The organism is Shewanella sp. ZOR0012 (assembly GCF_000798835.1).
Lineage (GTDB): Bacteria > Pseudomonadota > Gammaproteobacteria > Enterobacterales > Shewanellaceae > Shewanella > Shewanella xiamenensis.
The window spans coordinates 1,043,853-1,084,953 of sequence record NZ_JTLE01000094.1 but is presented as its reverse complement, the minus strand read 5'-3'; the positions used below and the strand labels follow the sequence as shown (position 1 = coordinate 1,084,953).

The 41,101-nt window shown below is 46.4% G+C and carries 29 protein-coding genes, 4 tRNA genes and 1 pseudogene; 20 read left to right on the top strand and 14 right to left on the bottom strand.

Features of this window, described 5'->3' with window-relative positions; genetic code table 11:
- The 7 genes from L976_RS06460 to L976_RS06430 form a co-directional block, all read left to right on the top strand.
- Positions 1–2,464, top strand: a 2,464-nt coding sequence (locus L976_RS06460; RefSeq protein ID WP_156143236.1) for a choice-of-anchor K domain-containing protein, incomplete at its 5' end; no start/stop codon positions are given.
- 92 nt (positions 2,465–2,556) lie between these two features.
- Positions 2,557–4,734, top strand: a complete 2,178-nt coding sequence (locus L976_RS06455) for a type I secretion system permease/ATPase (protein ID WP_047535309.1) — start codon at positions 2,557–2,559, stop codon at positions 4,732–4,734.
- Entirely contained in the window at positions 4,731–6,113 is a 1,383-nt protein-coding gene (locus tag L976_RS06450; RefSeq protein ID WP_037423406.1) for an HlyD family type I secretion periplasmic adaptor subunit, read from the top strand. The genes L976_RS06455 and L976_RS06450 overlap by 4 nt, the downstream gene beginning before the upstream one ends.
- A 26-nt stretch (positions 6,114–6,139) precedes the next feature.
- On the top strand, positions 6,140–7,555 hold the full coding sequence (gene aggA, locus L976_RS06445) for a type I protein secretion system protein AggA (RefSeq protein WP_047535307.1): 1,416 nt from the start codon (positions 6,140–6,142) through the stop codon (positions 7,553–7,555).
- A complete protein-coding gene (locus L976_RS06440; protein WP_047535304.1) occupies positions 7,552–8,157 on the top strand; it encodes an OmpA family protein in 606 nt (201 codons plus the stop codon). Before aggA ends, L976_RS06440 begins: the two co-directional genes overlap by 4 nt.
- An 18-nt stretch (positions 8,158–8,175) precedes the next feature.
- Positions 8,176–8,883, top strand: coding sequence for a transglutaminase-like cysteine peptidase (locus L976_RS06435; RefSeq protein WP_047535300.1), 708 nt, complete (start codon positions 8,176–8,178; stop codon positions 8,881–8,883).
- Between the two features lie 8 nt (positions 8,884–8,891).
- Positions 8,892–10,811 carry a bifunctional diguanylate cyclase/phosphodiesterase gene (locus tag L976_RS06430; RefSeq protein ID WP_047535297.1) on the top strand — a complete coding sequence of 640 codons (1,920 nt, stop codon included), beginning with the start codon at positions 8,892–8,894 and terminating at the stop codon, positions 10,809–10,811.
- A 192-nt stretch (positions 10,812–11,003) separates the two neighbouring features.
- Here L976_RS06430 and L976_RS06425 read toward each other — a convergent pair.
- The 4 genes from L976_RS06425 to L976_RS06410 all read right to left on the bottom strand — a co-directional run bounded on the left by L976_RS06425 (position 11,004) and on the right by L976_RS06410 (position 11,517).
- A tRNA-Pro gene (locus L976_RS06425) sits at positions 11,004–11,080 on the bottom strand.
- Between the two features lie 53 nt (positions 11,081–11,133).
- A tRNA-Pro gene (locus L976_RS06420) sits at positions 11,134–11,210 on the bottom strand.
- Between the two features lie 102 nt (positions 11,211–11,312).
- Positions 11,313–11,388, bottom strand: a tRNA-His gene (locus L976_RS06415).
- Between the two features lie 52 nt (positions 11,389–11,440).
- Positions 11,441–11,517: transfer RNA gene (locus L976_RS06410), tRNA-Arg, on the bottom strand.
- A gap of 207 nt (positions 11,518–11,724) precedes the next feature.
- Between L976_RS06410 and L976_RS06405 the strand changes: the two are divergent.
- Positions 11,725–14,356 (top strand): annotated as a pseudogene (locus L976_RS06405) (diguanylate cyclase domain-containing protein).
- A 20-nt stretch (positions 14,357–14,376) separates the two neighbouring features.
- Here the strand turns inward: L976_RS06405 and rep are convergent.
- Complete coding sequence (rep, locus tag L976_RS06400) at positions 14,377–16,392, bottom strand: DNA helicase Rep (protein WP_037423389.1); 2,016 nt, start codon at positions 16,390–16,392, stop codon at positions 14,377–14,379.
- A gap of 325 nt (positions 16,393–16,717) precedes the next feature.
- Here rep and L976_RS06395 point away from each other — a divergent pair, with 325 nt between their 5' ends.
- The 6 genes from L976_RS06395 (at position 16,718) to L976_RS06370 (ending at position 22,753) form a co-directional block, all read left to right on the top strand.
- The gene (locus L976_RS06395) at positions 16,718–17,290 is read left to right on the top strand and encodes a TetR/AcrR family transcriptional regulator (protein WP_037423387.1); all 573 of its coding nucleotides are present in this window, start codon (positions 16,718–16,720) and stop codon (positions 17,288–17,290) included.
- A 20-nt stretch (positions 17,291–17,310) separates the two neighbouring features.
- The gene (locus L976_RS06390; protein ID WP_037423385.1) at positions 17,311–18,429 is read left to right on the top strand and encodes an efflux RND transporter periplasmic adaptor subunit; all 1,119 of its coding nucleotides are present in this window, start codon (positions 17,311–17,313) and stop codon (positions 18,427–18,429) included.
- A 13-nt stretch (positions 18,430–18,442) separates the two neighbouring features.
- The gene (locus L976_RS06385) at positions 18,443–21,532 is read left to right on the top strand and encodes a multidrug efflux RND transporter permease subunit (RefSeq protein ID WP_047535294.1); all 3,090 of its coding nucleotides are present in this window, start codon (positions 18,443–18,445) and stop codon (positions 21,530–21,532) included.
- A gap of 116 nt (positions 21,533–21,648) precedes the next feature.
- A complete protein-coding gene (gene ubiK, locus L976_RS06380; protein WP_023266071.1) occupies positions 21,649–21,903 on the top strand; it encodes a ubiquinone biosynthesis accessory factor UbiK in 255 nt (84 codons plus the stop codon).
- Positions 21,904–21,996: 93 nt separating this feature from the next.
- Complete coding sequence (locus tag L976_RS06375; RefSeq protein WP_023266072.1) at positions 21,997–22,329, top strand: hypothetical protein; 333 nt, start codon at positions 21,997–21,999, stop codon at positions 22,327–22,329.
- Between the two features lie 58 nt (positions 22,330–22,387).
- Positions 22,388–22,753 (top strand): hypothetical protein, encoded by a 366-nt coding sequence (locus tag L976_RS06370; protein WP_037423378.1) that lies wholly within the window; start codon positions 22,388–22,390, stop codon positions 22,751–22,753.
- Here the strand turns inward: L976_RS06370 and L976_RS06365 are convergent.
- Entirely contained in the window at positions 22,750–23,916 is a 1,167-nt protein-coding gene (locus L976_RS06365; RefSeq protein WP_047535291.1) for a winged helix-turn-helix domain-containing protein, read from the bottom strand. The genes L976_RS06370 and L976_RS06365 overlap by 4 nt on opposite strands.
- 235 nt (positions 23,917–24,151) lie before the next feature.
- Here L976_RS06365 and L976_RS06360 point away from each other — a divergent pair, with 235 nt between their 5' ends.
- From L976_RS06360 to L976_RS06335, 6 genes are all read left to right on the top strand, one after another.
- Complete coding sequence (locus L976_RS06360; protein ID WP_037423373.1) at positions 24,152–24,679, top strand: hypothetical protein; 528 nt, start codon at positions 24,152–24,154, stop codon at positions 24,677–24,679.
- A 162-nt stretch (positions 24,680–24,841) separates the two neighbouring features.
- Positions 24,842–26,320 (top strand): cell envelope integrity protein CreD, encoded by a 1,479-nt coding sequence (gene creD, locus L976_RS06355; protein WP_047535288.1) that lies wholly within the window; start codon positions 24,842–24,844, stop codon positions 26,318–26,320.
- 117 nt (positions 26,321–26,437) lie between these two features.
- A complete protein-coding gene (locus L976_RS06350) occupies positions 26,438–27,220 on the top strand; it encodes a phosphatase PAP2 family protein (RefSeq protein WP_047535285.1) in 783 nt (260 codons plus the stop codon).
- Positions 27,221–27,589: 369 nt separating this feature from the next.
- A complete protein-coding gene (locus L976_RS06345; RefSeq protein WP_037427707.1) occupies positions 27,590–28,090 on the top strand; it encodes an Lrp/AsnC family transcriptional regulator in 501 nt (166 codons plus the stop codon).
- 336 nt (positions 28,091–28,426) lie between these two features.
- Entirely contained in the window at positions 28,427–29,791 is a 1,365-nt protein-coding gene (locus L976_RS06340) for a sodium-dependent transporter (protein WP_047535282.1), read from the top strand.
- A 243-nt stretch (positions 29,792–30,034) separates the two neighbouring features.
- A complete protein-coding gene (locus L976_RS06335) occupies positions 30,035–30,373 on the top strand; it encodes a hypothetical protein (RefSeq protein WP_037423361.1) in 339 nt (112 codons plus the stop codon).
- Positions 30,374–30,602: 229 nt separating this feature from the next.
- Here the strand turns inward: L976_RS06335 and L976_RS06330 are convergent, their stop codons facing one another.
- The 8 genes from L976_RS06330 to ilvG all read right to left on the bottom strand — a co-directional run bounded on the left by L976_RS06330 (position 30,603) and on the right by ilvG (position 40,748).
- The gene (locus tag L976_RS06330; protein ID WP_047535279.1) at positions 30,603–31,478 is read right to left on the bottom strand and encodes a Tim44 domain-containing protein; all 876 of its coding nucleotides are present in this window, start codon (positions 31,476–31,478) and stop codon (positions 30,603–30,605) included.
- A 1,573-nt stretch (positions 31,479–33,051) separates the two neighbouring features.
- Complete coding sequence (locus tag L976_RS23610; RefSeq protein WP_231570476.1) at positions 33,052–33,537, bottom strand: DUF6980 family protein; 486 nt, start codon at positions 33,535–33,537, stop codon at positions 33,052–33,054.
- A 115-nt stretch (positions 33,538–33,652) separates the two neighbouring features.
- On the bottom strand, positions 33,653–33,913 hold the full coding sequence (locus L976_RS06315) for a hypothetical protein (RefSeq protein WP_231570475.1): 261 nt from the start codon (positions 33,911–33,913) through the stop codon (positions 33,653–33,655).
- A gap of 34 nt (positions 33,914–33,947) precedes the next feature.
- On the bottom strand, positions 33,948–35,081 hold the full coding sequence (locus L976_RS06310; RefSeq protein ID WP_047535269.1) for a pyridoxal-phosphate-dependent aminotransferase family protein: 1,134 nt from the start codon (positions 35,079–35,081) through the stop codon (positions 33,948–33,950).
- Positions 35,082–35,218: 137 nt separating this feature from the next.
- Complete coding sequence (ilvA, locus tag L976_RS06305; protein ID WP_047535266.1) at positions 35,219–36,877, bottom strand: threonine ammonia-lyase, biosynthetic; 1,659 nt, start codon at positions 36,875–36,877, stop codon at positions 35,219–35,221.
- Between the two features lies 1 nt (position 36,878).
- Positions 36,879–38,738, bottom strand: coding sequence for a dihydroxy-acid dehydratase (gene ilvD, locus L976_RS06300; protein WP_047535263.1), 1,860 nt, complete (start codon positions 38,736–38,738; stop codon positions 36,879–36,881).
- Between the two features lie 79 nt (positions 38,739–38,817).
- Positions 38,818–39,078, bottom strand: a complete 261-nt coding sequence (ilvM, locus tag L976_RS06295) for an acetolactate synthase 2 small subunit (protein ID WP_037423344.1) — start codon at positions 39,076–39,078, stop codon at positions 38,818–38,820.
- On the bottom strand, positions 39,075–40,748 hold the full coding sequence (gene ilvG, locus L976_RS06290; RefSeq protein ID WP_047535261.1) for an acetolactate synthase 2 catalytic subunit: 1,674 nt from the start codon (positions 40,746–40,748) through the stop codon (positions 39,075–39,077). The genes ilvM and ilvG overlap by 4 nt, the downstream gene beginning before the upstream one ends.
- Positions 40,749–41,101 lie beyond the last annotated feature (353 nt).

The window sequence follows — 41,101 nt, the reverse complement described above, 5'->3', positions numbered from 1 at the left end:
TACACCTAATGCCAACTGGAACGGTGCAGTTCCAGTCATTACGTACACCACCAACACCGGTGCCATAGCGACCCTGACTATCACTGTCACCCCCGCAGATGATCCAGTGACGATCATTAATACGGTTGGACCATTAAATGTTTATGAGTCGGCTTTAGCAAATGGCACCGGTAATCCGAGTACAGGACAAACATCTGCTCAAGGCAGCATGAGTATTACGGCTAATGATGGGTTAAATAGAATAGAAGTTACAAACTCTGTTGGCATAACCTCAACTTTAACATTAGCAACACTACTAAGTGCATCATTAACATCCCCAATTGTTATTGCTGGTGCTAATGGAACGCTTTACATTACTGGTTATAGCAATGGTCAGTTGCAATACACCTATACTCTTACCCATGCTCAAACTCATTCTACGCAAGGAAGTGATACGCTTAATGATAATTTCCAAGTTAAGGCTATCGACACCGATGGCGATTTTGCGACAACGACAATAACAACGACCGTCCATGATGATGTTGCTACTGCGCATAATGATACTGACCAACTAGAAGTAGTTTTAGACTCCTTTAACTTCTCCGGTATTGTGGCAAATTGGACAACTATCAACGGCGGCTCAGATGTCAGGAAGTTTGATGGTCCTGACAATGATAGCGGCAAAGATCAAGTCCGCTGGGGTGATCCTGCGAGCTATAATGGAAGTCAATCGGGATATGGTTTTGCTGACAATGATGCCGCTCTAAATGGCTCATTATCACTAAACCAAGATATAGTACTTGGTACTTTCACTCACTATAACTACCCGATTGATTCAGGCACATCTATCACATCTGCAACAATGCAAATCACTTTTAATGTGACTGATGCCTATGGTGTTACAACACCTGTAACTTTAACACTCAACTTTAGCCATAATGAAACGCCGAACGATGGTCCAGATCCTAGGGATATAGTGACTGTAGGGCAAACAAGTGTAACCTTTAATTACGAAGGTCAAGTTTACACAATGCAAGTCATTGGTTTTAAAGATAGTAATGGCAATATAGTTACTTCGATTTATACCAATGAAAATGATGCAACTAGCTATCAACTAGTGGTTCGTATGGTGGCGGGTAATGGATATACGTTGCCGCATACCGATGGCAATGTACTAACCAATGATACAACTGGTGCAGATACTGCTGTTACAGTCATTGGAGTTGCTAATGGTGACCATACAAATACGGGCGTATCGGGCCATGTAGGTACAACTATTAATGGTCTTTACGGCACATTGATACTTTATGCTGATGGAACCTATCACTATCAATTGACTGCGAGTGCAGATCTAATCCCAGCCTCTGGTGCAACAGAAACCTTTACCTACACTATGCAAGATGGTGATGGAGATAGATCAAGTGCAACACTAAAAATTAATGTGAGCCCCGTAAATGCTGATGGCGTCAACCTTGTCGATGCCAATGCGTTTACAACTCAAGGTTCTAGTTTGAATGATACTATCGTTGTGACAAATGGTGAAAACTCATCCAGTCACAATCGTCTAAATGTTACTTTTGGTGGTGGTTTAAGTGGCATCATTACAAACAGCAGTGAACAAAAAATTGTTTCTTCTGGAGCTAACAAAAAGAGCTATAGCACTACTGATGCTCAAATTGTAAGTGGAGGTGATGGTAACGACCATATCGAAACAGGTAGGGGCGATGACGTTATATACGCTGGCAAAACTGGTGCAATTGGTTATGGAACTGATGATCAACTCGAGTTATCAGTGAATGCTCTATCAACTCACCATATAATGACAGGCACATTAAGCGGTACAAATAGCATCGTTGATAACGATGGCTTGTTATTAGCCAATGATGTTGCATCTCAAAGAGCTGATGTTGTGAACGGTGGCAGCGGTGATGACCGAATTTATGGTCAATCCGGCTCTGACATTCTCTATGGTCATACAGGAAATGATTATATTGACGGCGGCAGCCATAACGATGCGCTTCGCGGCGGTGAAGGCAATGATACCTTAATTGGTGGCCTTGGTGATGATGTACTACGTGGCGATAGTGGCGCAGACACCTTCGTATGGCGCTATGCTGATGCCGACAAAGGTACTGACCATATTATGGACTTTAAGGTCGGTGAAGATAAGCTCGATCTAAGCGACTTACTCCAGGGTGAAACGGCGAATACGTTAGAAAGCTATCTAAGCTTTAGCTTAAACAATGGTTCAACCGTGATCGATATCGATGCAAACAAGGATGGCACGTTCGATCAACACATTGTGCTTGATGGGGTTAACCTCTATAGCCAATTTGGTGCAACGGATAATGCGGGTATTATTAATGGATTGCTCGGAAGCAATGGTAATGGCCCACTCATTATTGATACAGCGCCACCAGTAACACCTGATGCACCTCAAGGAGTGACACCACTGACCGATCCACACAACAATATCATTCCTTAATAAAAAATCAGTTCGGATGGCCTATAGAAATATAGGCCATCATGACCGATACTTCTGATAAGTAAATAAAAAATCAAAGGATAGATAATTAGGTGCCTGTTACAGCGTCTGAAAAAGTTGAGCAGTGGACGATATCCGCATCACAGCGAGTAATTGTTGACCCACTGCTAGATTGTTTAGTGCTTCTGACTGAACATTTTGGTAATCCATGCTCAAGTGAATCACTTGCGGCAGGCTTGCCTTTGTCTGGAGCGGTATTAACACCCGACCTGCTTCCTCAAGCAGCATCTCGTGCAGGGTTAGCAGCAAAATTATCTCGTAAGGGTTTAAATGAGATCTCGCCGATACTGCTACCCTGTATTTTATTATTAAAAGACAAGAAAGCCTGTATTCTGCGGGAATTAGACCTCGAGTCAGATAGAGCAATCATCCAACTGCCAGAAACGGGCGGTGAAGAAAAACTCACCATTGAGTCACTTGAAACTTTGTATGTCGGCTATTTGTTCTTAGTCAAACAAGAATATCGTGGCGACATGGGGTTTGATGTCTATTTGCACGATAATAAAACCCACTGGTTAGTTCAAACCTTAAAAGACTCCGCGCCCATTTATCGAGATGCGTTAATCGCCTCGGTGTTGGTCAACATATTTGCCTTAGTTTCTCCCCTGTTTATTATGAATGTGTACGACAAAGTCGTACCTAATTTAGCTTTTGACTCCCTTTGGGTATTAGCGATTGGCGCATCAATTGCCTATTTATTTGACCTTGTTATGCGGCAACTTAGAAGCTACCTAATTGATGTGGCTGGGAAAAAAGTTGATATCATTGTCTCGTCGAAGCTATTTGCCAAAGCAATTGGTATTCCATTGGAAAAACGTTCCCCAAGCATTGGTGGTATGGCAAAACAACTGGGAGAATTTGACAATATTCGGGAAATTTTAACTTCAGCAACGATAACAACACTTGTCGATCTTCCTTTCGCACTCTTTTTCCTTATCGTGATTTATATTGTTGCAGGTGATTTAGCCGTGATCCCTGTCGTGGGAGGCTTGATCATTATCGGCTTTACACTTTATACCCAACCTAAATTAAAAGCGGCGATTGAAGAAGGTAATAAGTTTTCCAGCTTAAAACATGGGCATTTGATAGAAAGTCTTTCGGCGTTAGAGTCTATAAAAGCCAACGGCGCAGAAGGTATTGTCCAAAAAAGTTGGCAACAAATGATCGGCCATAGCGCTAACTGGCAATTAAGATCCAAAAAACTGTCTAACTCAGTCTCAAATTTCGCTAACTTTATTGTGCAATTTTCCGTTGTATGTGTGGTGATTTTAGGCGTTTATCGTGTGTCTGATAACGCTATATCTATGGGGGGGATCATCGCTGCGGTGATGTTATCGAGTAGAGCAATAGCGCCAATGGCACAACTTGCAGGACTGATGACGCGCGCCAACCACACAGCCAGTGCACTGCGTCAACTCAATGAGCTCATGGTGCAGGAAGATGAGTTTGAAAATAAAGGCCACTTGGTGAGTAAGCAGCGTTTAATCGGGAAAATTAATGCTGACCATGTTGGATTTAGTTATCCCGGCTCAGAAAAGCCAGTGCTTCACCCGCTCTCATTAACCATCAACCCAGGTGAAAGGGTTGCAATTATCGGTCGTAATGGTTCAGGTAAAAGTACCTTAGCCAAACTTCTCGTTGGACTGTTCCAACCCACAACCGGTAGCCTACGTTACGATGGGGTCGATTCGGCACAAATTCATCCTAGCGATCTGCGCCGTAACTTTGGTTACTTACCGCAGGACGTCACCCTCTTCCACGGTACCATAAGAGATAACATTCTCTTTGGTACTCGCCAAGTGACAGAGCATCAACTTATCCGTGCAGTACAGCTTTCAGGTGTCAGTCAGTTCACCCATTTGGAGGCTGAAGGCCTAGATCAACAAGTCGGCGAAGGTGGCATGTCTCTTAGTCGTGGACAAAGACAAACCGTTGCCCTAGCTCGGGCGACTCTCAACGATCCGCCAGTATTGCTAATGGATGAGCCTACAGCCAGTTTAGATGCGAGAGCAGAACAACAGTTTATTCGCTCAATGCAAAATGTCAGCAAGGATCGAACCTTGCTATTAATCACTCACAAAATGCATTTATTACAATTAGTTGACCGTATTATTGTGCTTGAAAGGGGACATGTTGTTGCTGATGGTCCTAAAGCTGAAGTGTTAGAAAAACTCAATTTTGGCCTTGTAAATGGAGGCTCCAGACAATGAGTAAAAATCTAACGGCAAATGATTTAGACATGGTTGATGATGTTTACGGTGCCATGATGACAGATGCCCCAAGTGGACATAGGCTCATCATATGGGCGTTAGCTGCCATGGTTGTGTGTTTTCTACTTTGGGCAGGTTTTGCCAAACTGGATAAGGTGACAACGGGTTCAGGGAAAGTTATCCCTTCTTCTCAAGTTCAAGTCATTCAAAGTCTTGACGGCGGTATCATGCAAGAACTCTTTGTGAGAGAGGGTGATATTGTCACTAAAGGTCAGCCACTTGTACGGATTGATGATACCCGCTTTCGCTCCGATTTTGCCCAGCAAGAGCAAGAGGTCTTTGGCTTAAAAACCAATGCCATCCGAATGCGCGCAGAATTAGATAGCATTCTTATCTCAGATATGACTTCTGACTGGCGTGAACAAGTTAAAATTACCAAAAAAGCTTTAGTATTTCCCGATAGTATTCATGAGGCTGAACCCGCCCTAGTGAAAAGACAACAGGAAGAATATAACGGTCGCTTAGATAATCTGAGCAACCAACTGGAGATTCTGGTTCGTCAGATACAACAAAGGCAACAAGAAATCGATGACCTTGCCTCAAAAACGACGACCTTAACAACCAGTATGCAGTTGATTTCTAGGGAGTTAGAGCTTACGAGGCCTCTGGCTAAAAAAGGGATTGTGCCCGAAGTTGAATTACTTAAACTCGAACGCGCAGTGAACGATGCTCAGGGGGAATTAAACTCATTGAGACTGCTTAGGCCGAAACTGAAAGCAGCATTAGATGAAGCAATATTAAAGCGCCGTGAAGCGGTATTTGTTTACGCTGCAGATCTTCGTGCACAACTTAACGAAACACAAACCCGTTTATCCAGAATGAACGAAGCACAGGTGGGAGCCCAAGATAAGGTTAGCAAAGCGATTATAACTTCCCCTGTAAACGGCACCATTAAGACTGTGCATATCAACACCTTAGGAGGCGTGGTTCAACCCGGAGTTGATATAGTTGAAATCGTGCCATCTGAAGACCAGTTACTGATAGAAACCAAGATCTTACCTAAGGATATTGCGTTTTTACATACAGGCTTACCTGCAGTAGTTAAGGTGACTGCCTATGACTTTACCCGTTACGGTGGTCTTAAAGGTACAGTAGAGCATATTAGTGCCGATACATCACAGGACGAAGAAGGAAATAGCTTCTACCTTATAAAGGTAAGAACCGAAGAATCGAGTTTGATAAAAGACGATGGCACAGAGATGCCAATTATACCGGGGATGTTAACTAGCGTTGACGTTATCACCGGACAAAGATCCATTCTTGAGTACATTTTAAATCCAATTTTAAGGGCTAAGGACACAGCGCTCAGAGAGCGTTAAGCCTGTTATAAACCGGGAGGTTTGCAATGAAGACTTTAGTAAGACGACAATTTCAATGTTCAAAAATAGCGGTTCTGCTGTCAGCTATCTTGCTTCCACTATCGGCTCAAAGCCAAACGCTTGAGCAAGCGGTTGCGCACACGCTCGATACCAACCCAGATCTACGAGTGGCGTTTAACCGATTCAAAGCGAGAGAAGAGCAAGTAAATCAGGCAATTGCTGGTTATATGCCAACAGTCGATCTCACTGGTGGCTATGGCTACGAGCAGACGGATAGCGTATCAACCCGTCGACGCAAAAACGTCGGCGATGTTGATAGCAATGGCGTCGCGGAACTCAACCGCGGTGAGTTTGGTATTAGCCTAAAACAAATGCTTTTTGATGGTTTTTATACCAGCAGTGAAGTTGACCGTTATAGCTTTGAAGCCAGTGCAGACCAGTGGGCCTTACTTGCTGCTGCTGAAGATATGGCATTGGATGTCAGCAAAGTCTATCTCAACTACCTTCGTACTGATGAAGTGTTGAAACTGGCTGAAAAAAATCTTAACAGCCATAAAGAAATTTATGATCAAATCAAGCAACGTACTGATTCAGGTCTAGGCTCAACAGCCGATCTATCACAAATATCAGGCCGTCTTGCAAGGGCAAATGCGAATGTGATTTCTGCTCGAAATAATTTGCTCGATGCTAAAGCGCAATTTATCCGAGTTGTGTCTGCCGACCCAGTTGACTTAATTCAACCCGTTCCAGATGCCGATATGTTACCAAAGGATTTAAACAGTAGCTTAGCTGACGCAGAGAAAAATCATCCTATCCTTAAATCTGCAGCAAACGATATTCGTGCTGCTGAAAATGAGCGTTCATCCGCCCAAGCCAACTATTACCCGCAAGTTTCGTTAGAGCTAAATGGTAGCTGGAACAATGATGTGGGTGGCGAAGATGGCGTAAGTGCATTAGCGAGCCAAAATGTAGGTGGTTATAGCAACGACATCGTCGCCATGGTGCGAGTAAGATATAACCTCTTCGCTGGCGGTAAAGACCTCGCTCGTGAAAAAGAATCAGCCTATAAGCTGGGTGAAGCCAAAGAAATCCGTCAACGCGCTCAAAGAGAAGTCGTTGAGGGCGTCAATCTAGCTTGGAACGCGTACGAAATGTTAGCACCTCAAAAGCAATACATTCGTGACCATGTCATTGCAGCCAAAGATACTCAGTCCGCTTATGCGCAGCAATTTAACCTTGGTCAACGCAGCTTACTCGACTTACTTGATACTGAGAATGAATTGTTCGAAGCACGTAAGGACTACTTACAAGCTGAATATGATGAAATCATTGCTAAATATCGCGTGCTTAACGCGACAGGCCGCTTACTCGACTCACTGAAAGTGACGCGTCCGGAAGCATGGCGCGGAGAGCGTAGCTACGAAGGAGGAGCCAACCAATGAAAACCACTATCCTATTCCTTAGCGTGGCGCTTTTAGCAGGTTGTTCCATGCGTGATACAGTCAATATTGAAGATATGACAACAACTCAAGCATACGATCTTTCCGATAAGGATAGTGATGGAGTAGTTGAAGCCCGTGAACGCTGCAACGATACTGTTAAAGGTGCAGGCACGGATAACTACGGCTGTGGTCAGATCAAATCAATTAATGAGCGTAAGGAAATCAATGTATTATTTCCCAATAACTCAGCATACATTGCACCTGATTATTACCCGCAAATTGAAGAGATCGCAATATTCTTACGTCAATACCCCACAACGAAGGTGACCATTGAAGGACACACAAGTCGTACGGGTACAGATGAAAGAAACTCGGTATTATCACAGGAACGTGCTGATGCCGTTACCGCCGTTCTTGCCGAACGTTTTGGTATCGACAGAAGCCGACTCACCGCCATAGGATATGGCTCAAGTCGTCCAGTCGTTTTAGAACAGACACCTGAAGCAGAAATTCGTAATCGCCGAGTCGTCGCTGAAGTGACGGGTGATGACACCGCTACAGATATGAAGTGGACGATTTATTCCGTCGATGACACCAAATAAGGGCTAACAGAGTAGGTTATGAACGGCAGGCCAAAGGATATAAATGCATTTTTTCGCGCCTGCCGCTCAAGCCTAATTGCGTCTGCGTTGGGGATTAGTTGCCTGTATGCGGCACCGACCCAAACACTCGATGAAGCAAAAATCACCTCAACGCTAGAAAAACGCTATGGTGAGCGAGCAGGAATGCGAGCAAGAGCTTGGTTTAAAGTATTAGCAGAGGCAAACACGGTTGACGAAAAAGACAAGCTATTGAAAGTTAATAACTTTTTTAACTTATTTCGTTTCGTTGATGATATAAAATTATGGGGAGAATCAAACTATTGGGCCACTCCAATGGAGTTTATTGGAGTCAATGGTGGAGATTGTGAGGATTTTTCAATCGCCAAGTATTTTACACTGCTTCAATTAGGTGTGCCCGAGGATAAAATGCGGATCACCATGGTTAAAGCAACCAGTGTTAATCAGTATCATATGGTATTAGCTTACTATGATACCCCTTCCTCCATCCCTTTAGTGCTTGATAATCTTGATCATGTCATCAAACCCGCAACTCAGCGTAAAGATCTTATACCCGTATACAGCTTTAACGGTAAACAGTTATGGCTTAACAAAGAACAGGGACGAGGCGTTTTAGCTGGCTCGTCAACACGACTCGAAAAATGGAATGACCTAAACCATAGGTTAGGGGTTGATCGCTTAAGACAGCCCAAATTAAAACTGGAGTAGCACCCAAGATGACACTGTTTAGACAGATTTATTCGCTGCTTTTTAGCCTATTCTTGTTAGTAGTAGCAAGTCTTGGCTATGTGCAATTTACTGAGACTCAAAGCTTTTTGACCAAGCAAATGGAATCGGATCTAAACAATACCAGTACCTCGCTTGGATTAATGCTAACTCCCGCGCTTGAGGCGGGTGATACTGCAGCCGCAGAAACCTTAGTCAACGTTATTTTTGAAGGCGGCTATTATAAAAATATTAAACTGACGTGGATGGTTGACGGTAAACAGCAAGAATGGGCTAACCCTATTAAAATTGATGATGTACCTCAATGGTTTATCAATTTGAACCTATTTAAAACCATCAAAAAAGAAAGCACGATTACCTCTGGATGGTTACAGCTAGCTCAGCTTGAAATCACTGCGCACCCAGGATTTGGTTACCATGAATTATGGCGCATCATGTCCAATACTATTATCGCCTTTTCGTTGCTGTTTTTAGTCGCTATTTTTACCGCAAGATTAGGATTAACTTGGATTTTAAAACCACTACACGCTTTATCTGATCATGCTAAAAGGATTGCGGCTCGCCAGTTTGGGCCAGATATGCCTTTGCCTAAAACCACAGAACTCAAAGATCTCGTTACCGCGTTCAATAGCATGTCAGCTCAACTAAAACAGCTCTTCCAATCACTCGATGAGGAGGTAGGTACTTTACGCAAAAAGAATCTCACAGACCCCGCCTCAGGACTGCCTAATCGCCAATATGTGGTGAGCCGTCTCAATGGCTGGTTAAGCGAACCGAGCAGCGGCGCCCTGTTCTTAGCTAAGTTAGACTGGCTCGAAGAAGTTCACAGTAAATATGGCTATCAGGTTCGCGATGAAACCATTCGCCTATTGGCCGAAAAACTAGTCCAGCAATTAAATGAGATCACCCCCTCTGTGGTTGCGCGTATTGCCGCATTTGAGTTTGCCTTCCTTGTAACCGATGTAGAACATGATCAAATTAGCAAATATTTGCAAACGCTGATCCGCACAATCAATCAAGAAATATCAAAAGCAGGTTGTAAGCCCAATGAGAATTTTGCGATTGGGGTGGCTGAACGGATTGGCCAAATGAAGGTCTCCGATATTCTTGCCCAAGCAGACAACGCTCTGCAAAAAGCGCTCAAAGAGAATAAAACCTTCCATTGGTTCGAGACAACTGAACAACAACTTTTCACCCGAGAACAATGGCGTGACAACCTTAGCCACGCGATTAGCAACAAAAAGTTCAAGTTCCGTTGGCAACCTATCCAATTTTGTAATGGCGATGGCGTGAGCCAAAGAGAGCTCTATTGCCAACTCGAGTTGGGTGATAAGCTCGCTCATGCTGGCCAGTTTATGCCTTACATAGAGCTACTGTCACTCGGCTCATTACTCGATAAATGCCTCATTGAGACTGTCTACGAGCAAAAACTGCTTGAGCGTCATTACGAGCCTTTAGCGATAAACTTAACGCATCAAAGTATTAGTGATACACAGTTCCACGACTGGCTTAATCACTTCCTGCGCACGGCTCAGCAGGTTGAACGGATTTGCTTTGAGATCCCTGAAGCAGGGGTTTATAGCGACTTAGAATCCTGTACTCGCCTTTGCAATATTATTAGGGACAATGGTGCTAAATTTGGTATTGACCATTTTGGTAGACAATTTGGCTCCATGTCTTACCTCCAAGAGCTAAGACCAAGTTACGTTAAACTTGACCAATCTTTCTCTTACTATGACGAAGCATCACATAATAGCGAGCTCTGCCGTGCGATTATCAATGTAGCTAGAGGATTAGATATTCAGGTGATAGTGACAGGAATTCAAGAAAAGGCTCAGCTAGAGCGCTTCAATGAGCTAAAAACGGATGCCTATCAGGGCTTCATTGTCCCGCCAGAAAATATCGACTAAATCGAATACCATTGATTAAGGCTCCTTCGGGAGCCTTAATTATTTGAGATGTTGCTAACGGCCTTGAATCCTCGCAGCACCATGTCATGCAATCACAACGAGCCAGCAAGATACGAATAGCAAAACAGTACCAAGAGACAAATACAAAAAAGCCTCAGTACTTCTTTCGAAATTCTGAGGCTTCAGTGTAATTGGTCGGTGATAGAGGATTCGAACCTCTGACCCTCTGGTCCCAAACCAGATGCGCTACCGGACTGCGCTAATCACCGTAACTGTTAACTATTTGCTTGAAAACTCAAACGCGCTAGTTATGCGAAGAATGTGGTCGGTGATAGAGGATTCGAACCTCTGACCCTCTGGTCCCAAACCAGATGCGCTACCGGACTGCGCTAATCACCGAAATTTACTTTAGCTAAAGAGAGTAAAACCCTCTGGTCCGCTCTTATCCAAAAATCTGGATGCGCTATCGGACTGCGCTAATCACCGAGATGTTAAATGAAATGGGGTGACTGATGGGGCTCGAACCCACGACAACCGGAATCACAATCCGGGACTCTACCAACTGAGCTACAATCACCACTGAATTTCACTTTACTGCTAACCTCAAGCTCACAACTCATTCGGAGAGATGGTGCGCCCAAAAGGATTCGAACCTTCGGCCTCACCCTCCGGAGGGGTGCGCTCTATCCAGCTGAGCTATGGGCGCTCGCCTTGGTTAGCGCCGCATATAGTATGGACAAATAGCCTTTGAGTCTATAGCTGTTTTGCACTTTTTTTACTGACTGCTCAAGTTTTGATACATTAGCATGCTTTTTCAGCGAAAACACAGTTAAAATATGACTTGGATGTTACGGTATTTCGTGCTAATTATAACGTTTGGCAACAATTAACGCAGAACTGATTAGTGAGTATCATGTTTAGGGATGAAGATGAAACTACCCAACCTCGAGCTCCTGAGCTTGAACGCTTAAAAAAAAAGACTTAATCGCCTTAAATATTTGGCGCATAAGTACAAGCGGGCGGAAGTCGTTCAAAATGCGTTACTCGAATTATCCCATATTGCCACTCAGGTTCCTTCCCTTGAAGAATTCTATTTAGGGGTTCACCACCACCTAAAAAAGCTTATTTCTGCTGATAATTTTTTTATCGCGACTCTCGATATCAATACCAACACCATTTCGGTTCCCTTCTTTGCCGATGAAAAAGATGCCCATCCTGCCCAGCTTTATCCCGAGCAATCCCTATCAACGCTGTTGCAACAAGGATTAACAGGTTATGTGTTTCGCACAGGAAAAACCCTACTATGCGATGAATCCAAGGTTGAAGAGCTGGTCGAAGCGCAGGAGATCGTCAATTTAGGTTCTCCTTGTCACCTTTGGCTTGGAGTGCCTATCAAGCATGAAGGCATAGTCACTGCCGTACTGGTAGTACAAACCTATGATACCAATGTCAGTTATGGCGATATCGAGGTCGAGTTAATGACCTTTATTTGTCACCATATTGCTGGCGTGATGGAAAGACTTAAGCATCAAGAACAGCTAGAGCAAGCAATACAACAACGGACTAAAGAGCTTAGCCAAGCCTATGACAAGCTCAAGCAAGAAGTGTATGAAAGACGCAGAGCCGAGCGGCTGCAAAAATCATTATTTGAAATAGCAGAACTAGCAAGCTCTAGTTCAGATAATCCTGAATTTTATGCACAGCTACATAATGTGATTCGGCACCTTATTCCTGCCAATAACTGTTACATCGCACTGCTAAATGAACAAGGTACCCACTTAACCTTCCCGTTTTACGTTTCCCAATTAGGTAACCAACACCCTGGGACTCGGCCATTACAGGATGGGCTTACGGAGTATGTGCTCAAACACAAACGTCCACTACTGCTAGACCAGAATGATATTCATGGTTTGATTGCCTCAAAAGAAATTTACGCTAAGGCACCCACACTTAATCACACTCAAACAATGCATCAATGGATAGGTATCCCACTGTTTATCCATGATGTAGTACGAGGTGCGCTAACCATTTATAGCTTTAGCATGACCCAAAACTACCAAACGAAAGACTTGGAGTTACTCACCTTTGTGTCACAACATATCGGTGCTGCTATCGAGAAAAAACTCGCTGCAGAGTCATTACGCCGCAGCTATGAAGAACTAGAGGAAAAGGTTGCAGCTCGTACAACTGCACTCGCTGAGCTCAATAAGGACCTAGAGAAAGAGATCCGTCAGCGCCGTAATATGGAAGCTAAACTCGTTCATGATGCCAAACACGATGCGCTCACAGGATTGCCCAATCGTGCGATGTTTATGGAACGTCTCAATCAGGCTATCAAACATGTTCGCCGCCATAGCCTAGAACAGTTTGCCCTGCTGTTTATCGACCTCGACCGCTTTAAGCAGATTAACGATACTATGGGGCATTTGGAGGGCGATAGATTCTTAATTGAAACCGCCACTCGCTTACGCGGTTGCATCCGTAGCAACGATACCTTGGCGAGGCTCGGTGGCGATGAGTTTGTTATCCTGCTCGATACCATCAACGGCATCAACGATGCCCGTGATGTGGCCGAACGGGTCATTCAAAAAGTCTCACAATCCTACAAATTAGGGACAATCGAGTTTCACTCAGGTGCCAGTATCGGCATAACCATTAGTGGTAATAAGTTAGATACCAGTGAATCGATGCTACGTAATGCCGACACCGCAATGTACCAAGCCAAGGCGAATGGCAAAGGTTGTTATGTCATTTTTGACGATAGCGCGTCACAGCAAAAAATCCAGGATATTGCCTTCGAGAATGATTTTAAACAGGCGCTGCAAGCAGAGGAGTTACAACTCAATCTTCTCCCAATAGTTGATTTACAGACTCTACAACCCCATGCTTTTGAGTGTCGATTAATTTGGGAGCATCCCGTATGGGGAAGTATTCCGCACGAAGTTTTAAGCCAATTAGCTGAGCAAGCTAACCTCATGGTTGAGTTGGATAAGTATGCAATTAACTTACTGAATAAGCATTATCACCAGCTCGTTGTGAGCCATGGAGATAACCTTGATTTACACCTTATGCTTTCCAGTCAACATCTTAAACACAAGCATGTACTTCGTGGTCTTAAAAATGCGCTCAAACAAACTCAGCTTCCTCTCCCGCAGCTATGGTTATTTTTTAATGAAAAAGCCTTAGTTCAAGAAACAGAGAACCACATAAGCGGCTTTGAATTATTAAATAAGCAGGGGGTTAACTTAGGGATTAGCCACTACGGAAGCGGCCACAGTGCGTTAAACAGTTTGTTATTCCTCCCTGTAAAAGGCTTAAAGCTGGATGCGAATATCACGAAACAACTGCAAGATGAACAACACATAAAGCTGATGTCTGCCTATCAAAAGGCGGCCTCAACCTTAAACTTACAAACCTTTGTTGACGGACTTCATCACCCTGAGCAAATCAATATATTCAATGCACTAGGTTATCGCTTCGGCCAGGGTAGTGCCATAGCCCACCCTTTTACCTTAGTGGAAACCCTGCATCAGGTTTGCGCCTAAAACTGCAATTACATGATTAATTATGACTTCTTAAACATATCTCTTAAATTCGAGATATGGCTGCGCCCGGTCTGCATTCGCTCTTGCTCTGTTTGCTGTGGCTTACGGTTTTCCCAAATAAGGTCATCCTGCGGTAACTCATGCAGAAAGCGGCTCGGCTCGCAGCGCATAGTTTCACCAAACTGGCGACGCTCACGGCAGAGGGTGAACCATAGCTCACGTTGTGCCCGCGTTATCCCCACATAGGCAAGACGACGTTCTTCATCAACATTATCTTCATCTATGCTGGTTTGATGCGGCAGAATGCGCTCCTCAACCCCCACCATAAACACGAAGGGGAATTCCAGCCCTTTAGAGGCATGCAGCGTCATTAATTGCACCTGATCGCCGCCTTCATCTTCGCTGTTACGCTCCATCATATCTCTAAGCGTTAGGCGGTTAACCACTTCGGGCAAGGTCATAGGTTCATCTAATTCATCCCCAGAGAGCATTTCCGTCACCCAGCGATACAACTCGGAGATGTTTTTCATCCGCATTTCGGCGGCCTTCGCACTGGTACTGGTCTCGTATAAATAGTCTTCGTAATTAATCTTACGGATCAATTGTTTTACGGCTTCAACCGGTTCGCCCCGCTCGGCATGCTCGCCCGTATCGACAATAAAGCGGCCAAATTGATACAAGGCTGACATGGCATTAGGTGGTAAATGATGATTCAGCTCAGGATCAAAAATCGCCTCGAACATGGAGATATGTTTCTCGTTGGCAAAGTTACCCAAACGCTCCAAGGTGGATGGACCAATACCCCGTTTAGGTAAGTTAACCACCCGCAAAAAGGCGTTATCATCGTCAGGATTTACCACCAGTTTAAGGTAGCCCATGATGTCTTTAATCTCGGCACGGGCGAAAAACGAAGTGCCGCCGCTTAGCTTGTAAGGGATACGGTTCGTCATCAACGCCCGCTCAAGTAGGCGAGACTGGTGGTTACCGCGATACAGAATTGCGTAATCACCAAATTGGGTACGGCCGACAAATTTGTGGCGAATGATTTCGGCGACCACGCGCTCGGCTTCTTGTTCCTCATTGGCAGCAAACAGCACCCGCATCGGCTCGCCGTAGGCTAATTCACTAAATAGTGACTTATCATACACATGGGGATTGTTGGCGATAAGGATGTTAGCCGCCCGCAAAATGCGTTGGCTAGAACGATAATTTTGCTCAAGTTTAATCAACTTAAGCTTTGGGAAGTCTTTGCCCAACAGCACTAAGTTCTGCGGCTTAGCACCACGCCACGAATAGATGGATTGGTCATCGTCCCCCACCACGGTAAAACGCGCGCGCTCGCCCACCAGTAGCTTGACCATTTCATATTGGGAAGTGTTGGTATCCTGATATTCGTCCACCAGCAGGTATTGGATCTTGGTTTGCCAGCGCGTACGCACTTCTTCATGATGGCGTAACAATAGGGTTGGCAGCAGAATTAAGTCATCAAAATCCAAAGCATTGTAGGCTTTCATATGCTGGGCATAACGCTGATACAACAGGGCGAACAACTGCTGCTGTTCATCCTTTGCCAGCTTGCGCGCTTGGTCGGGAATAATCAGCCCGCCCTTCCAATTGGAGATGCTGCTTGCCAAGGCTTTGAGTAAATCTTTATCTTCCTGTAATTCTTTTTGAGTCAGCTCTTTAAGGAGCGCAAGCGTATCTTGGTCATCGAATAACGAGAACCCAGGCTTTAAACCCAGCACTTTATGCTCACGTTTTACAATCTCAAGACCTAAGGTATGGAAGGTCGAAATCCATAAACCTCTAGCCTCTTTACGCCCCATAGACTGTGCGACCCGCTCCTTCATCTCGCGCGCCGCTTTGTTGGTAAACGTCACTGCGGCGATATTGCGGGCATTGTAACCACACTTTTGCACTAGATAGGCAATCTTGTTGATAATTACCCGCGTTTTGCCACTGCCCGCGCCCGCTAATACTAAGCAAGGCCCAGAAACATAATGAACGGCATCATTTTGGGCAGGATTGAGTTTCATCGTCGCGCAATATCCAAACAAGTCTTCAGAAGGGGGATCGGATCATAGCAGAAGCGAAGGTTTTAAGGCCAACAAATCCCCAGATATCAATTGAGCAAACAATAGAAATGACTTGTCTCTTCAAATGAATAAGCATTTGAATATGACATCCTAAAAACCAGTCAAATATGCTGCAATCATTGTGCAGGCAAGCTTATTACAAAATAACTTTCTTAAATCACACTTTTGCCATTTTTTGAGCTAATTTGTTGCTAAGGTTGATAATGCGCAGTAGAATCCAGCATGAATGAACGTTCATTCATAGATGTCAATATCGGAAAGCAGAATGGATAACAAACGTGACTTAATACTTCGCTCCGCCGAAAAAATCATTGCGACAGCAGGCTTACATAACCTTTCAATGCAAAAACTAGCAGTAGATGCAGGCGTTGCCGCAGGTACGATCTACCGCTACTTCAAAGATAAAGAAGATTTGATCATTGAACTGCGTAAAGACGTATTACAACAAATTGCCAGTAAGTTGCTTGAAAACATTAATGAAGGCAGCTTTGACGAAAAATTTCGCCGCCTATGGTTCAAGATTGTTGAACTGGGTCGTGAACAATCCCATGCAAATTTGAGTTTTGCTCAGTATTCCCACCTCCCAGGGGTAGATGCACCTGAGCACCAAGCATTTGAAAGAGAAATATTTCAACCGCTACACCAATTATTTGAGCAGGCAAAAAACCAAGGAATGATTCAAAAGCTTGATAATACCTTGTTGTTTTCTATCGCCTTTGAGCCAGCTATCGCTATAGGCAAACGCCTACGGCGAGGCCATTTGGAATGTACAGAAAATGAAATCCGGCGGGCATGTGAATTATGCCTAAAGGCCATTTCAATCAATCTTCAACTTTAACTCTAGGAATCTTTAGCACCATGAAAAAATGGACTCTAAGTATGCTAGCGATCGCTGTACTTGCCTTTGGCTCAGTGATCGGCTTTAACCTGATGGTAAAAAATAAAATCGCCGAGGCGATCGCCAATATGCCAGAGGCTGAGTTTCCTGTAACAGCCATGACATTAGATATGCAAAAGTGGCAACCCACAATTGATGCGATTGGCTTTGTTGAGCCGCATCAAGGGGTGACCATCTCCAACGAATTAGCAGGACGCGTCACCAGCATTAATTTTGAAAACGGTAGCCGAGTGGAAAAAGGCCAACTACTGGCCGAACTCGATGCCAAAGTGGAAAGAGCCAACCTTAAAAGCAAAATGGTACAACTGCCCGCCGCTGAGGCCGACTTCAAACGCCTTTCAAAACTCTATGCGCAAAAGTCAGTCTCTAAACAGGATTTAGACAATAGTGAATCTAAATACTTGGCCTTACAGGCGGATATTGAAAGTTTAAAAGCCACTATCGAGCGCCGTGAAATCAGTGCGCCTTTCAGTGGTTTAGTGGGTATTCGTAACATTAACTTAGGTGAATATCTTCAGCCTGGTACCGATATTGTGCGTCTCGAAGATATCAGCACAATGAAAATCCGCTTCACTATTCCGCAAACCCAATTACCTCGTATTGCCGTAGGTCAAAAAATCCATGTGTTTGTGGACTCTTATCCTGAGCAACCCTTCGAAGGTGAAATTGCCGCGATTGAACCCGCCGTGTTTTACCAAAGCGGTCTGATCCAAGTGCAAGCACGCATTCCTAACGATAACGCCAAACTGCGTAGCGGGATGTTTGCCCGAGTATCCATCCTATTGCCAGAACTGAACGATCAGTTTGTACTGCCACAAACCGCCATCAACTTTACCCTTTATGGTAACTCTATTTACCTCATCAAAGAGGTCGAAGAAAACGGTAAAAAGCTGGCTAGAGTCGAGCAAATCAACCTGACGGTATTAGAGCGTAACGGCAATAACGCGCTGGTGAGTGGAGCGTTAAAAGCGGGAGATCGCATTGTCACCTCAGGGCAAATTCGCCTCAGTAACAACAGTAAAGTGACAGTGGTTGAAGACCAAGCCCTGACCCACTCCGACACTATGCCAAAGCTGTAATAGGAGCAAGATAATGCGCTTTACAGATATCTTTATTAGGCGACCCGTACTCGCCGCCTCAATCAGCTTTCTCTTGCTGCTGTTAGGCTTTAATGCCCTCAATAGCATGCAAGTGCGTGAATATCCGAAGATGACGAATACCGTAGTCACGGTATCGACCAGTTATTACGGCGCGGATGCAAATCTAATCCAAGGTTTTATTACTCAACCGTTAGAGCAAGCCTTAGCGCAGGCCGATAACGTTGACTTTATGACCTCAGAGAGCTTCCTCGGCACCTCGAAAATTTCGGTGTATATGAAGCTCAATACCGATCCGAATGGCGCCTTGGCCGATATTCTCGCCAAGGTGAACTCAGTAAGATCGCAACTGCCCAAAGAGGCTGAAGATCCCAGTGTTGAAATGTCCACTGGCTCGCAAACCTCTGTACTGTATATTTCATTTTTTAGTGATCAGATTAACTCAAGCCAGCTAACGGATTACCTTGAGCGCGTCGTCAAACCTCAGCTCTTTACCATTGACGGCGTTGCTAAAGTGAATTTATACGGCGGTATTAAATACGCCATGCGTATTTGGCTCGATCCCGCCAGAATGGGGGCATTTAACCTCTCCTCCAGCGATGTAATGCAAGTATTGCAGGCGAACAACTACCAGTCAGCGGTAGGTCAAACCAACAGTGTTTACACCCTTTTTAACGGCACCGCAGACACTCAAGTTGCCACCATCGAAGAGTTAAAACGCTTAGTGATCGGCAGTAAAGATGGTTTAGTCGTTCGTCTCGGTGATATTGCCGATGTTAGCCTCGAAAAGAGTCATGATATCTACCGCGCCTTAGCCAATGGCAAAGAAGCCGTGGTCATCGGCCTTGATGTCACGCCAACGGCTAACCCGCTTACCGTTGCGGCTGATACCCGCGCCCTGTTACCTGAAATTGAGCGTAACTTACCGCCATCCATTGAATCGAGCATTCTGTACGACTCCTCACTCGCAATTGATGAATCGATTAAAGAAGTGGTTAAAACCATTGGTGAAGCCGCGATTATTGTTATCGTGGTAATCACTCTCTTCTTAGGTTCGCTTCGCGCCGTGGTGATCCCGATTGTGACCATTCCGCTCTCGCTGATTGGGGTTGCCATCATCATGCAGATGTTTGGTTTTACGCTCAATCTCATGACCCTACTGGCCATGGTGCTCGCCATTGGTTTGGTGGTTGACGATGCGATTGTGGTGGTCGAAAACGTCGACAGACATATCAAGCTGGGTGAATCGCCCTTTAGAGCCGCGATTATCGGTACCCGCGAAATCGCGGTGCCAGTGATCTCCATGACCATTACCCTCGCCGCGGTTTATGCGCCGATTGCCTTAATGGGCGGGATCACCGGCTCATTATTTAAGGAGTTTGCCCTTACACTCGCAGGTTCTGTGTTTATCTCGGGCATAGTGGCACTGACACTGTCACCCATGATGTGTGCCAAAATACTCAAACCCCATACCGCACCTAATCGGTTCGAAATGGGAGTCGAAAACTTCCTCACGGGGCTGACTCGCCGTTACAGCAACATGCTAGATGCGGTGATGTTACATCGCCCTGTCATCGTCGCCTTTGCGATTATCGTGTTCGCTTCACTGCCAGTACTGTTTAAGTTTATCCCATCAGAACTGGCGCCCAACGAAGATAAAGGCGTGGTAATGATGATGGGCACGGCACCTTCGACTGCCAACTTGGACTACATCCAAGCCAATATGGGCTTAGTCACGGATATGATTAAGGCACAGCCTGAATCAGCCGCGTCACTCGCCTTTGTGGGCGTACCAAGTTCCAGCCAAGCCTTCGGGATCGCGCCATTAGTGCCTTGGAGTGAGCGGGATAAGAGCCAAAAACAAATGCAGGAGTTTTTTGCTAAAGAAGTGAAGCACATTCCTGGAATGGCGATTACAACGTTCCAAATGCCTGAACTGCCTGGGGCGTCGAGTGGTTTACCGATTCAGTTTGTGATTACCACATCAAACTCCTTCGCTAGCCTCTTTCAAATCGGTACAGGCGTACTGGAAAAGGTGCAAAAGAGTCCCTTGTTTGTGTACTCAGAAATCAACCTGAAATTCGATTCAGGCACCATGAAACTGCATATCAAGCGTGACTTAGCCGGGACCTACGGCGTGACCATGCAAGATATCGGGATCACACTCGCCACCATGATGAGTGATGGCTATGTGAATCGCATTAACTTGGATGGTCGCTCCTACGAAGTGATCCCACAGGTGGAGCGTAAACTGCGGGCGAACCCAGAATCGCTGGCTAATTACTATGTCAAAGCCGCCGATGGTAAATCCATTCCGCTATCCAGCTTGGTTGATATTGAAATGGTGGCCGAGCCTCGCTCACTGCCGCACTTTAACCAAATGAATGCCTTGACTGTGGGTGGTGTAGCCGCGCCAGGCGTAGCCATTGGTGATGCCATCAGCTTTTTGCAAAATATTGGCGATAATGAGTTACCTAAAGGTTATAGCTACGACTTCCTCGGTGAAGCGCGCCAGTTTGTCACTGAAGGATCGGCACTTTATGCCACTTTCTTGCTGGCAATTGCGATTATTTTCTTAGTACTCGCCAGCCAATTTGAAAGCCTTAAAGATCCCTTAGTCATCTTGGTATCTGTACCGTTGGCGATTAGCGGCGCCTTGATTGTACTCGGGTGGACCCATGTATTTGGCTTAGCCAAAATTAATATCTACACCCAGGTAGGATTAATTACGTTAGTGGGTCTTATCACTAAACACGGGATCTTGATGTGCGAAGTGGCCAAAGAGGAACAACTCCACCGTGGGCTATCTAAACTTGAGGCGATTAAACTGGCGGCAACCATCCGCTTACGCCCGATTTTAATGACCACTGCAGCGATGATTGCGGGTCTATTGCCGCTATTATTTGCTTCCGGCGCTGGGGCGGTAGCACGCTTTAATATCGGTATTGTGATTGTCGCTGGTTTATCGATTGGGACCATTTTTACCCTGTTTGTATTACCGGTGATTTATACCTATCTTGCTGAAAAACATGAGCCTTTGCCCGTGTTTGACGAAGATACCGACGGGCTAGCCCACAACAGCTAACCGCATCCAAGTAAAACCCACGTCCCTTAAGACGTAGGTTTTGCAAGGCGGTTTTCTTTTGAAAGCCAACGTACTAGGTTACAATCCACCCATTCAGTAAAGAGGCGGACAAGAAGATGATCAATCCAAAGAAAATCGAAGAAATGGCGAAGCAACTGAGCGATAGCCTGCCCAGCGGTCTTAAGCAATTTGCCGGCGAATTTGAAGAGCGCAGCAAGCAAGTGCTGCAAAATCAATTGCTCAAGTTGGATATGGTGTCCCGCGAGGAATTTGAAGTACAGCAGCATGTATTACTGAAAACCCGCGAGAAATTAGAAGCCCTGCAAGCACAAGTGAATGAGCTTGAGAAAAAGCTAAACGCCGCGGACTAACTTATAATGCGTGTTTGAAAGAGCACAGTTAGCGATGGCGCAGCTGTGCTTTTTTGTTTTAACACTTCAAGCATTAAGTCACTTAGGGAAATAATGCAACAACTCGCCAGCTACATCCTTGCTATTCAAGGCTATCCTAGCCCAGTGTCAGTGGTGAGCCACACCCAAGAGCAGCAAAGTTATCGAGACGATAATGCTGAAATGTGTGAATCTTTGACCTTATATCACTTCAACAACGGGGTTGTGGTCAGTCTGTTAAGCGAGCAAGATAAACAAGCTGATGAGCCAAACGCGGTTTGTGAGGATTATTGGTTGAGTTATCGAGTCGTCACCGCCAATATCGCGATTTCGCCGCAGCAAAAGTCCTTTAGCAATCTCTGCCAACAAGGCTTTTGGCTTAAGATGCAGCAAGGGCTTAACGAGTAAGAATAGCCGTCGGCGCTTAGACCTAGCGCCAGAGTTCGAATCGTCAGGGAAGAAAGCCATGGATATCGCAAGCACCACTTTTAATCAGGACTATCTGCTTTGGGGATTATTGCTCCTTGGCGGCCTGCCACTGCTCAGCTATCCCTTTGTAGTCCTCGCCAGCCTGATGGGACTTGCCAGCCGAACCACGATTAACGTGCACTGGTTTTACCGGCTGATGAATAAGAGTTTTCTGTGGGGAACCCTTGCCTATCCCTTAGTGTACATTCCCTGCTACTGGCTCGCGCGGGCGGAGAACAGTTCATTATCCTTAGCCTATGCCACCCTGCCGCTGCTCTTTTTAGCACTGCTGTACCTGTGCTTTCGCTGGATGGATGTACCGCCTAAAGACAAACGCCCAGATAATGACAAAGATCCCGATTAGATCTTCTGCTGCCGTGCGTATAGTTGTTTAAATTCCTTATGGTTAGCCTTCACCAGTTTCCAGCGGCTGCAACCATTAAAACGCGCATACTCAGTAACTGCCGCCTCAAATGCCGCACAAAAGCCATCATCCATGCCGCTAAATCCCTCTTCTAAAGTCAGCTGTTGTAATAACAGTAAACCGCTTTGCCGCTCGGCTTTCACATCCACTCGACCAACAAAGCAGTCACGCCACAAAATCGCGAGGGAGTAATAGCCATATTGGCGTTTTTCGGCGGGCACATAGACTTCAATTTGATAATCAAAATCAAACCATTGCTTTAATCGCTGCCGCTGAATTAATAGATTATCGAAGGGATTGAGTAACCAGACTCGATTGGGTATTGCAGCGGTTATTTGCAGCTCGGGGCGATAAAAATACCATTGCCCTTCCGCCTTAAAGCTTGCCAACTCACCTTGAGACTGCATAGCGGCTAATTGCTCATTCACATTAGCTTTTATGCCTTTGCGCAGATAAGCGATTTGCGCTGCCGAGCCAAAGGCATGGGCAGCGAGATAACGCTCAATCAAGTGGCGAGCAAATTCGCTCTCGCTTGGCGCTTGGGTATTGATATGCTCTGGCAGCACGCGCTCGGTAAGATCATAACATTTTTGAAATTTCTCCCTGCGCACCACCATTAACTCGCCGCGCATAAACAACTGCTCTAGCGCCTTTTTGGCGGGCTTCCAATCCCACCAGGCACCGTTTTTGCCTTCTGCATGTTCAAAGTCACTGGCCTTCAGTGGTCCTTCGGCGCGAATGCGGGCGCGCACTTCCTGCATCACCTTATCGTCTGGCTCAAACCAATGTTTGCCGCCATTTTGCAGCTGTTGTTTACGTTGCAAACTAAAACGGTAGTCGGCAATGGGTAAATATGCCGCCGCATGGGACCAATATTCAAAAATCTCGCCCTGTGCCAGCGCAGTATCTAACATCTGCGGTTGATACTGTGGTATCCGGCTATGCAACACATGGTGGTGCGCCCGCTCGACCACATTAATCGAATCGATTTGCACATACCCGAGACGGCTAATCAGCTCACAGACCGAAGTCTGCGGTTGTAATAAGCCCTGCTGTTGCATATTCAATTGCAACCACTCACGGGGTGAAAAAGGACTCGACATAAATTCTCCCAAAATGCTCAAAAACAATTGCGCCCAAAGATTGATGCCATGACTGACAGATGATCAAAAGGATAATCCTCTTACTTTTGTCGGATATTTCGTAAACTTAGCGTGAATTTGTCAGCTCGCGTACAACTTGAGTTAACATAGGGCATTTCCTCGCTTAGGGCTATCGCTTACCTCGAGTCAAACAACTCCCTCTTACAAAGGTTAGCCCCTCATTAAGGATTGATGAATGAATATCTATTACCGCGAAGCCAAACTCTGCGGCCGTAAAACCGGCAATGGTACTAAACTGCCATTTTTAATGAATATGCTGTACTCACTCGGTGAAAAGAATGGCGAGTTACAACCTTTCAGCATCGACGATATTAAGGCAGTCCTGTTTAACCAACATCAATCGATTGGCTGCTCCATCAAAGCGCCTTTACCCATAGTCTCTTGGCGCAGTGAAGCCATTTGGTACGAGCTATTCAAAGGTGAAGCGCCCGTGTATCTGCCCCAATGCATCACCTTTAGCAATGGCGCAATCGACTATGCGATTGTCGTGATTGGCGATGAGTATGAGCTACGTATTTGGCCGGACTGCAATAATCGTGAGCGTGAAAAACACCAATGGTTTTCACACCATGCCGCCGTCTACTCCGAAGAAATCGATGTCTTTAAAGAATGTCTTGAGACGCTACTCAAACATATCCGCAAGGAAGATGACTTTGAGGCTAAACACCCGAAATTTGGCAAACAACGCACCAGTTCAAAATAGGTTTTAGCGCACTTAAAGGCGATTGCCATAATTTTGCCACTATTGATCAGCAACTTGCCCGCAACTTCCGTGGGCAAATCTGCTTTAATACCCGCCGTAATATCGAGTTAGCCCAATAGTATGCAATGGCGACTCGCGCGTATTTCATAGGGAATGAAATCCATGTTTAACATTATTTTCTGGGTGCTCACGTTACTGAGTTTGGCGCTGTTTGGCGGCGCTATCTATTTAGTGGCGCGCGCACTCCTTAAAAAACTCAATCGTGATCAAGGAACCGATATGTCAACACAAGAGCCGTGGGCAGCAACCACTGCAAAGGGAACGGCATTAAAAAACACCACCTTATTAAAAGCCATCACCATTGGCATACTGTCGATTGTGGCCTTGCTACCGCTCGGGATCATTATGGATATGACGTCCGATCGCGAAATGCTTTACAACAGTGTGGTCGATGAAATCGGCCGCTCATGGGGCGAGCAGCAAACCCTCTCGGGCCCAGCGTTGGTAATCCCCTACAGTTATTTTGTGATGCAGGAAGAAGTCAGTAACGACGGCAAAACCCGCCACGAAGTGAAGCGCACCTATCAAGATGAGCTGGTGATTCTGCCGAAAAAGCTCACTCTCGATTTAGACCTAAAACATGATTTCCGTACCCGTGGCATTTATCAATCGCTGGTGTATAACGCGGCGCTTACGGGGCAGGCTGACTTTCGCTTAAATCGTTATGACATTCCTAACCTTATCGCCTTTGATAACAAAAATGCCCGTTTAGTCTTTGGTGTGTCATCAAACCAAGCAATTGATAAAGTGGAAAAGATTGAGGTGACAGGCGATTCAGTCTTACTATCTGGCTCGCTGATGTCGGGCACTGGCTTGACGACTGGTGGTCTAGAGAAAGGCTTTAACCAAGGGATCCAAGTCGGCGAAGCAAGTGATTTTAGCGTGAACTTTGCCATGACACTGCGCGGCTCTCAGTCGATTAGTGCCCTGCCATTAGGTGAGCAAACCTTGTTGAATATCCATGCCGACTGGCCGCACCCGAGTTTTAAAGGCTTACTCCCAGCAGAGCGCGAAATCACTACCAACGGATTTACCGCCAACTGGAATATCAGTCACTTAACTCGCAACTATCCGCAGGAGTTTATTAAGAGTAATCAGTCGACGCTTACCGAAGTCGTGGCCAATGCCATGTTATTTGAGCCAGTGACCCATTACGGCAAGATTGAGCGCTCAGTTAAATACGGCCTGCTGTTTATCGTACTGACTTTTATCATGTTATTTATTTTTGAACTGGGACAAAAGACCAGCCTAAGCACAGTGCAATATATGCTGGTTGGCAGTGCGATGGCCCTGTTCTACCTGCTGTTACTGTCACTCTCGGAGCACCTCGCCTTCCTGCAAGCCTATCTGATTGCCGCCTGTATTCCTGTGCTGTCGGTATCCGCTTATGTGGGCAGTGCCACCGCTAGCGTTAAACGTGGCGCGATAGTAGGCACTATGCTGGTGAGCTTGTATGCGGTGTTGTACTCAATACTGCAATTAGAAGATTACGCCCTACTGATGGGTACTGGCTTGTTATTAGTGGTTTTACTGATTTTGATGTTCGTAACCCGTCATCAACCCAAGGACACAGTGCAATAGCACCTACAGCTCCACCCTTGAAGCCCCCCGACAGCGCACTTTTTGCTGTCGGGATTTTTTTATTGGCAAGACCACATGTGACATGTAGCCTATTGCGTTTACTCGGAGGCGAATATTTTGACTCATCCAGCCTATCTTCTACGTCGTTTGGTGCTTGTATGGTTACTGCTAGCAGCGATTCCAAGCCTACTGTTACTTACGCAAAATCAATTATTTCCGCTGCTCGATCTACAATCGCCCTTAGCCAGAGCCTTGTACTGGCTCACCACAACCGGCACAGCGCCCTATGGGGTTGCGACTGTTTTAGTCGTGTTGGCGCTTGCCTATTGTTATATGCCTAAAGCATTATTTATTAACTTGTTTTTAGCCATCAGCCTAAGCCAAGTATTAAGCCTAAGCACTAGCCATGCCCTTAAAAGTTTTTTTAAAGAGCCAAGGCCCAATCTGGTGTATCTATCTGAGCAAGCACTCCCAGATGATGCACAGTTAACTCCGCAAACCTTCTATCAACTCGCAAAACCAGAACGCTCACAGGCCATTGCTGAGGCGCTGACCGAGCTGCAAACGAGAACCTCAGCGGTAAAACTGTCCCCAAAAATCCACCAACATTGGGAAGATGAAATCGGCTATTCCTTCCCGTCTGGACACACCATTTTTGCCGTAACCTTAGTGCTAACCGCCAGCTACTATCTGCTTTTAGCGGGTTTACCTCTATTCACCAGTGCGTTATTGGTTTGGGGATTATTGATGGGCCTAAGCCGTATGCTACTCGGCATGCACTGGCCGCAGGATGTGCTCTTTTCCACCCTACTGGCCGCTATCATCAGCAGCTTAAGCATATTTTTGGTCAGTAAAATGCGTCTATTCACGCAAAGGTTTGCGAAAACCTCTTCGCAATAACGCCTAGAGCGACAATTCGCCATCAGACCTTTATACCAATCGTATTAAATATCTGTTCATTCAGCGGGAGTTAAACGCGCTTTAGACAAGGCGAAGGCTTGAAGGCATAGTGGTGCTCTGTCGAAAGCCTTAAACGCAGTATAAAGCACGTTCAATCCCGCCCTTCGGGAGCCTCACAGGCATCCCACTCCGGTGTTGCATTGACTTAAAAGGGAATGACCATTTCTGCGTCAATGCGCCTTGGATTGAAATGCCTGTGAGGCTCTGAACTGATTAGATATTTAATGTGATTGGTATTACACAAGATTTTTGGCAAACAGCGCTAACACTGGCAAACTAGGGGTAGAGTCCGCTACCCCTAAACTTTCCATGACTGAAACTCACCCATATAAACTCGACCAACTCGATTTAACCATTTTGCGTTTACTGCAAACCCACGGCAGGTTGTCAAATCTTGAACTGGCAACAAAAGTCGGCCTGTCGCCTTCCCCTTGCTCACGCCGCGTTAAAGCCCTAGAAGAAGCGGGTTATATTGCCGATTATGTCACGCGTCTGTCAGCGGATAAATTCAACCTACATTTGACTGCGTATATCCATGTAAGGATGGAAAAACACACGCCTGCAATCCTCAACCAATTTGAAGCCAATATACTGGGCTACGAAGAAGTCCAAGAGTGCGCGCTGATCACGGGTTCTGAAGCCGACTATCAACTCAAAGTGTTAGTCCAAGATATGGCGCACTTTCGTACTTTTCTGTTAGATAAACTCACCACCAATGTGCATATCGCAGGTGTGCATTCCAGCTTCGTGTTGAAAAAGGTCAAGGAGCACACGGCCATCCCCTTAAGCCATATCACCATTGAACCCTAAGCGCAGTAAAAGCGGCAGCTTCTGCGATAGCGTGAGACCAATGCAGCCATGGTTGCAATGTCGCTACCCCAAGCGGCTCACCCTGCGAAAGGTATTTTTAGCGATAAGATCACAATTTATTAGGTTTTTACCATCGCAATTAATCGCTAAAGCGAGGCAGTCAGCCACCGCCACGTGCAACATAATCGCGAACTTCACCACAAATCAAAATTTAACACCAAAATTGAAGCAAAATACTAATAATAATTGCCGATTAACATCAATTTAACGCACTAAAATTGCGTTGAACTTCTTATTTATCCGCCTAAGATACGCCTTCTTTTTACGGGAGGCACCATGCAATCGGCCAATACAAATTCGACTAACCATTTCAGCTCACGCTTAGGTTTTATTATGGCGGCAGCCGGCAGTGCCGTTGGTGTCGGCAACATTTGGGGATTCCCCACCCAAGCGGCCACCCATGGCGGCGGGGCCTTTTTACTGGTTTACCTGGTACTGATTTTTATCCTAGGCATTCCCATGCTGATGGCCGAACTGATGATTGGTCGCCACGGACAAACCAACCCCGCCGATGCCATGGGCAAACTCGGTTGCAACTCGCTCAGCCGCAATTTAGGCAAGACAATAGGATTAATTTCTATCGTAACAGCAGGGTTGATCTACACCTTCTACAGCATTCTTTCTGGCTGGTTTGTGAGCTACGCCATCGCCCCAATTGCCACGGCTGTGGGCTCGCACGATACCGCCGCTTGGCTAGTGGATTTCTCGCTGTCGCGCAATCTGGTGTTCACGCTAATTTTTAGCGCACTGGTATTTTTGGTATTGCTGCAGGGCGTGCAGCAAGGTATCGAAAAATGGTCTAAACGCTTAATGCCGCTATTGTTGATCATGCTGATCGCCGGCGTGGCCTATATCTTTACCCTCAATGGCGCGAGTGAAGGTATTATCGCACTATTAACGCCTAACGTTGCCAAGGCTATCGCGCCAGATACCTTGATCAACGCACTCGGACAGACCTTTTTCTCACTCACCATAGGCACTGGTGCCATGATGGTTTATGGCAGCTATTTGAGCCAAAAAGAGAATATTGCCAAATTAACCATCTGGGTTGCCTTTACCGATAGCGGCATCGCCTTTCTCGCCGCCTTTTTAATCATCCCAGCCATGTATGTGGCCCAGCATAATGGCGTGCAGATTTTTAGCGCTGAAGGCAAGTTAATCGATTCGGATGCATTGGTATTTACTGTTTTACCCGCCTTATTCTCAACCCTAGGCGACACAGCCAACCTCATTATTAGCGTGGTGTTCTTTATGCTGCTGATCATCGCCGGCCTGACATCAGCCATTTCCATCGCCGAGGTGCCGACGAGTTATGTGATGCAAAAATGCGGATTCAGCCGCCAACGTGCCACATTGATCATTGGCCTATTGTTGACCTCATTATCCTTATTACTGGCGGTATTTTTTGAGACGCTATTTAGTTTCACTATCATGCTAACCACGCAAATGGCCCAACCGCTGGTCGCCCTCGGTATCGCGATTTACTTAGGTTGGATTTGGCGCCAAAGCCAGTTACTCAAGGCGATAAGTGGACAAGAGGGTGTCGATGCCACGGGGCTTTTCTGGCGTATTTGGCCAAGGTACGTAAAGTATGTTTGCCCAGTACTAATCATCGCGATCGCGATCAGGCAATTTGTGTAACCTCTTTCCAAACGCTAACAATCCATACTGAATTCGGGGATTGTTAGCTCCTCATCAAAAACTAAGCCCAACCTTTTATTCTGTTTAAATATATAATGCCAACCAACTTAAAAAACACCTAAGGTATAGCACTTTATTTTTGTATAAGTATAATCAGCCCCCAATGGGAGCAATTGAAATTGATTTCCTTTAAACGTTGCAGATTAATTTTGCAATAGACTTTCATATAAAATGGATTTTATTATGCTAGCGTGGCTCATCTTGATATTAATAACGATTGTTCCAGTAAAAATTGGAGCTGAGTTATTTGAAGCAGAAAACAAAAGTATTATACATTGTGGTTTAGCCGTTACGATTGGAACAATACTAGCATTCACAATAGTTATTGCTATCAAAGGATTGCTTGGGCTAATTGTGACATACATTGCAATATCAGTAGTTTACAGCAAAATCTTTCAACTATCCTTTGGTAAAGGTTTAACTTTTACATTAGTAGTATTTGTAATTCAATTAGGAATAGTACAAGGTTTAACTGATTTTGGCCTCCACCTTATTTCTCCATATATTAGCACCTCAACTTAACGAAAAATCAGCACTATAAAATATAATCTACAAATAATAGCCATCATAGTGAGTGACTTAATTACAGCTCGTCTCGCAACGACTGTATAGCCATATTAGTAAAATAGTCAAAGTAATGATAAGCGATTTTTCAATCAATAACGTTGAACTACTGAGGGAAGGCTGGATTGACGCGAAAGGGAATGTAAGCAGCCTTAAGAGATAAAGGCTGCTTTTGAAGGCGGACAGATTACTGCTCGATACCCACGATTAACCAAGGCGCGTTGGCTTGTGTAAGGTTACGCTCTAAATGCCAGATTTCCTTAATGTCTTCTTCGACACCTTCAACCGTATCACGGTAGCGGCCGCTAAACTTAACACTCACTTCCGCCAGATTAGCATTGTGTGTCGCGCGGACCAGTTCAGCATCTAAAAACATCACTTCTGTATGCTGTTCGCCAACGAGCTCACGGCGTTGGTTGCTGAGCTCATTAAAAAGCTCAATCGAAACATACTCTTGAATTTTGCTTAAGTCGTTTTCGTTCCATGCTACTTGCAAAGTTTTGTAATGACTACGCGCGCCTTCTAAAAAGCTAGGTAAATCAAACCCCACAGGCAAATGGAAAGGCACTGTGCTCGCCGCTTGAGCAAAACCATTGCTGCCACTGTTTGCACTGCTGGCAAAACCGGTTTGTTCCGCTTGCTGGCGTTGCAGATTCGGATTAGGTTGACCCGCACCTGCGTAGGCAGGTCTTGGCTGGGTACTGGCTTTTGAAGCCATCAGAGTACGGACAATTTTAAACAGCACGAATGCCAACAGAGCGATAATCAAAATATCCATAAATTGAATATTTTCAAAACCTTCGCCCATAAATAGCGCAGCCAATAAGCCACCCGCTAATAAACCGCCTAACATGCCGCCCATCATACCTTTCTTGCCCGCAGCAGGTGCTGGTGTAGCGGTAGGCGGGGTTGTGGGAGTATTAGTTGCCGCAGGCTGAGCCGGCGCTGTTTGATGACTTTTGCCAATAGACTTATTACTGCCGAATTTTTTTGCTTCTGCGACTGGACTAGCAGCCAAGCTAACCGCAAAAATCATCGCCAGCATAATAAATAACTTTTTCATTTATAAGATCTTTGTATGTATAACCAGAGGTGCAGGCATCATAGCGGGATGACATTATATGTCAACTATCAAAAGAGGGGTCTAGGCTTACAAACTTCGTTTGTTCTTCTAAATCAAAATCAAAGTCGTGGGGCTTCGTCCCTAATTGTTCAACATGATTCGACTAAGAATGCGACAAAAGACACGTCAGTTCTGACTATGTAATGTGAGAAATGATTAAGCACTGTCATTCCAGTGACACGCAGCAAGCACATCCCTGTGTGCTCGACCGTGACATCCCTGTCACGAACGGTCACTTACATGCAGTGCTTAATCCCGTTAACTTCCGTGTATCCTGATAGCCAGAACTCCGAAACCCGAAGCCAAGATCTAAGTACCATCTAAGCAGATATAGCTTTGGAAGAGCCATTAACACAGTCGCCATAGTGAAAAAAATGCATGTCCTATCTTTTAGGTCATTCCAGTAACTCACAGGCTTTAGTTATAAAAAGATTCGACGAAGAGTACCTAAAAAGATGTGTATGTTCTGACTCTGCGACGTAAGAAGTGATTAAGCACTGTCATTCCCAACAGTAATCTGTCCCCCCTCTTACAAATATACACTCTGTAAATTTAACAATGGTTAGCTCGTTAATTAAATTGTTAACTAACGGCCAGCGAATAAATAAAACAAGTGAAAATCACAAAAGTTGATAACGAGCAGGTTAATTTAAAGTTGTTCGATAACGTCTTCCAGTTATAACCAAGAATCAGAATGTATGGTATCCACACGACAGCTGAGTATAGCCACATTAATCCAATTACTAGATTTCCTTCATGGCTTCTTGTATTTGCTGTATCAAGAGTAACCCAAATACCTTGCAAGCAATAATATGTAGGGAAAAGCAGAATAAAGCTTAAAATTATCATCCATACTTTAGCACTAATCATCAGTATCAATCTCCATTTGCAACCTAATGCCCACTTAATATCCTTACTACTTACTAACAGTCAACCCACTTTATAGAAGCTTAACAAGGCACATATTGTAAATTTTTCACATATCAAAACTTAAAATATCCCAAAGCTAGATTTCCACTTAAACACATTGCGGGAATGAAGAAAAAATATCTTTCACCATAAAAACCTTATAAACCAAACCTTATCATAGAGGCAAAGCGTTTGCGGTATGGTGTTCGTTCATATCTGATCCTCTAGCCTAAAAAATACCGCACATAGGAATATAGGGAGTGTCACTTTGATAGCAGAAGCATTATTGGCCATGCACTACATGATACAAATAAAAATTGCTATTGGTGTTATGCAACCAAGTACGTAAGTGATAATACTTACTCTAATACCCTCTAGGTCTTCATCATTTGGACCGTATAACGGGTATTTACCAATAGTTACAACTCTCAGTACAAACCACCCAATCCAATACCAAGGCCGTGTAATTATGCCCTGCTCAAGCAATAATACTAACAATCTAAATATCCATATGAAAGGCTTAACAATTAATTCAAAAATATCCATTTATTATTGGTAACCTTAGATTATAAGCAGTATTAAGCCACCCCAAATGAGCACATCATTAGACACGATACCAATCACTGCTTTTGTACTTTTCAGGAATATCTTGTTCAAACGGTTCGCTATAGCCAAGTTTACCTAGCTCATCAAACCATTGTTCACGTCTTGATGTAGGTAACCTAGAGCCACACCATGGGCAAAAATTTATCGTGATTGATGATGTGCCGCCGTCATGAATAATCAATCCGTACTCATCGAATTTATCAGAATAATTAATAAGATGAACGGCGCATTCCTCCACGTGGTGGTCGCATTTGTTGTTTATAAAACTTTTCATTTGTTCACAGCAGTGATTCATAAGGTACCTGCATAATAGTAAAAAATTTAACGAGCCGCCCATTGTTAAACTCTTGAAATGCCCTAGTTGTAAATAACAGACTATCAGGTATAGCAAAGCCTTAACCGGATTAAGCACTGTCATGAAAGTGACCGTTGGCGGCATGGATGCCGCCATCGAGCCTATAGGGACATATTCACGGCGTGTCACTGAAATGGCAGTGCTTAATCAATATACCCCGCACTAAAGAACGGTACTGTCTCTATAAAAAATCCCCGCATTACGGGGATTTCTAAACTATCAAAGACTGCTAAAACTAACTAAGTTACAAACACTTTCCATCCGATTTATCATCGGAAGAAAGTGCTCGACTAATGCTGCCGAAGATTGCGGTTAAAATCCCGATGCCCACATCCATCTGCCGGGCATTGCTATCATCACCGCTGGCCTCGCGTTGACTCTGATTACCTGCTGTACCTCGCACAAAATCACAACTGGCATTGCTCATATTGCTGGAGGCACAACCACTTAAGATCAGAATCAAACCGCCAATCAATAAACGTGAGCTAACTAAGCGCAAACTCACTCTGCGTAACATCCTTATACGCGAAACAGACATATTAGTTCAGCACCTCTTCTAGGGCGCGCAAACAGAGCGCGACATTCTCACGACGGGCACCAAAGCCCATTAGACCGATACGCCAAGCCTTACCTGCAAGTGCACCAAGACCTGCACCTATTTCAAGGTTGTAATCCTTAAGTAGACGCGCACGCACCGCGGCATCATCAACACCTTCGGGGATATAAATGGCATTAAGCTGTGGCAAGCGCGAATCTTCAGCGACCACAAACTTAAGACCGAGTTTTTCAAGGCCGGCGCGCAGCACTAAATGCATGTCTTGATGACGTTTCCATGCATTTTCTAAACCTTCGGCCGCCAATAAACGCAGCGATTCGTGCAGGGCATAAAGCGCATTAACAGGCGCGGTATGGTGATAGCTACGCTTACCGCCAGCGCTGGTCCAATAAGCCATCACCAGACTTTGATCGAGGAACCAGCTTTGCACTGGGGTTTTGCGATTCTTCAGTTTTTCGACCGCAGCGGATGAGAAGGACACGGGCGATAAACCCGGTACACAGGAAAGGCACTTTTGGCTGCCAGAATAAATGGCATCGATGCCCCATTCATCGACCCTTAACTCCACGCCGCCAAGGGAAGTCACCGCATCAACAATCGATAAACAGCCGTATTGCTTTGCCAGCGCGCACAGGGTTTTAGCGTCACTTAACGCGCCTGTTGAGGTTTCGGCGTGCACAAAAGCAAGGAATTTAGCATCGGGGTTGGCCTTAAGTGCTGCTTCAACGGCAGCAGGGTCGACCGGTGTGCCCCATTCATTATCCACCAGCACCGCAATCGCACCAACGCGCTCGACGTTTTGGCGCATACGCTCACCAAACACACCGTTGCGGCAGACAATCACCTTTTCGCCGGGTTCGACTAGGTTCACAAAGCAGGTTTCCATGCCCGCACTGCCGGGGGCCGACACTGCCATCGTCATTTCATTTTTGGTCTGAAACGCATATTGGATCAGGCTTTTAAGCTCATCCATCATAGCGACAAACAATGGGTCGAGGTGACCGACGGTCGGTCTTGCCTGTGCGGCTAACACTTCAGGATAAACATCCGATGGACCTGGGCCCATCAAAATGCGGCGAGGGGGATTAAAGGCAGAAAAATGCGGTGCAGGTAACATCATGTCTCCTTAATGCGTAGGGTCGAGGTCTAACTATTATTAGAGCATTCACTCTTGATTTGTTAAACCAAATTACCACAAAAAGGGGCGCCTGTGCGCCCCTCCTTTAGCCTAAGTTGTCACCTAACGCTAAGTGACTACACAGGCAGGTTGTTTTTCCCTTTTCCGGCATTCAAAAACAGCTGATAAGCAGGGCTTTGCGTCTCTTCTTGATAGACAAATCCCAGCTCAGTTAAAAACTGCTGAAACGGCAAGGCATCGCCCTCGGGCACTTCAAACCCCGCCAGCACTCGGCCAAAGGCTGCGCCGTGATTACGGTAATGGAATAAACTGATATTCCACTTGCTCTGCAAGGTGGTTAAAAACTTCAGCAGCGCACCGGGATGCTCGGGAAACTCGAAGCTAAATAGGCGCTCCTCTAATGGCTCTGGCGGATGACCACCGACCATATAACGCACATGCAATTTCGCGGTTTCGTCACCGGATAAGTCCTGCACTTCAAAGCCATGGTCTTCTAAGGTATTGATAATTTGCTCTAGCTCCCCCTGACCTTTGGTTAGGCGAATACCCGCAAACACCACCGCCATATCGCGGCTGCTAAAGCGATAATTAAATTCAGTCATCACCCGCTTTTCGAGCAGCTCACAAAAACGCAGGAAGCTACCCGGACGCTCGGGCACTTTAACCGCCAGCACCGCTTCTTTTTGCTCACCCAGCTCGCAGCGCTCCGACACATACCGCAGGCTGTGGAAGTTCACATTCGCGCCACTTAAAATCGCCGCGACCTTCTCACCGCGACCACTCTCACCTGTAACATTGGTGCTGACATATTTTTTAAGCCCAGCTAAAGATAAGGCGCCCGCAGGTTCAGCAATGGCGCGGGTATCTTCAAAAATATCTTTCACTGCTGCGCAGATTTCGTCAGAGGTGACCGTCACCACGGCATCTACACACAGCTTGGCGACACGAAATGGCTCTGTGCCGATACGCTTAACCGCCACACCATCGGCAAACAGGCCCACTTGCGCCAGCGTCACCGGCTCGCCCGCTTCCATCGCCGCCTTTAAGCAGGCCGCATCTTCAGGCTCAACGCCAACGATTTTAACCTGTGGCATCACAGCCTTGTAATAAGCAGCAATCCCAGCAATTAAACCGCCACCGCCCACGGGCACAAAAACCACTTCAAGGTCGCGCTGCTGTTGCAGCATTTCTTGGGCAATGGTGCCTTGACCAGCGATAACGGCTTCGTCATCGAAGGGGGCGATATACACCCGCCCCTCCTGCTGCGCCATTGCCATCGCAAAACCATTGGCTTGATCGAAAGCTTGGCCGTGCAATACCACGTTGCCACCTAAGCGGCGCACCGCATCGACTTTAATATCCGGCGTGGTTTCGGGCATCACAATCACCGCATCCACACCACGACTGGCAGCTGACATTGCCACGCCTTGGGCATGGTTGCCCGCCGAGGCGCACACCACGCCGCGTTGGCATTCAGCTTGGCTCAACTGAGCAATGCGGTTATAGGCGCCGCGCAGCTTAAAGGAATGCACAGGCTGCATATCTTCGCGCTTTAAAAACACTTGGCAGCCCAAACGCGCCGAGAGTTTATTCAGGCTCGAGAGTGGTGTCACTTTCGCAACGTCATAAACCGACGACAAAAGGATTTTTTGCAGGTAGCTTTGCGCAAGCTGACTCTTTTCTAAGGCAGAAGTGGCCGACTGCGCCTTATCGGACTGAACTTGAGAAGCCTGCGTCTCAGCCTGCTCCGTTTGCGACGATGCGAGAGATAACATATCAGTCCTCCAACTTACTGCGATCGCGCACCGCGCCCTTATCGGCACTGGTGGCAAGCATGGCGTAGGCTTTAAGTGCCATCGACACATAACGCTGACGCGAAAGCGGTTTCCACGCCATTGGCCCACGGGCGAGCATGGTTTCACTGCGCGCCGCTAACTCGGCATCACTCACCGCAAGCTTGATACTGCGCTTAGGAATATCGATTTCAATGCGATCGCCGTTTTCAATCAAGGCAATCGTGCCGCCAGCCGCAGCCTCAGGCGACACATGGCCGATGGATAAGCCGGATGTCCCACCAGAGAAGCGGCCGTCGGTAATTAGCGCGCAGGCCTTGCCTAAGCCACGGGATTTTAAGTAACTGGTGGGGTACAACATTTCTTGCATGCCTGGGCCGCCTTTTGGCCCTTCGTAACGAATTACCACCACATCACCCGCCACCACTTCGCCACCTAAGATGCCAGCGACTGCGTCGTCTTGGCTTTCGTACACCCGAGCACTGCCGATAAAGGTCAGGTTAGACTCATCCACACCGGCAGTTTTAACGATACAGCCATTGTCGGCAAGATTGCCCGACAACACGGCCAAACCGCCCTCTTGGCTAAAAGCAAATTCGCGGCTGCGGATACAACCTTCTCGCCTGTCATCGTCCAGCGATGGCCAGCGGCAGTCTTGGCTAAAGGCTTTAGTGGTGGGAATGCCAGCAGGTCCCGCCATAAAGAATTGTTTTACGTTGTCATCTTGGGTTTGCATGACATCGTACTTGGCGAGCACCGACTTGAGATTGCCGCCCGCATCGGCAGCAACATGTGGCACATCGGTATGCAGTAGTCCGGCGCGGTCTAACTCGCCTAAGATACCCATCACGCCACCGGCGCGGTGCACATCTTCCATATGGTATTTAGCGGTCGACGGCGCCACTTTACAAAGGTGCGGCACTTGGCGCGACATACGGTCGATATCGTCCATAGTGAATGCCACGTCAGCTTCCTGCGCCGCAGCCAATAAGTGCAACACAGTATTAGACGAACCGCCCATGGCAATATCCAGCGCCATGGCGTTTTCAAAGGCTTTAAAGCTGGCAATGTTGCGCGGCAGTGCCGAGGCATCATCTTGTTCGTAGTAACGTTTGGTCAGTGCCATCACGCGGCGGCCCGCTTCTAAAAACAGTTCGCGGCGGTCGCTATGGGTCGCGAGCATGGAGCCATTGCCCGGCAGCGACAGGCCTAGGGCTTCGGTTAAACAGTTCATCGAGTTGGCGGTAAACATGCCCGAACAGGAGCCGCAGGTTGGACACGCACTACGTTCGATCTTGGCACTATCTTCATCGCTCACACTCGAGTCGGCCGCGGCCACCATGGCATCGACTAAGTCGAGCTTAATAAGTTTGTCCGACAGTTTGGTTTTACCCGCTTCCATCGGCCCACCCGAAACAAATACCACGGGAATATTGAGGCGCAGCGCCGCCATCAACATACCGGGGGTGATTTTGTCGCAGTTAGAGATACAAACCAGCGCATCGGCGCAGTGGGCGTTGACCATATACTCGACGCTATCGGCGATCAGTTCCCGCGAGGGCAGACTATAGAGCATGCCACCGTGGCCCATGGCGATACCATCATCGACAGCGATGGTGTTGAATTCTTTGGCAATACCGCCCGCCTCTTCGATGGCGCCCGCCACCAGTGAGCCCATATCTTTTAAGTGCACATGGCCGGGAACAAACTGAGTAAAGGAGTTGGCAATCGCAATAATCGGCTTACCAAAATCATTGTCTTTCACCCCTGTGGCGCGCCATAGCGCACGGGCACCCGCCATATTGCGGCCTTCGGTACTGGTTGCTGAACGTAACTTTGGCATTGACTCTATCCCTTATCTCAAATCGAAAATCGTGCCCTTAGGCCTTGCTGCAGCGCTAATACCCGCAGCCACTGGATGCTTATGCGTGTACTTTTTGTTGCTGCAAGTTTAGCGGTAACAAGACCTTGCATTGAGTGACATCAATCAATTTATTCAATTGATTGCTGAGCAGCTCAATGGCGCGCTCGCTATCTACTTCCATATCCAGCGACAGACTCGCATCGTCGTTCATCCGCATCTGCATTTGGGTGACCGTAAAACCACGATGGCGAGTCACGCGCAAAACACGCTCAAGCACTTCGGGGCGTTGTTGAACCGTTAATTCTAGGGAGTGGATCATGTTTGTTTCTCCATTTCGTCCATCATATCGCTGTTTGATGCGCCGGGGGGCACCAGTGGCCAAACGTTAAAAGCATCGTCAATTGCAACGTGTAACAAATACGGGCCCTTAGCCGCTAACATTTCGGTTAAGGCCTCTTCCACTTCATCGGAAGAGAAAATCGTGCGGCCGGGAATATCAAATGCAGAGGCCAATAACACAAAATCGGGGTTGTCAGACAAATCGGTTTCGCTGTAGCGTTCTTCAAAAAATAGCTGCTGCCACTGCTTCACCATCCCCAGTTTTTGGTTGTCGATCAGTAGGATCTTCACCGGTAATTTGCGGCGCTTGATGGTGGTCAGCTCCTGCACGTTCATCATGAAAGAGCCATCGCCAGACACTGTAACCACAGTTGCATCGGGGCGAGCCACTTGAGCACCGATAGCAGCGGGTAAACCAAAGCCCATAGTGCCTAAACCTGCGCTAGATAAATGATCTTCAGGGCGACGGAACCACATATGCTGGGCGACCCACATTTGATGCTGGCCCACATCGCAGCACACTACACTGTCTTCGGGCAGTTTATTGGCTAAACGGCGCAGCATAGCGGGGGCATAGATTAAGCTGCCGGGATGTTGATAATCCCACTGATGTTTACGGGCAAGATGTTCCACTTCAGTCAGCCAAGGAGTGATATCCAGCGACATAGCAAGGGCAGGGAAAATCTGGCGTAAATCTCCGGCGATAGCCACATCCGGTTGGCGTAATTTACCCAGCTCGGCGGCGTCGATATCTAAATGAATGACTTTGGCCTTGTTGGCAAAAGTCGCTAAACGGCCTGTTACTCGGTCATCAAAGCGCGCACCGGCAACCACTAATAAATCACAATCCTGCACCGCGAGGTTGGCCGCCTTACCGCCGTGCATACCTAACATGCCTAAATAACCGGGCGTACCATGGGCGATGCTGCCCAAACCTTTTAACGTGGCGACCGATGGCATACCCGTGGCTTTGATAAAATCCCGCAACTGATCGACCGCCCCCGCCATCCCGACGCCGCCGCCCACGTACAGCATAGGTTGCTTTGCTTGCGCCAACAGCGCACGGGCAGCGTCGATATCACTCATCTCAGCTTGGGGTTCATTGGTCACGGCCAGTAACGGTGTGCGGTATTCAAGGTGAGCGATTTGGATATCCTTGGGAATATCCACTAGCACTGGGCCAGGGCGACCCGATGCCGCGATTTCAAAAGCTTGGTACAAGGTTGGGATAAGATCGTTTACATCCGTCACCATAAAACTGTGCTTGGTACAGCTTAGCGACATCCCCAACACATCAATCTCTTGAAACGCATCTGTGCCAATCACGGCGGTTGAAACCTGACCCGTAATCGCCACCACAGGCACTGAATCCAATAGCGCATCGGCAAGCGAAGTAATTAAGTTAGTTGCGCCTGGGCCAGAGGTGGCAAAGCACACGCCGGTTTTACCACTGGCTCTGGCGTAACCTACGGCGGCAAAGGCTGCGCCTTGTTCGTGGCGGCTTAAGAGATGTTCGACAGGGCTTCCATAGAGGGCATCGTAGATTGGCATAATGGCACCACCTGGGTAACCAAATACTGTGGTAACACCATGTGCTGCCAACACTTTTATAACCGCGTCTGCGCCTCTGATCATCTGCCCTGGTTCCATATTTTCTCTCGCTACCTTAATTCTGAATTGTCGAAAATCGACTCGTAATCTGTGCTGGTTCGAAATGTAAGTCCCAAAACCTGGGGCCTGAAAACGAAGAACCCCCCGTTCCTTTCGGAGCGGGGGGTTCTTTCGAAACTTTTAACCTTTTAGGTCTACCAGTTTGCCATGCGCCGCCCCCGCTGTGATTTAATAATCACGACGGTAATAATCACGAGAATGAGCTTGGCAGCTTGGTTAAACATCAATATGGATTCCTAATCGGTATTCTATATGAGTATCGCGTTAATTCTTGCGTCCCTGACTGAGACGGCTTACGGCAGGAGGCTTACCCCGCCGCGAGCTATTAGCTT

Bases quoted from the DNA above. Each gene is read 5' to 3' on its own strand.
- L976_RS06450 (WP_037423406.1), top strand. From the start codon at position 4,731: ATGAGTAAAAATCTAACGGCAAATGATTTAGACATGGTTGATGATGTT.
- aggA (WP_047535307.1), top strand. From the start codon at position 6,140: ATGAAGACTTTAGTAAGACGACAATTTCAATGTTCAAAAATAGCGGTT.
- L976_RS06440 (WP_047535304.1), top strand. From the start codon at position 7,552: ATGAAAACCACTATCCTATTCCTTAGCGTGGCGCTTTTAGCAGGTTGT.
- L976_RS06435 (WP_047535300.1), top strand. From the start codon at position 8,176: ATGAACGGCAGGCCAAAGGATATAAATGCATTTTTTCGCGCCTGCCGC.
- L976_RS06430 (WP_047535297.1), top strand. From the start codon at position 8,892: ATGACACTGTTTAGACAGATTTATTCGCTGCTTTTTAGCCTATTCTTG.
- rep (WP_037423389.1), bottom strand. From the start codon at position 16,392: ATGAAACTCAATCCTGCCCAAAATGATGCCGTTCATTATGTTTCTGGG.
- L976_RS06395 (WP_037423387.1), top strand. From the start codon at position 16,718: ATGGATAACAAACGTGACTTAATACTTCGCTCCGCCGAAAAAATCATT.
- L976_RS06390 (WP_037423385.1), top strand. From the start codon at position 17,311: ATGAAAAAATGGACTCTAAGTATGCTAGCGATCGCTGTACTTGCCTTT.
- L976_RS06385 (WP_047535294.1), top strand. From the start codon at position 18,443: ATGCGCTTTACAGATATCTTTATTAGGCGACCCGTACTCGCCGCCTCA.
- ubiK (WP_023266071.1), top strand. From the start codon at position 21,649: ATGATCAATCCAAAGAAAATCGAAGAAATGGCGAAGCAACTGAGCGAT.
- L976_RS06375 (WP_023266072.1), top strand. From the start codon at position 21,997: ATGCAACAACTCGCCAGCTACATCCTTGCTATTCAAGGCTATCCTAGC.
- L976_RS06370 (WP_037423378.1), top strand. From the start codon at position 22,388: ATGGATATCGCAAGCACCACTTTTAATCAGGACTATCTGCTTTGGGGA.
- L976_RS06365 (WP_047535291.1), bottom strand. From the start codon at position 23,916: ATGTCGAGTCCTTTTTCACCCCGTGAGTGGTTGCAATTGAATATGCAA.
- L976_RS06360 (WP_037423373.1), top strand. From the start codon at position 24,152: ATGAATATCTATTACCGCGAAGCCAAACTCTGCGGCCGTAAAACCGGC.
- creD (WP_047535288.1), top strand. From the start codon at position 24,842: ATGTTTAACATTATTTTCTGGGTGCTCACGTTACTGAGTTTGGCGCTG.
- L976_RS06345 (WP_037427707.1), top strand. From the start codon at position 27,590: ATGACTGAAACTCACCCATATAAACTCGACCAACTCGATTTAACCATT.
- L976_RS06340 (WP_047535282.1), top strand. From the start codon at position 28,427: ATGCAATCGGCCAATACAAATTCGACTAACCATTTCAGCTCACGCTTA.
- L976_RS06335 (WP_037423361.1), top strand. From the start codon at position 30,035: ATGCTAGCGTGGCTCATCTTGATATTAATAACGATTGTTCCAGTAAAA.
- L976_RS06330 (WP_047535279.1), bottom strand. From the start codon at position 31,478: ATGAAAAAGTTATTTATTATGCTGGCGATGATTTTTGCGGTTAGCTTG.
- L976_RS06310 (WP_047535269.1), bottom strand. From the start codon at position 35,081: ATGTTACCTGCACCGCATTTTTCTGCCTTTAATCCCCCTCGCCGCATT.
- ilvA (WP_047535266.1), bottom strand. From the start codon at position 36,877: ATGTTATCTCTCGCATCGTCGCAAACGGAGCAGGCTGAGACGCAGGCT.
- ilvD (WP_047535263.1), bottom strand. From the start codon at position 38,738: ATGCCAAAGTTACGTTCAGCAACCAGTACCGAAGGCCGCAATATGGCG.
- ilvM (WP_037423344.1), bottom strand. From the start codon at position 39,078: ATGATCCACTCCCTAGAATTAACGGTTCAACAACGCCCCGAAGTGCTT.
- ilvG (WP_047535261.1), bottom strand. From the start codon at position 40,748: ATGGAACCAGGGCAGATGATCAGAGGCGCAGACGCGGTTATAAAAGTG.